The 56701-nt window shown below is 63.4% G+C and carries 57 protein-coding genes (2 of these 57 cut by a window edge); 29 read left to right on the forward strand and 28 right to left on the reverse strand.

All coding sequences use genetic code 11. From position 1 onward, the window contains the following. The 3 genes from NKK52_RS01160 to NKK52_RS01170 all read right to left on the reverse strand — a co-directional run. Positions 1-448, reverse strand: partial view of a 3-hydroxyacyl-CoA dehydrogenase NAD-binding domain-containing protein gene (locus NKK52_RS01160; RefSeq protein ID WP_023682724.1) — the 5' end (the start) only. 1514 nt of this gene lie to the left of the window's left edge; the window shows 448 of its 1962 coding nt (coding positions 1-448); it begins with the start codon at positions 446-448; its stop codon lies off the left edge, out of view. Between the two features lie 224 nt (positions 449-672). After that, the gene (locus tag NKK52_RS01165) at positions 673-1650 is read right to left on the reverse strand and encodes a UDP-glucuronic acid decarboxylase family protein (protein ID WP_023667815.1); all 978 of its coding nucleotides are present in this window, start codon (positions 1648-1650) and stop codon (positions 673-675) included. A gap of 179 nt (positions 1651-1829) precedes the next feature. Beyond that, on the reverse strand, positions 1830-2012 hold the full coding sequence (locus NKK52_RS01170) for a hypothetical protein (RefSeq protein ID WP_023667816.1): 183 nt from the start codon (positions 2010-2012) through the stop codon (positions 1830-1832). A 102-nt stretch (positions 2013-2114) separates the two neighbouring features. On the opposite strand from NKK52_RS01170, the gene NKK52_RS01175 reads away from it, so the two are divergent. Both NKK52_RS01175 and NKK52_RS01180 read left to right on the forward strand, forming a co-directional pair. Continuing rightward, a complete protein-coding gene (locus NKK52_RS01175) occupies positions 2115-3395 on the forward strand; it encodes a nucleotide sugar dehydrogenase (RefSeq protein WP_023682723.1) in 1281 nt (426 codons plus the stop codon). Positions 3396-3426: 31 nt separating this feature from the next. Next, positions 3427-4446: an NAD-dependent epimerase gene (locus NKK52_RS01180; protein ID WP_023695199.1), complete on the forward strand. Its 1020-nt coding sequence runs from the start codon at positions 3427-3429 to the stop codon at positions 4444-4446. Between the two features lie 70 nt (positions 4447-4516). Here the strand turns inward: NKK52_RS01180 and NKK52_RS01185 are convergent, their stop codons facing one another. After that, positions 4517-5296: an AraC family transcriptional regulator gene (locus NKK52_RS01185; protein ID WP_245263071.1), complete on the reverse strand. Its 780-nt coding sequence runs from the start codon at positions 5294-5296 to the stop codon at positions 4517-4519. A gap of 264 nt (positions 5297-5560) precedes the next feature. On the opposite strand from NKK52_RS01185, the gene NKK52_RS01190 reads away from it, so the two are divergent. Continuing rightward, positions 5561-6286 (forward strand): SDR family oxidoreductase, encoded by a 726-nt coding sequence (locus NKK52_RS01190; RefSeq protein ID WP_023682721.1) that lies wholly within the window; start codon positions 5561-5563, stop codon positions 6284-6286. On the opposite strand, the gene NKK52_RS01195 is transcribed toward NKK52_RS01190, so the two are convergent. Continuing rightward, positions 6226-6534 carry a helix-turn-helix domain-containing protein gene (locus NKK52_RS01195; RefSeq protein WP_084633926.1) on the reverse strand — a complete coding sequence of 103 codons (309 nt, stop codon included), beginning with the start codon at positions 6532-6534 and terminating at the stop codon, positions 6226-6228. The genes NKK52_RS01190 and NKK52_RS01195 overlap by 61 nt on opposite strands. 90 nt (positions 6535-6624) lie before the next feature. Continuing rightward, positions 6625-7371 (reverse strand): IclR family transcriptional regulator, encoded by a 747-nt coding sequence (locus tag NKK52_RS01200; protein ID WP_023682720.1) that lies wholly within the window; start codon positions 7369-7371, stop codon positions 6625-6627. A 94-nt stretch (positions 7372-7465) separates the two neighbouring features. Between NKK52_RS01200 and NKK52_RS01205 the strand changes: the two genes are divergently transcribed. Further along, the gene (locus NKK52_RS01205) at positions 7466-7618 is read left to right on the forward strand and encodes a hypothetical protein (RefSeq protein ID WP_023682719.1); all 153 of its coding nucleotides are present in this window, start codon (positions 7466-7468) and stop codon (positions 7616-7618) included. Positions 7619-7638: 20 nt separating this feature from the next. Here NKK52_RS01205 and NKK52_RS01210 read toward each other — a convergent pair whose 3' ends face one another. Further along, a complete protein-coding gene (locus tag NKK52_RS01210) occupies positions 7639-8508 on the reverse strand; it encodes a helix-turn-helix domain-containing protein (protein ID WP_023682718.1) in 870 nt (289 codons plus the stop codon). A 92-nt stretch (positions 8509-8600) separates the two neighbouring features. Between NKK52_RS01210 and NKK52_RS01215 the strand changes: the two genes are divergently transcribed. Both NKK52_RS01215 and NKK52_RS01220 read left to right on the forward strand, forming a co-directional pair. After that, positions 8601-10145, forward strand: a complete 1545-nt coding sequence (locus tag NKK52_RS01215; RefSeq protein WP_023682717.1) for a 4-hydroxyphenylacetate 3-hydroxylase N-terminal domain-containing protein — start codon at positions 8601-8603, stop codon at positions 10143-10145. A gap of 6 nt (positions 10146-10151) precedes the next feature. Beyond that, positions 10152-10661, forward strand: coding sequence for a flavin reductase (locus NKK52_RS01220; protein WP_023682716.1), 510 nt, complete (start codon positions 10152-10154; stop codon positions 10659-10661). A gap of 10 nt (positions 10662-10671) precedes the next feature. Here the strand turns inward: NKK52_RS01220 and hpaR are convergent, their stop codons facing one another. Beyond that, positions 10672-11067: a homoprotocatechuate degradation operon regulator HpaR gene (hpaR, locus tag NKK52_RS01225; RefSeq protein ID WP_245263081.1), complete on the reverse strand. Its 396-nt coding sequence runs from the start codon at positions 11065-11067 to the stop codon at positions 10672-10674. A gap of 201 nt (positions 11068-11268) precedes the next feature. Here hpaR and NKK52_RS01230 point away from each other — a divergent pair, with 201 nt between their 5' ends. Genes NKK52_RS01230 through hpaH form a run of 5 tightly spaced genes read left to right on the forward strand, consistent with a single transcriptional unit; the run spans position 11269 to position 15887 of the window. Further along, the gene (locus NKK52_RS01230) at positions 11269-11655 is read left to right on the forward strand and encodes a 5-carboxymethyl-2-hydroxymuconate Delta-isomerase (RefSeq protein WP_023682714.1); all 387 of its coding nucleotides are present in this window, start codon (positions 11269-11271) and stop codon (positions 11653-11655) included. 11 nt (positions 11656-11666) lie between these two features. Then, positions 11667-13184, forward strand: coding sequence for a 5-carboxymethyl-2-hydroxymuconate semialdehyde dehydrogenase (gene hpaE, locus NKK52_RS01235; RefSeq protein ID WP_023682713.1), 1518 nt, complete (start codon positions 11667-11669; stop codon positions 13182-13184). Between the two features lie 14 nt (positions 13185-13198). Beyond that, entirely contained in the window at positions 13199-14179 is a 981-nt protein-coding gene (gene hpaD, locus NKK52_RS01240) for a 3,4-dihydroxyphenylacetate 2,3-dioxygenase (protein WP_023682712.1), read from the forward strand. 29 nt (positions 14180-14208) lie between these two features. Then, entirely contained in the window at positions 14209-15084 is an 876-nt protein-coding gene (locus NKK52_RS01245; protein WP_023682711.1) for a fumarylacetoacetate hydrolase family protein, read from the forward strand. Continuing rightward, a complete protein-coding gene (gene hpaH, locus NKK52_RS01250) occupies positions 15078-15887 on the forward strand; it encodes a 2-oxo-hept-4-ene-1,7-dioate hydratase (protein ID WP_023682710.1) in 810 nt (269 codons plus the stop codon). The genes NKK52_RS01245 and hpaH overlap by 7 nt, the downstream gene beginning before the upstream one ends. 17 nt (positions 15888-15904) lie before the next feature. On the opposite strand, the gene NKK52_RS01255 is transcribed toward hpaH, so the two are convergent. From NKK52_RS01255 to NKK52_RS01280, 6 genes are read right to left on the reverse strand one after another with little or no spacing between them, the layout of a single operon-like run. Continuing rightward, on the reverse strand, positions 15905-16936 hold the full coding sequence (locus NKK52_RS01255; RefSeq protein WP_023682709.1) for a phosphotransferase enzyme family protein: 1032 nt from the start codon (positions 16934-16936) through the stop codon (positions 15905-15907). Then, positions 16933-18240, reverse strand: a complete 1308-nt coding sequence (locus NKK52_RS01260) for an aminotransferase class III-fold pyridoxal phosphate-dependent enzyme (protein ID WP_023682708.1) — start codon at positions 18238-18240, stop codon at positions 16933-16935. The genes NKK52_RS01255 and NKK52_RS01260 overlap by 4 nt, the downstream gene beginning before the upstream one ends. A 33-nt stretch (positions 18241-18273) precedes the next feature. Then, on the reverse strand, positions 18274-19623 hold the full coding sequence (locus tag NKK52_RS01265) for an aminotransferase class III-fold pyridoxal phosphate-dependent enzyme (RefSeq protein ID WP_023682707.1): 1350 nt from the start codon (positions 19621-19623) through the stop codon (positions 18274-18276). A 20-nt stretch (positions 19624-19643) separates the two neighbouring features. Beyond that, positions 19644-20306 carry an HAD family hydrolase gene (locus tag NKK52_RS01270; RefSeq protein ID WP_023682706.1) on the reverse strand — a complete coding sequence of 221 codons (663 nt, stop codon included), beginning with the start codon at positions 20304-20306 and terminating at the stop codon, positions 19644-19646. Beyond that, positions 20303-21586, reverse strand: coding sequence for a Tm-1-like ATP-binding domain-containing protein (locus tag NKK52_RS01275; protein WP_023682705.1), 1284 nt, complete (start codon positions 21584-21586; stop codon positions 20303-20305). Before NKK52_RS01275 ends, NKK52_RS01270 begins: the two co-directional genes overlap by 4 nt. Continuing rightward, positions 21586-22356 (reverse strand): IclR family transcriptional regulator, encoded by a 771-nt coding sequence (locus NKK52_RS01280; protein ID WP_023682704.1) that lies wholly within the window; start codon positions 22354-22356, stop codon positions 21586-21588. The genes NKK52_RS01275 and NKK52_RS01280 overlap by 1 nt, the downstream gene beginning before the upstream one ends. A 166-nt stretch (positions 22357-22522) precedes the next feature. On the opposite strand from NKK52_RS01280, the gene NKK52_RS01285 reads away from it, so the two are divergent. The 3 genes from NKK52_RS01285 to NKK52_RS01295 all read left to right on the forward strand — a co-directional run bounded on the left by NKK52_RS01285 (position 22523) and on the right by NKK52_RS01295 (position 26713). Further along, positions 22523-23971 carry an APC family permease gene (locus NKK52_RS01285; protein WP_023682703.1) on the forward strand — a complete coding sequence of 483 codons (1449 nt, stop codon included), beginning with the start codon at positions 22523-22525 and terminating at the stop codon, positions 23969-23971. A gap of 64 nt (positions 23972-24035) precedes the next feature. Then, a complete protein-coding gene (locus tag NKK52_RS01290) occupies positions 24036-25229 on the forward strand; it encodes a cytochrome P450 (RefSeq protein WP_023682702.1) in 1194 nt (397 codons plus the stop codon). Then, positions 25226-26713: an aldehyde dehydrogenase gene (locus tag NKK52_RS01295; protein WP_023682701.1), complete on the forward strand. Its 1488-nt coding sequence runs from the start codon at positions 25226-25228 to the stop codon at positions 26711-26713. Before NKK52_RS01290 ends, NKK52_RS01295 begins: the two co-directional genes overlap by 4 nt. Positions 26714-26889: 176 nt before the next feature. Here NKK52_RS01295 and NKK52_RS01300 read toward each other — a convergent pair whose 3' ends face one another. Beyond that, positions 26890-29178: a mechanosensitive ion channel family protein gene (locus NKK52_RS01300; protein ID WP_245263070.1), complete on the reverse strand. Its 2289-nt coding sequence runs from the start codon at positions 29176-29178 to the stop codon at positions 26890-26892. 282 nt (positions 29179-29460) lie between these two features. Here NKK52_RS01300 and NKK52_RS01305 point away from each other — a divergent pair, with 282 nt between their 5' ends. From NKK52_RS01305 to NKK52_RS01340, 8 genes are all read left to right on the forward strand, one after another. Continuing rightward, complete coding sequence (locus tag NKK52_RS01305; protein ID WP_023667842.1) at positions 29461-30063, forward strand: ANTAR domain-containing response regulator; 603 nt, start codon at positions 29461-29463, stop codon at positions 30061-30063. 2 nt (positions 30064-30065) lie between these two features. Continuing rightward, positions 30066-31304, forward strand: coding sequence for a CmpA/NrtA family ABC transporter substrate-binding protein (locus NKK52_RS01310; RefSeq protein ID WP_031203861.1), 1239 nt, complete (start codon positions 30066-30068; stop codon positions 31302-31304). Positions 31305-31642: 338 nt separating this feature from the next. Further along, complete coding sequence (locus NKK52_RS01315) at positions 31643-32971, forward strand: CmpA/NrtA family ABC transporter substrate-binding protein (RefSeq protein ID WP_031203859.1); 1329 nt, start codon at positions 31643-31645, stop codon at positions 32969-32971. A 94-nt stretch (positions 32972-33065) separates the two neighbouring features. Beyond that, entirely contained in the window at positions 33066-33956 is an 891-nt protein-coding gene (ntrB, locus tag NKK52_RS01320; RefSeq protein WP_023682697.1) for a nitrate ABC transporter permease, read from the forward strand. Positions 33957-33966: 10 nt separating this feature from the next. Beyond that, a complete protein-coding gene (locus tag NKK52_RS01325) occupies positions 33967-34764 on the forward strand; it encodes an ABC transporter ATP-binding protein (protein ID WP_023682696.1) in 798 nt (265 codons plus the stop codon). Between the two features lie 4 nt (positions 34765-34768). Beyond that, complete coding sequence (gene nirB / locus NKK52_RS01330; RefSeq protein ID WP_023682695.1) at positions 34769-37219, forward strand: nitrite reductase large subunit NirB; 2451 nt, start codon at positions 34769-34771, stop codon at positions 37217-37219. Between the two features lie 5 nt (positions 37220-37224). Continuing rightward, positions 37225-37554, forward strand: a complete 330-nt coding sequence (nirD, locus tag NKK52_RS01335; protein ID WP_023682694.1) for a nitrite reductase small subunit NirD — start codon at positions 37225-37227, stop codon at positions 37552-37554. Positions 37555-37557: 3 nt separating this feature from the next. After that, a complete protein-coding gene (locus tag NKK52_RS01340) occupies positions 37558-40395 on the forward strand; it encodes a nitrate reductase (RefSeq protein WP_023682693.1) in 2838 nt (945 codons plus the stop codon). 131 nt (positions 40396-40526) lie between these two features. On the opposite strand, the gene NKK52_RS01345 is transcribed toward NKK52_RS01340, so the two are convergent. Genes NKK52_RS01345 through NKK52_RS01365 form a run of 5 tightly spaced genes read right to left on the reverse strand, consistent with a single transcriptional unit; the run spans position 40527 to position 45247 of the window. Continuing rightward, positions 40527-41822, reverse strand: coding sequence for an NAD(P)/FAD-dependent oxidoreductase (locus tag NKK52_RS01345; protein WP_023682692.1), 1296 nt, complete (start codon positions 41820-41822; stop codon positions 40527-40529). Further along, positions 41819-42802, reverse strand: a complete 984-nt coding sequence (locus NKK52_RS01350; RefSeq protein WP_023682691.1) for a branched-chain amino acid ABC transporter permease — start codon at positions 42800-42802, stop codon at positions 41819-41821. The genes NKK52_RS01345 and NKK52_RS01350 overlap by 4 nt, the downstream gene beginning before the upstream one ends. Continuing rightward, on the reverse strand, positions 42799-43707 hold the full coding sequence (locus NKK52_RS01355; RefSeq protein ID WP_023682690.1) for a branched-chain amino acid ABC transporter permease: 909 nt from the start codon (positions 43705-43707) through the stop codon (positions 42799-42801). Before NKK52_RS01355 ends, NKK52_RS01350 begins: the two co-directional genes overlap by 4 nt. Further along, on the reverse strand, positions 43704-44450 hold the full coding sequence (locus NKK52_RS01360) for a branched-chain amino acid ABC transporter ATP-binding protein (protein ID WP_023682689.1): 747 nt from the start codon (positions 44448-44450) through the stop codon (positions 43704-43706). The genes NKK52_RS01355 and NKK52_RS01360 overlap by 4 nt, the downstream gene beginning before the upstream one ends. Further along, positions 44447-45247, reverse strand: coding sequence for an ABC transporter ATP-binding protein (locus NKK52_RS01365; protein WP_023682688.1), 801 nt, complete (start codon positions 45245-45247; stop codon positions 44447-44449). The genes NKK52_RS01360 and NKK52_RS01365 overlap by 4 nt, the downstream gene beginning before the upstream one ends. A gap of 124 nt (positions 45248-45371) precedes the next feature. On the opposite strand from NKK52_RS01365, the gene NKK52_RS01370 reads away from it, so the two are divergent. From NKK52_RS01370 to NKK52_RS01395, 6 genes are read left to right on the forward strand one after another with little or no spacing between them, the layout of a single operon-like run. Further along, complete coding sequence (locus NKK52_RS01370; RefSeq protein ID WP_023682687.1) at positions 45372-46094, forward strand: GntR family transcriptional regulator; 723 nt, start codon at positions 45372-45374, stop codon at positions 46092-46094. 1 nt (position 46095) lies between these two features. Next, on the forward strand, positions 46096-46584 hold the full coding sequence (locus tag NKK52_RS01375) for a DUF3830 family protein (RefSeq protein WP_023667857.1): 489 nt from the start codon (positions 46096-46098) through the stop codon (positions 46582-46584). Beyond that, positions 46585-46938: a TIGR04076 family protein gene (locus tag NKK52_RS01380; protein ID WP_023682686.1), complete on the forward strand. Its 354-nt coding sequence runs from the start codon at positions 46585-46587 to the stop codon at positions 46936-46938. Next, complete coding sequence (locus NKK52_RS01385) at positions 46935-47990, forward strand: aldo/keto reductase (RefSeq protein WP_023682685.1); 1056 nt, start codon at positions 46935-46937, stop codon at positions 47988-47990. The genes NKK52_RS01380 and NKK52_RS01385 overlap by 4 nt, the downstream gene beginning before the upstream one ends. After that, positions 47987-48415: a hypothetical protein gene (locus tag NKK52_RS01390; RefSeq protein WP_023667860.1), complete on the forward strand. Its 429-nt coding sequence runs from the start codon at positions 47987-47989 to the stop codon at positions 48413-48415. The genes NKK52_RS01385 and NKK52_RS01390 overlap by 4 nt, the downstream gene beginning before the upstream one ends. 36 nt (positions 48416-48451) lie before the next feature. Further along, the gene (locus tag NKK52_RS01395; RefSeq protein WP_023667861.1) at positions 48452-49711 is read left to right on the forward strand and encodes an ABC transporter substrate-binding protein; all 1260 of its coding nucleotides are present in this window, start codon (positions 48452-48454) and stop codon (positions 49709-49711) included. Positions 49712-49792: 81 nt separating this feature from the next. Here NKK52_RS01395 and NKK52_RS01400 read toward each other — a convergent pair whose 3' ends face one another. Genes NKK52_RS01400 through NKK52_RS01425 form a run of 6 tightly spaced genes read right to left on the reverse strand, consistent with a single transcriptional unit; the run spans position 49793 to position 54619 of the window. After that, positions 49793-50815 carry a LacI family DNA-binding transcriptional regulator gene (locus NKK52_RS01400; RefSeq protein WP_023682684.1) on the reverse strand — a complete coding sequence of 341 codons (1023 nt, stop codon included), beginning with the start codon at positions 50813-50815 and terminating at the stop codon, positions 49793-49795. Next, entirely contained in the window at positions 50809-51600 is a 792-nt protein-coding gene (locus NKK52_RS01405; protein WP_023682683.1) for a transporter substrate-binding domain-containing protein, read from the reverse strand. The genes NKK52_RS01400 and NKK52_RS01405 overlap by 7 nt, the downstream gene beginning before the upstream one ends. An 11-nt stretch (positions 51601-51611) precedes the next feature. Further along, positions 51612-52538 (reverse strand): isoaspartyl peptidase/L-asparaginase, encoded by a 927-nt coding sequence (locus NKK52_RS01410; RefSeq protein ID WP_023667864.1) that lies wholly within the window; start codon positions 52536-52538, stop codon positions 51612-51614. A gap of 2 nt (positions 52539-52540) precedes the next feature. Next, positions 52541-53275, reverse strand: a complete 735-nt coding sequence (locus NKK52_RS01415) for an amino acid ABC transporter ATP-binding protein (protein ID WP_023682682.1) — start codon at positions 53273-53275, stop codon at positions 52541-52543. A gap of 1 nt (position 53276) precedes the next feature. Beyond that, positions 53277-53948 carry an amino acid ABC transporter permease gene (locus NKK52_RS01420; RefSeq protein ID WP_023682681.1) on the reverse strand — a complete coding sequence of 224 codons (672 nt, stop codon included), beginning with the start codon at positions 53946-53948 and terminating at the stop codon, positions 53277-53279. Then, positions 53948-54619, reverse strand: a complete 672-nt coding sequence (locus tag NKK52_RS01425; protein WP_023682680.1) for an amino acid ABC transporter permease — start codon at positions 54617-54619, stop codon at positions 53948-53950. The genes NKK52_RS01420 and NKK52_RS01425 overlap by 1 nt, the downstream gene beginning before the upstream one ends. Before the next feature lie 178 nt (positions 54620-54797). Here NKK52_RS01425 and NKK52_RS01430 point away from each other — a divergent pair, with 178 nt between their 5' ends. After that, positions 54798-54956: a hypothetical protein gene (locus NKK52_RS01430; protein WP_196814892.1), complete on the forward strand. Its 159-nt coding sequence runs from the start codon at positions 54798-54800 to the stop codon at positions 54954-54956. A gap of 10 nt (positions 54957-54966) precedes the next feature. Here the strand turns inward: NKK52_RS01430 and NKK52_RS01435 are convergent, their stop codons facing one another. Together NKK52_RS01435 and NKK52_RS01440 are read right to left on the reverse strand one after the other, a co-directional pair. Then, on the reverse strand, positions 54967-56076 hold the full coding sequence (locus NKK52_RS01435; RefSeq protein WP_023753982.1) for an alcohol dehydrogenase family protein: 1110 nt from the start codon (positions 56074-56076) through the stop codon (positions 54967-54969). A gap of 9 nt (positions 56077-56085) precedes the next feature. Then, a protein-coding gene (locus tag NKK52_RS01440) for an aspartate aminotransferase family protein (RefSeq protein ID WP_023682678.1) crosses the window boundary here: on the reverse strand, positions 56086-56701 show its 3' portion. The gene runs 764 nt beyond the window's last position; the window shows 616 of its 1380 coding nt (coding positions 765-1380); the start codon falls outside the window, past its right edge; the stop codon is at positions 56086-56088.

A 56701-nucleotide genomic window follows, 5' to 3' on the forward strand; every position in this document is an offset into this window, starting at 1 on the left:
TGCCGATGAGGCGGGGCAGGCGTTGGGTTCCGCCGGCCCCGGGCACTAACCCGAGCTTGACCTCGGGCAGGCCGAAGCTGGCCGCCTTGCTGGCCACCCGGTAGTGGCAGGCCAGCGCAATCTCGCAGCCGCCGCCGAGCGCCGCGCCGCCTACTGCCGCGACGATCGGTTTGGCGAAGCTCTCCATCGCTTCGATCACGTCAGGCAGTGTGGGCCCGATAGCGGGCTTGCCGAATTCCTTGATATCGGCGCCACCGATGAAGGTGCGCCCAATGGCGGTCAGCACCACGGCAGACACTTCATCCGACGCCGCACGCCCAAGCGCAGCCATCAGTCCGGCCCTGACATGGAGGGACAGCGCGTTGACCGGCGGATTTTCGATCGTGACGATGAGAACGCCATCGACGATCTTGCCTGTGACACTCTCGGAAAATCGTGCTGTGTTCATGGAGTTTTATTCCGGAACAACGGCAAATCTTCCTCCTCCTTCTGCTCTCCGCCAAATGCCGGTGTCCCGGCTCGGACGGATGAAGCGCCATGGATCTTCAAAATAATTTCAAGCTTAAAATAATTAGAATTCGAAAAACTTCAAGCCTACCGGAGTCGACTGCAAAAGGCGTCGCTACCACGACGGTGATCGGTCAGACTTGACGGTTGCACTGCGGTGCCGGGTCAAGGCGAGTTTGTGGAAACCTTCGGCAGCAGGGCTTTGAAATAGTCGATCGTCTGTTGCAGCCCGGCTTCTAAAGTCACCGTCGGCTCCCAGCCGACAAGCCTTTTGGCAAGGGTGATATCGGGCTGGCGGTGCCGCGGATCGTCTTGCGGAAGATCGCGGTAAATTATATCCGAACCTGATCCGGTCATCTGCGTCGTCAGTTCGGCCAAGCGCCTGATCGTTACTTCCCTTGGATTGCCGATGTTTACTGGACCGGTCACCTCCGGCCCCGTATCCATGAGGCGCAGCATGCCGCTCACCAGGTCGTCGACGTAGCAAAACGACCTTGTCTGTGAGCCGTCGCCGAAAATGGTTATCGGTTCACCACGAAGCGCCTGCACGATGAAATTTGAGACAACCCTGCCGTCTGCCGGGTGCATGCGCGGCCCGAACGTATTGAAAATCCGCGCGACCTTGACCCACAAGCCATGTTGTCGGTGATAGTCGAAGAACAGCGTTTCGGCGCAGCGTTTGCCTTCATCGTAGCATGAGCGCGGCCCGATCGGGTTTACATTGCCCCAGTAACTCTCGGGCTGCGGATGCACAGACGCGTCACCATAGACCTCACTGGTGGAGGCCTGAAAGACTTTGCATTTCAGCCGCTTTGCCAATCCAAGAACATTGATGGCGCCGTGCACGGCGGTCTTGATCGTCTGAACCGGGTCGTACTGGTAGTGAACAGGCGAGGCCGGACACGCCAGGTTGTAAATCTCATCGACTTCGACGTAGAGCGGAAAGGTCACGTCATGGCGCATGAATTCGAAGCGGGGATGCTTGGCCAAATGGTCGATATTGCGCTTTGATCCGGTGAAAAGGTTGTCGACACACAAGATTTCGTCGCCTCGTTCCAACAGGCGGTCAATAAGATGCGAGCCGATAAACCCTGCGCCCCCGGTAACGAGAATGCGTCTGCGGCTGTCATAGAGTCTGGCCAATTTCTGCTCCCAGGCAAATGCTGATCGACCAGATATCGGTCGCCACACGCAGGATACGACGTGTCCGCAGCCAATGCACAAGGACCAAACTGAAATTTCGCAGATCCGCTCGGTGCCGATGCGAATTCCGATCCCGGCATTTGGTTTGATCAGAAGGCACGATTGAGGCCGATAGTGGCCTATGGATTGGCAGCAGAGAATATCAGCCCTGTCGTCAGGGCCGCCGCTGCGTAGATGGCCGGCAGAACCTGACGGTTCACCCCAATCCGCAGCAGAGAGTGGCTCGAAACCCGGTCCTGCTGGATTTTATCCACAACATCGATGGCATCGGCGGATGGCAACATGAAAATGGCAACGACCATTTTTCGTGAGACATTCCTCTTCGCGATAGAGCATCGTTGAATTGGCCAACAGCCTGCCATACAAGCACGTCGGCTCAACAGGTGGCTCGAGGAACCCCACGGATGTCCGAACGCATTGCAGTTATCGGCCTGGGTTATGTCGGCCTGCCGGTAGCCATTGCCTTTGGGAAGGTTTTCCCCGGCACCATAGCTTTTGACATCAGCGAGCGTCGGATCGGGGAATTGCGTGGCGGCGTCGATCGTACGGGGGAAGTTGACGCAACGGCGCTCAAGGAGACCTCGATAGGGCTGACCACCGACCGGGAGATGTTGAAAGGCGCTACTTTCTTCATCGTTGCCGTGCCAACCCCTATCGACGCAAATCGCGCTCCCGATCTAGCTTCTTTGAAACTGGCGTCCGAACTCGTCGGCGAGGCGGTGAGCAAAGGCGCCGTCGTCGTTTTTGAGTCGACAGTCTATCCAGGTGTGACCGAAGATTTCTGTGGGCCGATCATCGAGCAGGTTTCCGGCCTGCGACATCCCCGCGACTTTGCCCTCGGCTATTCGCCCGAACGCGCCAACCCCGGCGATCGAGAACACTCGCTGCAAAAGATCGTCAAAGTCGTCTCCGGCGAGAATAACGAGACGCTGGAGCGCGTCGCGAACGTTTATGGCCGTATCATCGATGCCGGCGTCTACCGCGCCCCGTCGATCAAGGTGGCCGAGGCAGCGAAGGTTATCGAGAACACCCAGCGCGATCTGAACATCGCGCTGATGAACGAACTGGCAATGATCTTCGAGCGGCTCGATATCCGGACGCAGGATGTTCTTGATGCTGCGTCGACGAAATGGAACTTCCTTCCCTTCAAACCGGGGTTCGTCGGCGGCCACTGCATCAGCGTCGATCCATATTATTTGACCGCCAAGGCCGAGGCCGAAGGTTACCATCCGCAGATCATCCTCGCCGGACGTCGCATCAATGACGGCATGGGGGCCTTCGTCGCCCAGCAGGTTGTCAAACGGCTGATTGGTTCTGACACGCCCGTCAAAGGGGCTTCTGTCGGCATTCTCGGGCTGACATTCAAGGAGGACGTGCCGGATTTGCGCAACAGCCGCGTTTTCGACATGGTCAAGGAACTAAGGCAGTTCGGAATTATCCCTAAAGTCCATGATCCCCTTGCCGATGTCGAAACCGCTCGGCGTGATCACGGCGAAACAATCCTGCCGCTCGATGAGATAAACGATTTGCAGGCGCTTGTTCTGGCGGTGCCTCACAGGCAATATCTCACCAACGAAAGAGCGCGTCTTTTTCAAATGATCAGGCCGGGGGGGACACTGTTCGATGTCAAGTCGGCCATCAAGCCCAATGAAGTTCCCGACAACATAAAATACTGGAGCTTGTAAAGCTCGCCTGAAATTAACGCTAGGATATGCAGTGACATCAAGCAGGCCGATACTGATCACCGGCGCAGCCGGGTTCATAGGGTTTCATCTTTGCCTGAGGCTGCTTGCCGAAGGACGCCAGGTTATCGGCCTCGACTCCATGAACGAGTATTATGACGTCAGCCTGAAGCAGGCTCGTCTCGAGCGGCTGAAAGCGTTTTCGAATTTTTGTTTCGAGCATGCCGATCTCACGGAGCGGGACCGTATTTCGGAGCTCTTCCTTTCGGCCGCGCCGGAGGTTGTCGTCAATCTCGCGGCGCAAGCCGGCGTACGCTATTCCATCAGCAATCCGCACGCCTATGTGGAAAGCAACCTCAGCGGCTTTGTCAACATCCTGGAAGGATGCCGGCAGGCCTCCGTCGGCCATCTGGTCTATGCATCGTCGAGTTCGATTTATGGCGGCAGCACCCGCATGCCGTTTTCCGTGCACGATCCGGCGGACCATCCGCTCAGCCTTTACGCCGCAAGCAAGAAGGCGAACGAGCTGATGGCGCACACATACAGCCATCTGTTTGGACTGCCGACCACCGGGCTGCGTTTTTTCACCGTCTATGGTCCGTGGGGGCGGCCGGACATGGCGCTGTTCATCTTCGCCAAGGCTATCCTCGCCGGCGAGCCGATCGAGGTCTTCAACTATGGCAACATGCAGCGGGATTTCACCTATATCGACGACATTGTCGAAGGTATTATCCGCGTCATGCAGCAACCCGCGACACCCAATCCTGAGTGGAAAAGTGTCGCGCCAGACCCAGCGACCAGCAACGCCCCGTTCAGGATTCACAACATCGGCGGCAATTCGCCCGTTCAACTGAACCGATTGATCGAGGTGCTCGAAGACGCGCTGGGACGCAAGGCAAACCGCAACCTCAGGCCACTTCAGCCAGGCGACGTTCCGGCAACTTTCGCCAATGTCAGCTCGCTCGAGGAGGCGACCGGCTTCAAGCCCAAAATCCCGATCGAAATAGGGGTTCCGCGCTTTGTCGAATGGTACCGGGAGTTCTACCGAGCATGATCGGATGCTTCGCCACCTGGAGGCGGCTGGCTCCTGACCAGCCATCGCTGGCGCATGCCGCTCGGAAAACTCAATAAGCCGCAGCCGAACTGGGTGTCGCCTGAAGGCGGTGAATATCTTTCCGGGGCGGCGCACCGAACAGGCGACGATATTCTCGGCTGAACTGCGAAGGGCTGTCATAGCCCACCGCGAACCCGGCCGTGCCTGCGTTTACGCCGCCGGCAAGCATAATCCTTCGCGCCTCCTGCAGGCGCAGCTGCTTCTGGTATTCGAGCGGGGTCATGCGCGTAATCGCCTTGAAATGGGCATGAAGGGACGACGCGCTCATGCCTGATGCCGCCGCAATCTCTTCGATGCGCAGTTGTGCCTGGAAATGATTGCGGATCGTGGCGATGGCGCGGCTGACCTGGTTCAGGTGGCTGTCCACCGACGCCATCTGGCGAAGCGTGTCACCGTGCGGTCCGGCGAGGAGCCGGTAAAGGATTTCGCGTTCGATCAGCGGCGCCAGCACGGTGATGCTCTCGGGGCGATCGAGCAGCCTGACAAGCCGACAGGCGGCATCAATCAGGTCGGGGTCACTTGGATAGGCAGCTAACACCGGCAGATCCCTGCTGGGGGATGCACGTCCTTCTTTCACAAGCAGTTCGGCCAGCGCGGTGGAATCAAAATCTATCTTGCAACAGAGGTAGGGCGCCGCCGGGCTCGCCTCCAACACATGCCCGACCAGCGGCAGGTCGACCGAGACGAGCAGGTAGCTCGATGCGTCATAGACCACGCTCTGGTCGGCCAGCGAGACGCGCTTCGATCCTTGGGCGATTATGCAAAGCGACGCCTCGTAGACCGCAGGCACGGGTGCACTGGCTGGTTGGCGCGAATGAGCGACAGCCGCGGCACCGCAGTGCCGGCCATGCCAGATTTCGGCGCAAAGCGGGTGATCAGCTCGGCGAGTTCATTGATTTTCTCCATGCCGCATAAATCTTCATGGCGCGAAATGTTGCAAGGCATTTCGAGTTCATTTCGAGGATCGTGCAAACTCTTTGGACGATCACGCTACCGCCCTTTGCCGGTTCGCCGCCATCTATCTCCCCGTCACCGCAGCGAAAAAGGAACGATCATGACGGGACTTAAAGACAAGGTTGTACTCATCACCGGCGCCTCCAGCGGCATCGGCGAAGCGACGGTTCGGGAACTTGCCGGTGCCGGCGCCAGACTGTTCATCGGGGCCCGCCGCACCGAGCGGCTCAAGGCGCTGGCCGCAGAAATAGGCAAAGGCGTCGCGTGGCGCGAACTCGACGTGACTGACGCGGCGAATTTCGACGCCTTTGCCGATGCCGCTCATGCCGAATTCGGGCAGATCGATGTGCTGGTCAACAATGCCGGCGTCATGCCGCTGTCGCCGCTTGCCGCGCTGAAGCGCGATGAGTGGTCTCGCATGATCAATGTCAACATCGGCGGCGTGCTGAACGGGATCGCCGCGGTGCTGCCGCGCTTCGTCGCCCAGAAGAATGGGCATATCGTCAATGTCGCCTCGGTCGGTGCGCATATCGTGCTGCCCACCGCGGCGGTCTATTGCGGCACGAAATATGCCGTCTGGGCAATCACCGAGGGGCTGCGGCAGGAGCATGACGACATCCGCGCCACGATCATCTCCCCCGGAGTGACCGCAACCGAACTAGGCGACGATATCAGCGATCCTCAGGTCGCCACGGCTCTGAAAGAATGGCGGCAGAAGTCGCTCACACCGGACGCCATTGCACGGGCGATCCGTTTTGCGCTTGATCAACCCGATGGCGTGGACGTCAACGAAGTGATCGTGCGGCCAACCGCTGCCAATATGTAGAACTTGCTGCCGGATGCCGGCTTTCGGCGAGCTAGGGCGCTCTCCGAGATCCGGCAAACGGCCCACCCCTTAATGCACCCGCCCTCAGCCTCTGGCGCAACTCCCGCGCGGGCCACATCGTACCGGCTCTCGAACGCGCGCGAAAAATGCGCACTCGAATTGAACCCGCAAGCAAAGGCGATTTCCGAGATCGTGGGCGACGCTCGGGCGGGCGACAACAATTCTTCCTTGCTGCGCTCCAGCCGCATGCCCAGACGAAGCGTTCCGGTGTCGCGGCAAGGCCGGTGCGCCGCTGGGAACTTAACCCGCTAATCATCTCCCCTGCGACGGTAGAGATGTCAGGCTTCGCCGGCCAGGCGCGCTGAAATCAGCCGCGCCGCCTTGATCACCGCTTCGCCCTGGCTGGCCGCCATGCTGTCATCGGCGCGTGACACAGGCGAGGCCACCGCGAGCGCACCGAGAGGACGGCCATCGGAGCCGAGGATTGCCGCGGCTATGCTGTGCACGCCTTCTTCATAGCCTTGGGAGCTCGAGGAATAGCCGCGCTTGGCGGCAAGCCGGATCGCCTTCATCAGCCTGTCGGGCTGCGTCACCGTGTGTGGCGTGAAGGTCGGCAACGGCTTGTCGACATAGGCCTCGGCCGCTCCCCGAGGCGAAGCGGCGAGAAAGGCGATGCCGGAGGCGGTGCCGTGCAAGGGCAGCACCTGGCCGACATCGACATTGACCCGGTTGGCCTTTGCCGACAGCTCGACATGGACCGTCAGCAGTGCGCCGGCGCTGAATTCCGACAGATGCACCGTCTCGCCGGTTTCCAGCGCCAGCTCGCGAACCACAGGTGCTGCCACGCGCACGAAGGGAAAATGCGCGTCGCGAAAGCGGGCCAGCCGCGACAGGCCGGCGCCGAGCCGGTAGCGGCGGCTTGCCGGCTCCTGTTCGATCAAGCGGTGGTTGGCCAGCGCCATCAGCAGGCGCCGCGCCGTCGCCTTGTCGAGGCCGGTTTTGCGGGCGAGCTCGGACAGGCCGATCTCCGGTTCGCCGAGCGTGAACTGTTCCAACAGCGATATCGCTTTGCCGACTGTGCTCATCGTGCATCCTCAAGATACTTCGCATGGGACGGAAGCCAATCCACCTTGCAGTCCGCTCATAGCACATAAAATGGTGGTTCAAATAACGAACCGTATGGAAGCGACAAAAAACACCAGCAAGTTTCGCGGCGACATCAATCTCGATGCGCGCGCCGTGCGGGGGGTGATGCTGCGCGGCAACACCTATCAACAGGTGGATCAACTCGGCGGCGCCGTGCCTGGCCGGCGTGTCGGCCCAAACGCCTGATCCTGGCCGGCGCGGAAGCTTCAACTCTGCCCCAGCTGCGCGCGGCGCCAGGCGGCGGGCGCCTGGCCAACCCGCTCCCGGAAGAAGCGTGAGAAATAGGCCGGATCGTCGAAGCCGATTTCGTAGGCGATGTCCTCGACGGTGCGCACGGTGAACAGCAGCAAGCGCTTGGCCTCCAGCAACCGTCGCTCGCTGATGAGTCGCTTGACGCCGCTGCCAAGCACCCTATGGGCGGCCTTGTCGAGAAGATGCGGTGTCGTGGCCAGCGCCTCGACGTAGCGGTCGACGGGCCAGTTGTCGCGGAAATGCGCATCGACCAGACGGCGCAAGCCGCGCGCCAATGCAGCATCGGAAGAACCGGTGGCATCCTTCACCTCGGGACCAAGGCGCGCGATCTGCGAGAGCGCGACGGCAATCAGCGCCGGCAGGGTCTTGTCACTCCCGGCCTGCGCCTCGGCATATTCCGTGGCGATCATCTCCAGCACCGCCGCAAGCCTTTTCCACGCGACGTGCTGAGGAAGGCTATCGGCAAAGACCGGCCGGTCCAATGGCAGCAGGCTGTGAGCGGCTATTGCCGCAAGCGCATCATCGGCGACCGAAACGACGATGGCGTCGGTGCCGGGCCCGATCGAGAAGCCATGCACGATGGTGCTCGGCACGAAGCTGACGGCCGGTGCCGAAAAGTCCCAGGATTGGTCTTCGATGCGGTAGGTGCCGGAGCCGCTGGTCCAGTAGGTGATCTGGCCCATTTGCGGATGCTTGTGCGCGGCAACCTGGCCGAGATGAATATTGCTGCGCGCAAGCACCGTCTCGACATGCAGGAAGCCGACATCGAGCGGCCGCACCGGCTCGCCATAGACAAAGAAATCAGGAATGGAATTGAGGCTCATGGCGCCGGAAAAAGTCCAATCGGTTTTGCCGTTACGTCCTAACCGATCCTTGCCAGGAGCGCTAGAGTTGATGCCATAAGTGGAGGAACATCATGCGATCGGAAGACTTTCGTGCCGACAATGGGCGCCCGTTCACCGGGGCCGAGTATATGGGGAGCCTGCGCGACGGCCGCGAGGTCTACATCAACGGCGAGCGCATTGCCGATGTCACCACCCATCCGGCGATGCGCAATTCGGTGCGGTCGCTGGCGCGCCTCTATGATGCGCTGCACGATCCCAAGCGGCAGGGCACGCTGACCTCGCCTACCGATACCGGTTCGGGCGGCTACACCCACAAATATTTCCGCGTCGCCAAATCCTCCGGCGAACTCGCGGCCCAGCAGACCGCGATCGCCGAGTGGTCACGCATGTCCTATGGCTGGATGGGCCGCACGCCCGATTATAAGGCGGCACTGATGAACACGCTCGGCGCCAATGCCGACTGGTACGGCCCGTTCAAGGACAATGCGCTCGCCTGGCACAAGCGTGCGCAGGAAGCCGTGCTGTTCATGAACCACGCCATCGTCAACCCGCCGATCGACCGCCACAAGCCGGCCGAACAGGTGAAGGATGTCTTCGTCCACATCACCAAGGAGACCGACGCCGGCATCTATGTCTCCGGCGCCAAGGTGGTGGCGACGTCCTCGGCGCTGACCCACTACAATTTCCTGGCGCAGAGTTCGGCGACGGTCACCGAAGATCCGTCGCTGTCGGTCATGTTCATCGTGCCGATGAATGCGCCGGGGGTAAAGATGTTCTGCCGCGTCTCCTATGAGCAGACGGCCAACACGGCGGCGGCTCCGTTCGACTATCCGTTGTCGTCGCGCTTCGACGAGAACGATGCCATCCTGGTGCTCGACAATGTCTTCATCCCCTGGGAGGACGTGCTGGTGCTGCGCGAGGCGCAGAAAATCCTGTCCTTCCATCCGGCTTCGGGCTTCATGCATGGCTATTGCTTCCAGGGCTGCACACGCTTTGCCGTCAAGCTCGACTTCCTCGCCGGCCTGCTGGCAAAGGCGCTGCGCGCCACCGGCGGCGATGCCTTCCGCGGCAACCAGGCGGCGCTGGGCGAGGTGATCGCGCTCAGGCACATGTTCTGGAGTTTCTCCAACGCCATGGCCTACAATCCGATCCCCTGGGCGAATGGCGCTGTCCTGCCCAACCTGGAAGCAGCCCTTGCCTACCGGACTTTCATGTCGGAAGCCTATCCGCGCGTCATCGACACGGTGCGCCGGGTGATCGCTTCTGGGTTGATCTACCTGCCGTCATCGGTGCGCGACTTCAACAATCCCGAGATCGACAAATACCTCGCGCAGTATGTGCGCGGTTCCAACGACATGGGCCATGTCGAGCGCATCAAGATCATGAAACTGTTGTGGGACGCGACCGGCACCGAGTTCGGCGGCCGCCACGCGCTCTACGAACTCAACTATGCCGGTGCGCCGGAAGAGGTGCGGCTGCAGGTGCTGAAGGGCGCCGAACGCGGCGGCCGGCTGAAGGCCATGGAAGAACTGGTCGATACCTGCATGGCCGACTATGACGAGAATGGCTGGACGGGAGATACCTGGCTCAATCCGCTCGCTTCATCGGCTGGGTGATGTCAGATGGCCACGCAGATTTCGAAGGCCGATTTCCGCGACGCCATGGCAAGGGTCTGCGCGCCGGTCAACATCGTCACGACAGATGGCCCGGCCGGGCGCGGCGGCTTCACCGCCACCGCCATGTGCAGTGTGTCGGACGAACCTCCGACACTGCTGGTGTGCATGAACGGACGCTCGGCGCAGGCGGCCATGTTCCTCGCCAACCGGCGCTTCTGCGTCAACGTGCTGACGCATGACCATATGCACCTGGCCGGCAAGTTCGCCGGCGCGACCAGGGACATGGAGGCACGCTATTCGGCGGCGCGCTGGCAAACGCTGACCTCGGGGACGCCGGCGCTGTCCGATGCGATCGTCAATTTCGATTGCGAGATCGAGGATGTGCACATCGTCGGCACGCATAATGTCATGATCGGCCGCGTTATCGACGTCAGGCACGGCAGCGGCGGCTCGGCCTTGCTCTATGTCGACCGCAATTACACGCAGCCGACGCGGCTTGGCAGCTTTGGCGGCTGAGCCGCAGCAATCAGATCTCGCCGGCGATCAGGCTCTCCAGCAGATCGAGCAATTGCTCGAGCCTCTCATGTCCGAAGCGCTGTTCGATGTCGCGGTAGATGACGAGGCGTTCCGGCGACAAGGCATCGATCAGGGCGGAACCCGCCGGGGCGATCGTCAGCACGACACGGCGGCCATCGCCTTCCGCCTTGTTGCGGGTGATGAATTTTCGGCCCTCGAGCGTCTTGATGATGCGTGTCAGGCTGGGCGGCAGCACCGAAGCGCGATCGGCAAGTTCCGTCGCCTCGACAGGGCCGGCCTCGCTCAGAACGCGCAGCACGCGCCATTGCTGTTCGGTCACATCATGCGCCGCCAGCATTGGACGAAACCGCGCCATCACCACTTCGCGGGCATGGAGCAGCGCCATCGGCAGAGAACGACGGGTGTTTTCAGGCAGCAAGAAGCAGCGTCCCCAATGATGCGGGCGGTCGGCGGGACCGCACGCCAAAACCTGACCTTTCCATCCCGTATCGTCGCCTCAACTTGGATGCAAGGCTTGACTTCAGTGATGCTGCATGTAATTAACGCGTTAACTACAGCAGTGGAACAATCCGGGGAACGAGACGCGGTGCCTCACTTTTCCATCGAGTATTCGGCCAACCTCGATGCCAAGGTCGACATGAGCGAATTGTGCGCGCTGGTGTTGCGCACCGTGCTCGGCACCGGGCTGTTTGAAACCGGCGCGGTGCGGGTGCGGGCCTTCCGCGCGGAGGCCTATGCGATCGCCGACAGCTTACCGGAAAACGCCTTTCTCGACATGTCGTTTCGCATTGGAACCGGCCGCAGTGCCGAGGACAAGAAACGAACCGGGGAGGCGGTCTTCTCCGCCGTGAGCGAATACCTCGCCCCCCTGTTCGAGACCCCGCATTTCGCTCTTTCCCTGGAGATCAGGGAAATCGATCCGGTCCTGAGCTGGAAGAAAAATGCAATCCACGCGCGACTGCGCGGCAAGTGACGGAAGCTGATATGTCCGACCTCGAAGGCAATCTGAAAAAGGCCGAGGCCTATCTGGCCCGTTTCAAGCGCGACGGCGTGCTGAACCAGATCGGCGGCGAAGCGGTGCCGGCGGTGGATGGCTCGACCTTCGAGACCATGTCGCCGGTCGATCTCAAGCCGCTGGCCAAGGTCGCGCGTGGCAGTGCCGCCGATATCGACCGCGCCGCCAAGGCGGCAAAGGCGGCGTTCCCGCCTTGGGCCGCCATGCCGGGCGACGGGCGCAAGAAGCTGCTGCACAAGATAGCCGATGCGATCGAAGCGCGCGCCGAGGAGATCGCCTTCGTCGAGTGCATGGACACCGGCCAGGCGCTGAAATTCATGGCCAAGGCCGCGCTGCGCGGCGCCGAGAATTTCCGCTTCTTCGCCGACCGCGCGCCGGAAGCGCGCGACGGCGAGACGCTGCGCACGACAGGCCAGGTCAACATCACCACGCGCGTGCCGATCGGCCCGGTCGGCATCATCACGCCATGGAACACGCCGTTCATGCTGTCGACATGGAAGATCGCGCCGGCGCTGGCGGCAGGCTGCACCGTCGTCCACAAGCCGGCCGAATTTTCGCCGCTGACCGCTCGCCTGCTGGTCGAGATCGCCGAGGAGGCCGGCCTGCCGAAAGGCGTGTGGAACCTGGTCAACGGCCTCGGCGAGCACGCCGGCAAGGCGCTGACCGAGCACCCTGACATCAAGGCGATCGGTTTTGTCGGTGAGAGCCGCACCGGCTCGATGATCATGAAACAGGGCGCCGATACGCTGAAGCGCGTGCATTTCGAACTGGGCGGGAAGAACCCGGTGATCGTCTTCGCCGACGCCGATCTCGAACGTGCGGCGGATGCGGCCGTGTTCATGATCTACTCGCTCAACGGCGAACGCTGCACCTCATCGTCGCGGCTTCTGGTCGAAGCCTCGGTCTACGACACATTCACGGATCTGGTTGCGGAGAAGGCAAAGCGCATCAAGGTTGGCCATCCGCTCGATCCCAAAACGGTGGTTGGTCCGCTGATCCATCCGGTGCACGAGGAAAAGGTGCTTTCCTTTATCGAGATCGGCAAATCGGAAGGCGCGGTGGTAGCCGCCGGCGGCGGCAAGTTCGCCGGTCCGGGCGGTGGCTGCTATGTCAGCCCGACGCTGTTTACCGGCGCCACCAACAGGATGCGCATTGCCCAGGAAGAGATTTTCGGGCCGGTGCTGACCGCCATTTCCTTCAAGGACGAGGCCGAAGCGCTGGCGCTGGCCAACGACACCCAATACGGCCTGACCGGCTATCTCTGGACGTCGGATGTTACCCGCGCCTTCCGCTTCACCGATGCGCTGGACGCCGGCATGATCTGGGTCAATTCGGAGAATGTGCGGCATTTGCCGACGCCGTTCGGCGGCGTCAAGAATTCCGGCATCGGCCGCGACGGCGGCGACCATTCCTTCGATTTCTACATGGAGACGAAGAACATCGCCTTCGCCACTTCAGCGCACACGATCCAGAAGCTCGGCGGCTGACCGGAGGACATCGCATGCCACTGCCCAAACCAAACCTCTATCCCGCCTTCAACATCGTGCGCCTCAGCCATGTCGAACTGGCGGTCACCGACCTTGCGAAATCCCGCGCCTTCTATGTCGACACGCTTGGCCTGCAGGTTACCGACGAGACATCGGACGCCATCTATCTAAGGGCCCTGGAAGAGCGCGGACACCACTGCATCGTGCTGAAGAAGGCCGGCAGCGCCGAAGCCCGCGATCTCGGCTTCAAGGTGTTTTCGGATGAGGATCTCGACAAGGCCGAGCATTTCTTCAAGGCAAAAGGCCTGCCGGTCGAGTGGGTCGAGCGACCGTACCAGTCGCGCACCTTCCGCACCCGCGACCCGCACGGCATTCCGCTCGAGTTCTTTGCCCAAATGGAAAGGCTGCCGCCGATTCATCAGAAATATGCGCTCTACAAGGGCGTGAAGCCGCTGCGCATCGACCACTTCAACTGCTTCTCGCCCAATGTCGACGAGTCCGTCGCCTTCTACAACGAGCTTGGCTTCCGCGTCACCGAATACACCGAGGATGCCAGTAGCGGAAAGCTGTGGGCGGCCTGGACGCACCGCAAGGGCGGTGTCCACGACATCGCCTTCACCAACGGTGTGGGTCCGCGCCTGCATCACGTCGCCTTCTGGGTGCCGACACCGCTCAACATCATCGACCTGCTCGATCTGATGGCGACGACCGGTTACCTCGCAAACATCGAGCGCGGCCCAGGCCGGCATGGCATTTCCAACGCCTTCTTCCTTTATGTCCGCGACCCGGACAATCACCGCATCGAGATCTACTGCTCGGACTACCAGACGGTCGATCCGGATCTGGAGCCGATCAAATGGGACCTCAAGGACCCGCAGCGCCAGACGCTATGGGGCGCGCCGGCGCCGAAAAGCTGGTTCGAGGAGGGCAGCACCTTTGCCGGCGCGGCCGCACGCCAACCGGATTTGACGGCATCGCCGATCATCGCACCGTGACCACAGACGCGAACCTGACGGAGACCGGGATGACTGCACATGGGCGGCTCGCCACCTTCACCGTCGGCGGCAACACGCGCTATGGCGTGGTCACAGATAAGGGCGTCGTCGACCTGTCGGCGCGGCACAGCCAGTGGCCGACGCTGCGCGAAGTGATCGAGGCCGGCGTGCTACGGCGGCTGGCGGAAGAGGCCGAAGCCTACGCCGTCGATTTTCCAGTCGGCGCCATCGCTTATGAAATCCCTGTGCCGTCGCCGGAAAAGATCATCTGCGTCGGCGTCAACTACCCGGACCGCAACGAAGAGTACAAGGACGGCCAGGCCGCGCCTTCCAACCCATCGCTGTTCATCCGCTTCCCCCGCTCCTTCGTCGGCCACGACGCGCCGCTGGTGCGGCCGCCGGAATCGCCGCAGCTGGACTATGAGGGCGAGATCGTCATCGTCATCGGCAAGGGTGGACGACGCATCGCCGAGAGGGATGCGCTTGACCATATCGCGGCACTATCCCTGTGCAACGAAGGCACCATTCGCGATTGGGTACGGCACGCCAAGTTCAACGTCACGCAGGGCAAGAATTTCGACCGCACCGGCTCGCTCGGTCCGTGGCTGGTGCCGTTCACCGACGAGGCGCAGATTGCCGACATCGCGCTGACCACCCGCGTCAATGGCGAATTGCGCCAGCAGGACCGCACCAGCCGGATGATCTTCTCGTTCCGCAAGATCATCTCCTATGTCTCCACCTTCACCACGCTGGTGCCAGGCGATTTCATCGTCACCGGTACGCCGACCGGCGCCGGCGCCCGCTTCGACCCGCCGATCTGGCTGAAGCCGGGCGACGTGATCGAAGTCGAAGCCGACGGCATCGGCGTGCTCCGCAACGGCGTCGTCGACGAGGTAGCATCGTGACCCCCGAGCAAGCTGAAGATGCCGCGGCAAGGCTGTTCGAAGCCGAGCGTTCGCGCCGCCAGATCCGTCTGCTCAGCCTCGATTTTCCCGACGCGACGATGGAGGATGCCTATCGCGTCCAGGCAGCGCTGGTGAAACGCAAGACCGATGCCGGGCTGACCCCGAAGGGCTGGAAGATCGGCCTGACATCGAAGGCGATGCAATATGCGCTCGCCATCGACACGCCGGATTCGGGCGTGCTGTTCGACGACATGTTCTTCAACGACGGCGCGACGATACCCGTCGGCCGCTTCATCCAGCCGCGCGTCGAGGCCGAGATAGCCTTCGTCATGAAGGCGCCGCTGAGGGGCCCAGGCGTGACCATCTTCGACGTGCTCAACGCCACCGATTATATCACGCCGGCGCTCGAAATCCTCGACACGCGCATCGAACGCGTCAATGCCGAGACAAAGAAGGCGCGCACTTTCTTCGATACGATTTCCGACAACGCCGCCAATGCCGGCATTGTCATCGGCGGCCGGCCGCAACGACCCGATGAAGCCGATATGCGCTGGATCGGCGCCATCGTCTCGCGCAATGCGGAGGTCGAGGAGACCGGGCTTGGCGCCGGCGTGCTCAACCATCCGGCGATGGGCATTGCCTGGCTGGCGGACAGGCTCGCCCGCTACGGCATGTCCATCGCGGCCGGCGAGGTGGTGCTGTCCGGATCGTTTGTGCGCCCGGTCGAGGCGCGGCCCGGCGATACCATCGTCGCCGACTTCGGCAGCTCGGGAACGGTCAGTATCCATTTCGCCAAGAGCTGACGGCTCTCATCGGCTCGTCAGTTGGGCTGTTCGCCGCGCAGGTAGTCAATCACCACATCGGCTGCGATGGTCGACATCCGCAAGCCGACATCCCTGGTGATGTCGCCTTCGACGCGGCTTTGCACCCAGCCAAGAAACGCGAAGGCACGCAAGGCGGCGAATAGAGGCAATGCGGCGATGTCCTGCGGGATCAGCGCACGCTCTTCCTGGTAGCCGTCAAGCAAAGCGGTTTCGATCAGCGGGTAGATCGCCTCCTCGCGGTTCTGGTAGAGGGCGACGGCAAGGTCGTACATGTGCCAGCCATGGCCGCAATCGTCGAAATCGATGATGCGCACCGCGCTGTCATGGATGAGCACATTTTCGCGCACCAGATCGGCGTGGATGATGCCGAAATTGCGCGCGCTGCGCTCATGTTCCGACAGCGCCTTCACTGCCTTGTCGCGCGCCTGCAAGACCAGCGCGCGGCGAGGACCATCGAGAAAGGGCGAGGTCTCGAACCGGCCCCAGACCGGGTTCGCACCGAAGAAGCCGTCGAAGTCCCAGGCATGGCGGACGAAGCCCGCGGGCGGCGTCCACGAGGCAGTGACATTGTGCATATGGGCGATGGTCCGCCCGATCGCCGTGAAGATCTGGACCGACTGGTCGGGCGTGTAGACCAGTGGCACGCCGCGTGCGCCCACGGCGCGCCCCTCCAGCCAACTCAGGCAATCGGCCTGCCGGGGCTGCGCCGAGGTGGCCGTGCTGACAAGCACGAACGGATCGCCGGCCTGTGTTGCGACGCAAGACGGCGTGGCGACGCCGGCGGATTGCAGGAAGCCCATCCATTGCAGTTCCGAACGCAGCGCGGCGTCCGTGTGGTAGCCGAGCCGGTGGATGCGCATGGCTGCCGGCTGGCCGTCCGGCAGCCGCACGCGGAAGACGGCGTTCTCGCGGTGCTTCAGAAGTTCCGGCTCAGAATTGCGGGCGCCCCAATGTTCGAGCGCACGCTTGGCGAGCTCCGTGACATCGGCTGCCGTTTCGGGCTCGGATTGGGTGCAAACAGAATTCACGCCGGCACTCCGCCGACTTCACCCAGCACCTCGTCCAGCAGGCCGATCAGGAAATCGGCATTGTCGCGCGAGAACGGCATGGGCGGGCGGATCTTGAGCACATTGCCGTGGATGCCGGTCTTGCCCATCAGCACGCCGCGATGACGCATGCGGTTGGCGACCTGCTCGGCAATGTCGGGCGCCGGTTCGCGCGTGTCGCGGTCGTGGACCAGTTCGGCGCCGAAGAACAGTCCGGCGCCCCTGACCTCGCCGATGCACTCATGCCGGTCGGCCAGCGGGCGCAGCAGGCCGAGCGCATAGGCGCCGACGTCTTGCGCGTTGGCGACAAGGTTTTCCTGTTCGATGACGTCGAGGACGGCATTGGCGACCGCGCAGGAGACCGGGTTGCCGCCAAAGGTGTTGAAGTAGCGGAAAGCGTCGCGGAAGGTCGCCAGTATCTCCTTGGTGGTGACCACGGCCGCGATCGGATGGCCATTGCCCATCGGCTTGCCCATGGTGACGATGTCGGGGACGAAGCCGGCGCGCTGATGGCCCCAGAAATGGCTGCCGGTGCGGCCGAAGCCGGGCTGCACTTCGTCGGCGATGACCAGACCACCGGCTTCGCGCACGGCCCCCAAGGCGTCGTCGAAAAATCCGGTGGGCAGAGCCGGGAAACCTTCATTGGCGAGCAGCGGACACAAGATGATGCCAGACAGGCCAATGCCATCCTGTGCGAGCGAGGCGATCGCTTGACGCACGGCGTCGCCAAAGGCCTTGCCATTGGCCATCGCATCGGGATGGCGATAGCTGTCGGGGGCCGGCACCAGCCTGACATGGGGGGCGCGGCCGCGGATCGGAGGCATGCGCGTGCTCAGCTGCGAAACCGCCGTCGTGTTGCCATGATAGGTGGCGTCGGTGGCGATGATGCCCATATTGCCGGAGGCGGCCTGCGCCATGCGCAGCGCGATGTCGTTGGCCTCGCTGCCGGTGCAGGTCAGGATTGCGGTGGCGAGGCTTGCATTGAAGGTCGCCGTCAGCCGCTCGACATAGTCGAGAATTGCGGTGTGCAGATAGCGTGTGTGGGTGTTGAGCAGGCTTGCCTGACGGCACAAGGCCTCGACCACATGCGGGTGGCAATGGCCGACATGGGCGACGTTGTTGTAGGCATCGAGATACTTGCGGCCGTCGGCATCGTAGAGCCAGACGCCTTCGCCGCGCACCAGGTGCACGGGCTCGTCGTAGAACAATTGCGATTTCGCGCCGAGCAGGCGGGCACGCCGCTTGACGAGCGCTTCCTCGCTCGGGTTCTTCTCAGATTGGGTCATTGCGTACCAAACTCCATTGCGTCAGCGGGTCCATCAGGCCCTCGACAGACCTGCATCGATGGCCTCGCCGATCTTTGCCACGTCGGCGGCGCCGATGATCAGCGGCGGCGACAGGATGATGTTGTTGCCGGACACGCGCAGCATGACGCCGGCGTCATAAGTGGCTTCCGAAACCACGGCCATGGTCTTCTTGTCCACCGGCTTTTTCGTCGTGCGATCGGAGACCAGCTCTAGCGCAGCCATCAGGCCCTTGTACCTGATGTCGCCGACGATCGCGTGCTTGGCTTTTAGCCCCTCCAGCATCGCCGCCAGCTCGATGCCGCGCGCGGCTGCGTTCTCGTCCAGGCGAAGCCGTTTGGTCTCGGCAAGTGCAGCCACCCCTGCCGCGCAGCCGACAGGATGGCCGGAATAGGTATAGCCATGACCGATCGCCCCGAAGCTGGTCTTGTCGGCCTCGAAGACGTCGGCGACCTTGGCGCCGATCAAGGTGGCGCCGAGCGGGAAATAGCCCGAGGTGATCGCCTTGGCGATGGTCATGAAATCCGGCTTCACGCCGGATAGCCGCGAACCCGACCAGGCGCCGGTGCGACCGAAGCCCGTGACCACCTCGTCGGCGATCAGCAGGATTTCGTGGCGGTCGCATATCTCGCGCACCAGCGGCATGAAGCTGTCATGCGGAACGATGACGCCGCCGGCGCCGAGAACCGGCTCCATGATGAAGGCGGCAATGGTGTCGCCGCCCTGGAAGGCGATCTCATCCTCCAGCGCTTTGGCGCACAGTTTGGCCAGCCGCGCCGGATCGGTCTCATCGAACGGATTGCGGAAGGTCCAGGGTGCGGGAATGTGGAAGACGCCGGGCATAAGCGGCTCATAGTTGCGGCGGAAATTGGCGTTGCCGTTGACTGACGCGCCACCGAAATGGGTGCCGTGATAGCCCTTCTTCAGCGCGAGGAATTTTGTCCGGTCGCCCTGGCCGCGGATCTTCCAGTATTGGCGGGCGAGCCGCAGTGCGGTTTCGACCGAATCCGAGCCGCCCGAGGTGAAGAAGGTCCGCACCATGCCTTCCGGTTCGAACCATTCGCTGAGTTCGTAAGCGAGCTCGATCGACGGGCCGGTCGACGTGCCGCGAAACCCGGAATAGTAGGGCAGGGCGCTGAGCTGGTCGGCGATGGCCTTCTTGATCGGGTCGCAGGAGTAGCCGAGATTGACGTTCCACAGTCCGCCAACCGCATCGAGCACGGTGTTGCCGTCGATGTCGGTGACCATCACGCCTTCGCCTTTCATGATCACCTTTGGCGGGTTGGCCCGCATCTCGGCCGGGTGTGCCATCGGATGCCAGATCGGCTTGGCGTTTTTCTCGGTGAGGAAATTGATGTCGCGCATCGCAAGGCTCCGCAAATGTCTCAGGAGATGAGGTCGAAATGGCCGAGGGCCTCGGCATAGGAAAGTGCCGGCCGCGCGACGTCGAAATGAACGGTGCGCATGCCGGCGGCACGGCCGCCATCGACATTGCGCTGCTGGTCGTCAACGAACACACAGGCGCCGGCAGGCAGGCCGAGCGCCTCGGTCACCAAGGCATAGGCGCGCGGATCGGGCTTGAGGATGCGGGTATAGGTGGCGTCGACGATGGTGTCGAACAGCTCGAGCAGCGGCAGCCGCTGACGGAAGCCGGCGCCATAGAACAGATCTAGCTCGTTGGACAGGATCGCCAGGCGAAATCCCGCCGCATGCACGGTCCGGATGGCGCGGACGGCTTCGGGCCGCACGATCTTTTCCGGCTCGGCTCCGCGTGCGCGCTGGACGAATGTCTCCATCGCCTGCCAGTCCTCGCCGACGAGCCGGCCGACTTCGCTGGTGCGGGTGCGCCAATAATCGCGCTCGCTGATCTCGTCGGCCTGCATGGAGCGCCACAGCGGATCTGAATCCGGGTCGAAAGGCCCGTGCCATTGCAGCGTTCCCGGCGCGAGGCCGAGCGCCTGTTCGGTCAAGGCATGGGTCTCGAAAAGGGTCCGGGTGACGACGCCGCCGAAATCGAGGACGAGCGCCTGGGCAGGAACAGCGCTCACGCAGCCACTCCCTTGGCCGGCATGCCGCGCGGGATGATGCCTTCCTCGACCCAGCGGTCGAAGATTTCGAGCGCCTTGCCGACGAACTCGTCGCTGTTGATGTGGGCGTCGATCTCGTGGAACTCGACGCCGGCGGGAATGGCCTTGCGCATCTCATCGGTGAACGCCGCGAGGGCTTCGGGTTCGTACAGCGGCTCGCCCTGCGCATCCCATTCCTGGATGCCGCCGGAGGGCAGGATGAAAGCGGAGCGCCCCTTCGACGCACCGAGCTTGGCGGCGATGGTCCTGGCGACTTCACGGCGGTCGGCGGCATCGACGGTGATCGAGCCGATCAACCTGTTATGAGCATGGAATGGCCGCTGCGCGAACTTTGTCGGCAGCGCCTGCCAGGTCGGCAAGTCGACCATGTCCACGGCGCCAGGGGCTGCGATCTGCGGAATGCCGCGGGCGCCGGCATTCTCCAGCCGGTCGGCGCCGGAGCTGACGACCGAACCGGCAAGATGATTGGTGATCTCCTGCAGGCTGAAGTCGAACACCGCGCAGAAATGGTCCTGGCTGGCGATCGATTCGAAGGCCCGGCCGCCCATCCCGGTGGTGTGAAAGACTGCGACGTCATAGCCGCGCCGCTCCAGCGCCGGCTTCAGCGTCTTCATATAGCGCAGGCAACTGCTGCCCAGCGAAGTCATGCCGATGGTCGGCCCGACCGCCGTGGCGGAAGCACGGGATGCAAGCACGATCTTCGCCGCACCGACGACCGCGCCGCAGGCCTGGGAAAGGACCAGCTTGCAGATGGTGTTGAGGCCGTAGAGCCCGCCTGCCCACAGGATCATCATCAGGTCGGGCGCGACACGCTCGGGCGGAATGAGGTGCGAGTAGGCGATGGTCGAGACGACGAATTTCGGCACGCCGAGCGGCAGGCACAGCGCGACATCGAGCGCCAAATCGGTTCCCATCGAACCACCGATGGCGATGAAGGCGTCGATCTCGCCGCGCTGGTGAAGCTGGCGCACCAGCTGAACGGCGCCGACGGCCATCAATGTCATGGCGGTGTTTTCGTCGCCGCTCGAGACGATTTCGGCCATCGTCACGCCAGCGGCCCGCGCAACGGCATGCTTGTCGTGATCGGGACTATAGGCGGGGGCGCCTAGCACGCTGACATCCATCATCACGGCGCGGCCACCGGATACCTCGATACACGCTTTCATGAACAGCAGTTCGTCGGTCTTGGTGTCGCCCGTGCCGATGACCAGGATTCGGGGCGTCGCCATATCTGCAGACATCAGGCCTGCCTCCTCAGGGTTTGCAGGTTTTCGCCATTGAGGCGCATCGAAATCTCCCGTGCCGCGGTCACAACCGCAAGCCCTCGTTCCACGATCGTAGCCGGTGTCGTCCTGGCCTTCGGGGCTGCCACCGCAATTGTCCCCAGCGCAAGACCATCGGCGGCCCGGATTGCAGCCGCGACGCCGATCACGCCGTCCTCATGGCCCTGGTCGCAGATCGAATAGCCGCGGTCGCGCGCCTCGCCGATCGACTTTGAAATGGCGGCCGGCTCGACGAGGGTATGATCGGTGAAGGCCTCAAGCGAACCTGTCAGGCATGCTTTCACGGTCGCGTTGTCGGCGAAAGCCAGATAGGCGATGCCGGAGGCGGTGGAATGCAGCGGCAGAAGCTGGCCGATATCGATGTTCACCCTGTTTGCCCAGCTTGAATGCTCGACATGGACGGTGATCAGTCTGTCGACGCCGAATTCCGACAGATGCACCGTCTCGGTTGTCGAACCCGCCAGATCCTGCGCCACGGGAATTGCCGTTTGCAGGAACGGGAAGCAGGCTTCGCGGATACGCGCCAGCCGCGACAGGCCGGCGCCGAGGCGATAGTGCCGCGTGCCGGCATCCTGCTCGACGAAACCATGGCCGCCAAGCGCCACCAGCCGCCGCCGCGTCGTCGCCTTGTCGAACGCACACCGCCGCGCGAGATCGGAAAGTCCGAACTCGGGCTCGTCCACCGTGAACAGCTCCAGAAGTGAAATCGCCTTGCCGACCGTACCCATCCAGCCTCCCGCTCGGATAGAAACTTAATGTGTGAATTAACTTGACAGGCATCGGCATTCTTTGCAAGTCTATATTCAAAATAAGGGTTCAAATAATGAACCGATGGCATTCAGGGAACAGGCCGAGCGGCCGCGAACCCAGGGGTTCGTAAAACTGGAGGGACAAATGTCAGCAGTTTCGGAACAGGCGCCCGTCAACAGGCTGCGCAAGAACAGTCTTGGCGTCGGCGCTATTACCTTCATGGTGATTTCGGCGGCGGCGCCGCTCACCGCGGTTGCCGGCGGCACGCCGCTCGGCATGCTTATGGGCAATGGGGCGGGCTTTGCCGGAACCTATCTTATCGTGACCGTGTTGCTGCTGCTGTTTGCGGTCGGCTACGTCGCCATGTCGCGCCATGTCGGCAATGCCGGCGCCTTCTATGCCTATGCCGCGCGCGGGCTCGGCGGTTTTGCCGGCGGCGCAACCGCAATCATCGCGATCCTGTCCTACAACGCCATGCAGATCGGGGTCATGGGCCTGCTGGGGGCCGCGACCGCCGGCCTGTTCGCCGGCTGGGGCATCGACCTGCCCTGGTGGGTGTGGAGCTTCATCGCCGTCGCCATCGTCGCGGTGTTGGGCTACCGCCAGGTCGACCTGTCGGCCAAGATCCTGACGGTGCTGGTGCTGTGCGAATACATCGTGGTGCTGGTGCTAGACCTCGCCATCCTCAAGACCGGTGGCGACAGTGGTCTCTCGGCGGCGCCGTTCAGCTGGAGCCAGATCGTCAGCGGCTCGCCCGCCATCGCCATCCTGTTCTGTTTCGCCGCCTTCATTGGTTTCGAGGCGACGACGATCTACGCCGAGGAAGCCCGCGACCCCAAGGTGACGATTCCGCGCGCCACCTATTTCTCAGTGTTGCTGATCGGCGTCTTCTACATGGTCACGGCCTGGCTGATGGCGGTCGGCGCCGGCGTCGACAAATTGTTGCCCGCACTGCAGGCGCTTCAGGATCCGACGACTTTCCTGTTCGGCCTGTCCGACCGCTACGCCGGAACCATGCTGTCGCACGCCATGGGCATCCTGTTCGTGTCGAGCCTGTTTGCCGGCGTGCTGGCGTTCCACAACGCGGTTGCCCGCTACATCTACGTCTCGGGCCGCGAGAAGCTGTTGCCTGAAGCGATCGGCGTGACGCATTCAGTGCACCAGAGCCCGCATGTTGCTTCCGTCATCCAGAGCGTGTTGGCAGCGATCGTCATCGGACTGTTCGCGGTGCTCGGCCTCGATCCGGTTCTGGCGCTGTTTTCCTGGCTGACCAATGTCGCGACGCTGGGAGTCATCGTCATGATGGCGGTGGCCTCGCTCGCCGTGGTGATGTACTTCCGCGCCAACCCGTCGACGCAGGAGAATGCGCTGAAGACCACCATCCTGCCTGGGCTGGCCTTCATCGCTTTCGTCGTCATCATCTACCTGATCGTCATTAATTTCGGTGGCCTGTCGGGCGCCAGCGGCTCCCTCGGCGTGTTCCTGCCGGGGCTGGTGCTGATTGCCGCGGTGGTCGGCCTGCTGCTTGCCGGTGCGTTGAAGAGCCGGGATCCGGTTGCCTTCGAAAATCTCGGCGTGCCGCTGAAGGACTAGGACAAAGGACAAGGGGGTAGCGCGTTCGGCGCCGCCCCTTTCCATCGCAAAGGGAGTACCGGCGTTGAGCTTTGCCGAGAGCATCACCGTTGAGGCGTTGGAAGCCGATCCGTATCCGATCTATGCGGAACTGCGGCGCAGCGCGTCTGTCGCTTTCGTGCCGGCGGTCAATCTCTGGTTCGTCACCCGCTGGAAGGACGTCGAGACCGTCGCAAAGTCACCCGACATCTTCTCCGCCGTCGTCGGTACGTCTCCGGTCGAACGCTCGTTCGGCAAGCCGACCATCCTGACCACCGACGGCGAAACGCACAGACAGCTGCGCCAAGGCGTCGATCCGAAATACCGGCCGCGCACCGTCGCCGCCTATGCCGGCGATCTCGTACGGTCGATTGCCGAACCTTTTCTCGACCGGATCGCCGAACAAGGCTCCGCCGAGCTGATGGCGGATTATTTCGAGCCGGTGTCGACGCTCAGCCTGGCGCGCTCGCTTGGCCTTGCCGACATCGACATGCCGACGCTGCGCCGCTGGTTCTATGGCCTTGCGCAGGGCGCCATCAATTTCGAGAACGACCCGAAGCGGCAAGAGATCGCCGACGCGATCAGCGCCGAGGTCGGCGCAGCCATCCGGCCGACTCTGGATAGACTGGCGCGCGCACCCGACGACTCGGCGCTGTCGCATATGCTGCATGACGGCATGCCGGAAGGCACGACGCGGCCGATCGATTTCTTGATGCCAAGCATCAAGGTCATCCTGCTTGGCGGCATGCAGGAGCCCGGACATGGTGCCGGTTCGATCCTCGCCGGCCTGCTTGCGCATCCCGAACAATTGCGGCAGGTGCTCGCCGATCCCGAGACCTTTGTGCCCAGGGCTGTCGATGAAGGCTTGCGCTGGGTGGCGCCGATCGGCACCCAGACGCGGCAGACGACGCGGGCGGTCGAGCTTGGCGGCGTAACGATCCCTGCCGGCGCCGCGGTCGCTGCACTTGTCTCCTCGGCAAGCCGCGACGAGAGCCGCTTTGCCGATCCAGACCGCTTCGACATCAACCGCAGGGAAGGCAATCATGCCGCCTTCGGCTTTGGTCATCATTTCTGTTCGGGCCGGTTTTTCGCGCGCGAGCAGATGTGCCTTGCATTAAGGCTGCTGCTCCTGCGCTTCCCCGATCTCAGCCTGGTGCCGGGCAAGGTGCCGGTGTTTCGCGGCTGGGAATTCCGAGCGCCAACCACGTTGTATGTTTCCCTGGGAGTCCGCCACCAATGATCAGCCAGAATGCCATCGACGCTCTGCGCAAGACGGAGATCGGCGATCGGGGCTTGTTTATCGATGGCGTACAGGCCGCAGCGACGAGCGGCGCGACGCTGGCGGTGATTTCGCCGATCGACGGCCGCCCTTTTGCCAGCATCGCCGACGGCAATGCCGCCGACATCGATCGCGCGGTCCGATCGGCGCGAAAAGCATTCGAGAAGGGTTCATGGTCGCGCGCCGCCCCTGCCTTTCGCAAGAAGGTGCTGACGAAATTTGCCGAGCTGATCGAAGAACATGTCGACGAGCTGGTCGTGCTTGGCGTGCGCGACAACGGCACCGAGATCGGCATGGCCTACAAGGCCGAGCCACTGTCGGCGGCCGGCACCATCCGCTACTACGCCGAGGCGATCGACAAGGTCTATGGCGAGATCGCGCCGACGGCCGACAATGTGCTCGGGCTGATCCACAGGGAGCCACTCGGTGTCGTCGGCGTCATCGTGCCGTGGAACTTCCCGCTGATGATCGGTGCCTGGAAGATTGCGCCCGCACTGGCCACCGGCAACAGCGTCGTCGTCAAGCCGCCGGAGATCGCCTCGCTGACCTTGCTGCGGCTGGCCGAACTCGCAAGCGAGGCTGGACTTCCCGAAGGCGTGTTCAACGTCGTTACCGGTCATGGTGCTGTCGCCGGCGAAGCGATTGGCCTCCATATGGATGTCGACGCCATCGCCTTTACCGGATCGGGGCCGGTCGGCCGGCGGCTGCTCGAATACTCCGCCCGTTCCAATTTGAAGCGGGTCTTCCTCGAGCTTGGCGGCAAGTCGCCCAACATCGTCTTTGCCGACGCTCCGGACCTGAAGCAGGCGGCGGTCGTCTCGGCCAACGGCATCTTTCGCAATTCAGGCCAGGTCTGCGTTGCCGGCTCGCGTCTGCTCGTTCAGTCGTCGGTCTATGATCTTTTCATGGACGAACTTGTCTCGGCAACCACGCGGCTCAAGGTCGGCGACCCGCTCGATCTCGCCAGCGATATCGGTGCGGTATCGAGCGCCGAACAGCTGGACAAGAATCTCGGCTTCGTCGCCATGGCGCAAGCCGAAGGCGCCCGTCTCGTCGCCGGCGGCGAACGGATACTGACCGAGACCGGCGGCAGCTACATGGCGCCGACGATCTTCGAGAACGTGACGCAAGAGATGCAGTTGGCGCGCGAGGAGGTGTTCGGACCGGTGCTCGGCGTGATGCGCTTCGAGACCGAGGAGGAGGCGGTGCATCTCGCCAACTCCACTGTCTACGGGCTTGCCTCGGCGGTGTGGACCGCCAATCTTTCCACGGCCCATCGCATGGTGCGCGCCATCAACGCCGGTGTCGTCCACGTCAACACCTATGGCGGAGCCGATATCACCGTGCCGCTTGGCGGCGTCAAACAGTCCGGTTTCGGCCGTGACAAGTCGCTGCATGCGCTGGAGAAATTTGTCGACCTCAAGACCGCCTGGATTGCGCTCTGAGCCTCGCGGAAAGGCCAGCATATCTGCTCTTTTCGTCAAGCTTGGCCTCAGAACGCCACGCTGGTGCTGGTTGGCGGCGATCAGGTCGTCGCTATCGGCAAGCTCGACTAGCGTGGTGTCGCGGGTCCAGGCTTTGCGCGGAAAGCCGTGTTGCGACCGGCGGGTATCACAGCGTCCTACTCCGTTGTGCCGGCTTTTTTTCTGCGCCGATTGGTGTGCGACTGGGCGACGGCCATTCGTAATTCAGGTGTGACCTCCAAACGCGCATTCTCTGTCCCATGCGGGTCTTGCAGCCCCTGGACGTGGACGGTCGGGAATGGGAGCTCGATGCCCTGCTCCTTGAAGGCCTGGCGGAGGCGCAAAAAGAACCTGCCTTTCATGCTGAAGGCGCCTCCAGGTCTGGTCGTGACCTTGACCCTCAAGACGATGCCGTACTCGCCGAACTCCTGCACCCCCTGCATCTTGATCGGTTCGATCACCCAGTGTTTGAACTCCGGATCTTCCGCCAGTTCCAGGCCAATTCGCTTGATCAGTTTGCGAGCAAAGTCGATATCGGTGTCATAGCCAACGGTGATGTTGAATTTGTCGGTGACCCAGTCACGGCTCTGGTTCTGCACGGCGCCGAGTTCGCCGAAAGGTATCGTGAACAGCGGACCACGATGGTGGCGCAGCTTCACCGAGCGCAGCGAAAAGCTCTCCACCGTACCCCTGTAGCTGCCCGATGAAATGTATTCGCCGACACGGAAAGCATCGTCGAGCAGATAAAACACGCCAGAGATCACGTCCTTGACGATGGTTTGCGCGCCAAAACCCACGGCGACGCCGACGACGCCGGCGCCGGCGATCAGCGGGCCGATCTGGATGCCGATCGAAGCGAGCATCATCAGCACCGCCATCACGATGATCACTGCTAGCAGAATGTTCTGGATGATCGGCAACAGCGTGTGCAGCCGCGCCTGATGCGGATCGAGGGTGAGGATGTCTTCTTCGCTCACCACCGCTTGCGGTATCGCGACGCCCAGCTTTCGTTCGATCAAGGCTTTGATGATCGACCAGCCGAAATCGGCAGCAAGGGCAATGACCACGACGTTGATCAAGCCGCGCAATATGAGCATGGTGGTCGTATCGCTGCCGCGCATGGATTGCATGTCCAGGCCCAGTACGCGTGCGAGAAGGTAAGCCGCCGCGAGGATGAAAATCATCCGGATACCGCGATCGATGACAGCGATCGTCACCGCCGGGATCGTCGGCCGGCCGGCATCTTCCGAACCGGGCCGCAGAACGAAATTAACCCCGCGCTCTGTCAGCACAATTGCCAAAGGCAGGAAGAATGCGGTGAAGGTAAACCAGAAGAATGTGTAGAGGCCGGCAATGCGTTCGAGGAACAGAACGACGAAGTAAGCCGTCAACAACCATGTCACTGCCGTGTGACCGCTGTGGCGCGCGCCGTCTCGCTGCGTTCTTGGCCGACGCCAAATGGCCAGCAGGAAGAGCAACAGCAGGATGAAATCGGCGCCCACCGACAGGACCATCATTCCGTCCTGGTCTATGCCGAGACCCGGCAAGAGGACAAACGCGGCGGCGAAGAAGGCGAAAACGCCGACGATCCGGGGCAGCCAATAAGCCCAATGGTCAGCAGCTCCGTTGGTGATCGGCAGGGCACGAACCTCGATGGCGTGCTCGACCTCCATGAAAGAAGGGACGAGCGTGGCCATCACGTATAGGCGCACAGCCCACGTAAAGACCGCAGCCATCAGAAATGTCAGCACAATCTCGCGGATGAGCGCTGGCCAGTCGAACAGCATGAACGCACCGGCGCTGCCCAGCGCGAACGAGCCGATCATCATGCTGGAATAAAGCGTGCGGCCGCCGATCTTCTTGGCCCGCCCGATGGGCGTATCTCTGGGTTGCGCGATGATCCAAAGACGAAATGGACGGGTGAGCTTGTATATTGCCCAGGTGAGCGCCAGGCCGGCAGCGATAAAGATCGCAATCAGCACCAATATGCTGACGGGGCCCTTGCTGGACATATCGCCCATGGTATTGGCCCGGACGCGCGCGAACTGGTCCGGCAGCGAAGGCAAGGTTCGCACGATCTTTTCGATGTGATGCTTGATCCGATCGAGCGTCGAGGATGCCATAGTATTCATCTGGCCCGGTGCGGCCACGGCGTCGGCCGGCGGAGCGCTAGTCTCGGCAGGCGCTTCCGTCGATCCTGCGCCCTGATTTCGTTGCTCGGCCACCCAGGCCTTCACCGACGGATCGTCGAGAAGCTCGAACAGCTGTTTGACCTTGTCGGGCGTGACGGCGGCCGGTGCCTGGGCCTGTGCCGGACCAGCCAACAGGAGGGCGATGCCAAGGACGAGTGGCCCGGCTATCAGGACGAACATCGCCGTCAGGTTCCCGGGACGCCGTGCCGGGCGCGCCGGCTCCCTGGCCCCCAATCGTCGTTTCATGAGCAGCATCGTGCGGTAACCTTCCGGTCAGATCGGCGAGCAAGGACAGCTATGTCCGTCGTTGCCCCCACCTTTAACAAGCCGATGTTGCGGTGCAAGTCTCATCGCACCTAGACCGTTGGGTAGGGCACCAGGCGACCGGCAAGGCTGTCATCACCAGCGCCAGCGTTGCGCTGCGTTCCTTGTCCCGACCACCTAGACCGGGTCATTGTCGGTCGTCGGTTGCTCCGCGGCGGGAGCCTGTGACCATGCCGCATTGCACAATTTTGCGACCTTGCCCACAATGCACGCATGGTCCGCAGCTCACTCGCCGTCCTGGTCATCGACGAAAACCGTATCCGCGCCGCGATCATTGAGGCAGGTTTGCGCGAGGCCGGCCATGAGCGGGTCACCGTCATCCACGACGTGACCGGCATTGCGCGGCGGATCGCCGAGATCGAGCCGGACGTCATCGTCATCGACCTGGAAAACCCGAACCGCGACATGCTGGAAAACATGTTCCAGCTGTCGCGTGCGGTGAAGCGGCCGATCGCCATGTTCGTCGACCGATCGGACCAGGCATCGATCGAAGCGGCGGTCGATGCCGGCGTTTCGGCCTATGTCGTCGACGGCCTCAGGCAAGAGCGCGTCAAGCCGATCCTGGACATGGCGGTCAGCCGCTTCAACGCTTTCTCGCGCATGGCGCGCGAGCTGGAAGAGGTTCGAGGCGAGCTTGAGAGCCGCAAGGTGATCGACCGTGCCAAGGGCATCCTGATGAAGTCGCGCGGCCTGACCGAAGAGGCGGCCTACACGCTGCTGCGCAAGACGGCGATGAACCAGAACCGCAAGATCGGCGACATTGCCCAGAGCCTGGTGACTGCCGCCGGGCTGCTCGGGCCGTCGGAGGACGAATGAGCATGAGCGCCGAGCACCAGATCACCGCCGGCTTCATGCCGCTCTTCGACAGTGCCGTGCTGGTTGCGGCGGGTGAGCTTGGATTTGCCGCGCGCGAGGGCATCGATCTCACACTGCACCGCGAGACCTCCTGGGCCAACATCCGCGACCGCATCGCCATCGGCCATTTCCACCTGGCGCACATGCTGGGGCCGATGCCGCTCGCCTGCAATCTCGGGCTGACGCCGCTTGCTTCCGAGACCATCGTGCCGTTTTCGCTCGGGCTTGGCGGCAATTGCGTCACCATCTCCAACGCCGTATGGGAAGGCATGGCGGCACACGTCGCCATACCCGATCTCGAGCCCGCGCGCGCGGGCGCAGCCCTTCGTGCCTTCATTCGCGAGCGCGCCGGGGCTGGCGGCGATCCGCTGCGCTTTGCCGTGGTGCACCCGCATTCGGGGCATAATTACGAACTGCGCTACTGGCTTGCCGGATGCGGCATCGATCCGGAGCGCGAGATCGAGATCGTCATCGTGCCGCCGCCCTTCATGGCCGATGCGCTGGCCGCTGGGCGGATCGACGGCTACTGCGTCGGCGAGCCCTGGAACAGCGCCTCGGTCGCTGCCGGCACCGGCCATATCGTCACCGTCAAGGCGCTGCTGTGGCGCAACAGTCCGGAGAAGGTGATCGGCGTGCGCAAGGCCTGGTCGCAGGAGAACCCGGTCGCGCTGGCAGCATTGCTGCGCGCGCTTCATCATTCGGCGCGCTGGTGCCAGGATCGGGGCAACCACGCCGAACTGGCTGGTGTGATGGCTCAAGCTGGCTTCCTCGGCCTGCCACCAGCTGTCCAGATGCCGATCCTGACCGGCCATCTTGAACTGGGCGGCGGCGCCGAACTGGATGTCGACGACTTCTTCCTGCCCTTCGACAAGGCGGCGAACTTTCCGTGGAAGAGCCATGCGCTGTGGTTCTATACGCAGATGGTGCGCTGGGGGCATGTCGAGCACACGCCGGAAAACCTTGCTATCGCCCGTGACTGCTACCGTCCCGACCTCTACCGCTCGGCGCTAAAGCCGCTTGGCGTTGCACTTCCCGGCGCCAATGCGAAGGTCGAGGGCGCGCTTAAGGTCGCCACGGCTGTCGGTGCGACCGGGGCAGGCTTGGTGCTTGGGCCAGACGGCTTCTTCGACGGTCAGACCTTCGACCCCGACGAGATCGACGGCTATATAGCGCGCCAGAAAGCCGCTCGCGCGGAAGCCTGATCATTCTCGCGCCATTCTTGTGCATTGCACAAAAAATGTGCGTGCGATTGCTGTAATGAACAATCTTTGACCTGCTTGCGATGTCGCCTCGCGTGCCGGCGTCTGGCCCGTAATGTTGATTTCATTTAGGTTTTTCGTTTCACTCAGAACTGGCACGGTTCCTGCTTTGAATTAGCCAGGCCCTTCGCGGGTCACGGAACAGGCGTCCAATGGCGGGCGCCACAGGCAAAGCTGCCGCTCAGGTCAACGACGCGATCCCGGATGTACGGACGCGCGAGGCCTGGACGGCGGCTTTTTTGTTTTGGGCCACTCGACGAAGCGTTCAACCGGAGATCACGATGAAAGAAAAAATAGGGAAATGGATCGGGACGGGAACATCGCTCAAGGATGTGACGCGCCGCGATTTTCTTGTCAGCAGCGCCATGACGGCCGGCCTGTTCGTGGCGGCCCGCAAGCTCTTCCCCTCGGGCGCCTATGCCGCCACGACCGCTCCGGAGGCCACCGGCGCCAAGCTCGGCTTCATCGCGCTGACCGACGCGGCGCCGCTGATGATCGCCAAGGAGAAGGGGCTGTTCGCCAAGTTCGGCATGCCCGACGTCGAGGTGCTCAAGCAGGCCTCCTGGGGCGCGACGCGCGACAATCTGATGCTCGGCGGCGAAGCCAACGGCATCGACGGCGCTCACATCCTGACGCCGCTGCCCTATCTCATGCACACCGGCAAGGTGACGCAGAACAACCAGCCGATGCCGATGGCTATCGTGGCGCGGCTCAACTACGACTGCCAGGGCATTTCGGTTGCGCAGGAATACGCTGGCACCGGTGTCGGGCTCGACGCCTCCAAGCTGAAGCACGCCTTCGCCGCCAAGAAGGCGGCCGGCAAGGAAATCAAGGCCGCCATGACGTTCCCGGGCGGGACCCATGATTTGTGGCTCCGTTACTGGCTTGCCGCCGGCGGCATCGATCCCGACAAGGACGTCTCGACCATTGTCGTGCCGCCGCCGCAGATGGTCGCCAACATGAAAGTCGGCAACATGGACGTGTTCTGCGTTGGCGAACCGTGGAACGAACAGCTCGTCCACCAGGGCGTTGGTTTCACCGCCGCCACCACCGGCGAACTGTGGAAGGGTCATCCCGAAAAGGCGCTCGGCCTCCGCGCCGAATTCATCGACAAATACCCGAACGCCACCAAGGCGATCGTGATGGCCGTCATGGAGGCCCAGCAATGGTGTGAGGCCACGGAGAACAAGGACGAGATGGCCGCCATCATCGGCAAGCGGCAATGGATGAACGTGCCTGTCGCCGACATTATCGGCCGCCTCAAGGGCGACATCAACTACGGCAATGGCCGCGTGGCCACCGGCACTGACCTCTACATGAAATTCTGGAAGGGTGGCGTCTCCTATCCCTACAAGAGCCACGACAGCTGGTTCCTCGCCGAAAACATCCGTTGGGGAAAATTCGCGCCGACCACCGACATCAAGACGCTGGTCGATCAGGTCAATCGCGAGGATATCTGGCGCGAGGCGGCGAAGGATCTCGGCGTTGCCGCAGCCGATATTCCGGCCTCGTCGTCGCGTGGCGTCGAGACATTCTTCGACGGCAAGATTTTCGACCCGGCCAACCCGTCGGCCTATCTCGACAGCCTGAAGATCAAGGCATCGGCTTGACCGGCGCAAACGGCGCGTTGCGCCGTTTGTCGCCCCCAGCGCAACGGCGCTTCGCCGCTTGTCGCCCGCATCGACCCCGGAGTTATACTCAGACATGTCCATCCAAGCCATTGAGGAAACCACGGTGAAGGCGTTCCCCGCGAAGCCTGCCGCGGTCATCGCTTTCACCGCCAAAGCGCGGCGCCGCTTCGACCCGATCGCGATCGCCGGCAGGCTGGCCACCGCCCTGGTGCCGCCGGTCATCGTTATCGCCTTCATGCTGGTCGTGTGGCAGATCGCCTGCTCGTCGCCGACCGCCAGCCTGCCGCCGCCCAGCCAGGTGTGGAACGAGGCCTATGACCTGATCGCGCATCCGTTCTTCAACAACGGCCCGCAGGATATCGGCCTTGCGTGGCGGGTGCTGATCTCTCTGCAGCGCGTCGCCATCGGCTTCGGCCTGGCGGCGATCGTCGGCGTCGCGCTCGGCGCCCTGGTCGGCCAGTCGATCTGGGCCATGCGTGGCCTCGATCCGGTGTTCCAGATACTGCGCACCGTGCCGCCGCTGGCCTGGTTGCCGCTGTCGCTGGCTGCTTTCCGCGATTCCAGCCCGTCGGCGCTGTTCGTTATCTTCATCACCTCGATCTGGCCGATCATCATCAACACCGCCGTCGGCGTGCGAAACATTCCGGAAGACTACCGCAACGTCTCACGCATCTTGCGGCTCAACCAGTTCGAATTCTTCGTCAAGATCATGGTTCCGGCCGCCGCACCCTACATCTTCACCGGCCTCAGAATCGGCATCGGCCTGTCCTGGCTCGCCATCGTCGCCGCCGAAATGCTGACCGGCGGCGTCGGCATCGGCTTCTTCATCTGGGACGCCTGGAACTCGTCGCGGCTGCCCGACATCATCGTCGCGCTCGCCTATATCGGCGTCACCGGTTTCTGCCTCGACCGCCTGGTCGCTGCGGTCGGCGCTTTCGTCACCCGCGGCACAACGGCAAAGTGAGGAGAGGGCGATGACGGCCTATCTGAAGCTCGACCATATCGACAAATCCTTTGCCCGCGGCGGTCAGGTCAGCGAGGTGCTCAAGGACATCAGGCTGACCATCGACAAGGGCGAATTCGTCTCCATCATCGGCCATTCCGGCTGTGGCAAGTCGACCTTGCTCAATCTGATCGCCGGGCTGACCAAGGTTTCCGCCGGCGCCGTGCTGCTTGAAAACAAGGAGGTCGACAGCCCCGGACCCGAGCGCGCCGTGGTGTTCCAGAACCACAGCCTGCTGCCATGGCTCACCGTCTACGAAAACATCAGCCTGGCGGTGTCGAAAGTCTTTGGTCGTTCCAAGAGCAGGACCGAACGGCATGACTGGATCATGCGCAATCTTGATCTCGTGCAGATGGCCCATGCCAAGGACAAGCGGCCGGCCGAAATATCGGGCGGCATGAAGCAGCGCGTCGGCATTGCCCGGGCGCTTGCCATGGAGCCGAAGATCCTGTTGCTCGACGAGCCGTTCGGTGCACTCGACGCGCTGACGCGCGCCCATCTTCAGGACGCGGTCATGGACATCCATTCCAGGCTCGGCTCGACGACGATCATGATCACCCACGATGTCGACGAGGCGGTATTGTTGTCCGATCGCATCGTCATGATGACCAACGGTCCGGCGGCGACCATCGGCGAGGTGCTTGCGGTGCCGCTGGCACGGCCGCGTCGCCGCGTCGAACTCTCTTCCGACCGCACCTTTTTGCGCTGCCGCGAAGCGGTGCTGAAGTTCCTCTATGAACGTCATCGCTTCGTCGAAGCCGCGGAGTAACGCCATGACCGAAAAGCTCGTCATCATCGGCAACGGCATGGCCCCTGGGCGCATGCTGGAGCATCTGCTCGAACAGGCGCCGGGCCGCTACACCGTGACCATCTTCAACGCCGAGCCGCGGGTGAACTACGACCGCATCATGCTGTCGCCGGTTCTCTCCGGCGAAAAGGCCTATGAGGAAATCATCATCCACGGCGACGGCTGGTACATCGCCAACAACATCACCCTCTACAAGGGTCACAAGATCGTCGCCATCGACCGGGCGGCCAAGACCGTCACCTCCGACCACGGCGTCACCGAGCCTTACGACAAGCTCGTCATCGCCACCGGATCAGTGCCTTTCATCATTCCGGTGCCCGGTCACGATCTGCCGGGCGTGCTGACCTATCGCGACCTCGACGATGTTCAGGCCATGATGCTTGCCGCCCAGTCGCGCGCCAAGGCCGTGGTCATCGGCGGCGGCCTGCTCGGGCTGGAGGCGGCAGCAGGTTTGAACGCCCAAGGCATGGACGTCACCGTGCTGCATGTCATGCCGACATTGATGGAGCGTCAGCTCGATCCAGCCGCCGGCTATCTCCTGCAGCGCGCGGTGGAACAGCGCGGCATCAAGGTCATCACCAAGGCCAACACCCAGGCGATCACCGGCAACGGCAAGGTCGGGCAGGTGGAGCTTGCCGACGGCACCATCATCCCGGCAACGCTGGTGGTGATGGCGGTCGGCATCCGGCCGAATGCGGCGCTGGCCAAGGAGGCCGGCATAGCCGTCAATCGTGGTATTGTCGTCGATGCCGGCATGCGCAGCAACGACCCCGACGTCTACGCGCTCGGCGAATGCGCCGAGGTCAACGGCCAGGTCTACGGGCTGGTCGCGCCGCTCTACGAGATGGCGCGCGTTGCCGCGAACCAGTTGGCCGGCAACGAGGCAGCGGCCTTCGTCCACATGGACACGCCGACCAAGCTCAAGGTCACCGGCATCGACCTGTTCTCGCTTGGCGACTTCGCCGAAGGCGAGGACCGCCAGGAGATCGTGCTGCGCGATGCCGCCGCCGGCGTCTACAAGCGCCTTGTGCTCAAGGACGACCGCATCATCGGCACCGTGCTTTATGGCGAGACGGCGGACGGGGCCTGGTTCAACGATCTCAAGAAGAAGCAGACCGACATATCGGAGATGCGCGACACGCTCATCTTCGGCCAGTCCTACCAGGGGGGTGCCCCGCTGGACCCTATGGCGGCCGTTGCAGCCTTGCCGGATGATGCGGAAATCTGCGGCTGCAACGGCGTTTGCAAGGGAAAGATCACCGGCGCGATCACGGCCAAGGGCCTGGCTTCGCTCGACGACGTGCGCGCCCACACCAAGGCATCGGCTTCCTGCGGTTCGTGCACCGGGCTGGTCGAGAAGCTGATGGTGCTGACCATCGGCGACAAATACAACCCGGCCGCCGTGCAACCGATGTGCGGCTGCACCACGCTCGGCCATGACGAGGTGCGCCGGCTGATCATCGCCAAGAGCCTGAAGACCATTCCCGCCGTCATGCAGGAGCTGGAATGGACGACCTCCTGCGGCTGCGCAAAATGTCGGCCGGCGCTCAACTACTACCTCGTCTGCGACTGGCCGAACGATTACGCCGACGACTATCAGTCGCGCTTCATCAACGAACGCGTCCACGCCAACATCCAGAAGGACGGCACCTATTCGGTGGTGCCGCGCATGTGGGGCGGCGTCACCAACGCCGCCGAACTGCGCGCCATCGCCGACGTCGTCGATAAGTTCGAGATACCGATGGTCAAGGTCACCGGCGGCCAGCGCATCGACATGCTGGGCATCCGCAAGGAGGATCTGCCGGCGGTGTGGGCCGATCTCGGCCAGGCCGGCTTCGTCTCAGGCCATGCTTACGCCAAGGGCCTGCGCACGGTGAAGACCTGTGTCGGCTCCGACTGGTGCCGCTTCGGCACGCAGGATTCGACCGGCCTCGGCATTCGCATCGAGAAATTCATGTGGGGCTCGTGGACCCCGGCCAAGGTCAAAATGGCGGTGTCGGGCTGTCCGCGCAACTGCGCCGAGGCGACCTGCAAGGATGTCGGCGTGATCTGTGTCGACAGTGGCTACGAGATCCATTTCGCCGGCGCCGCCGGCCTCGACATCAAGGGCACCGAAGTGCTTGGCCTGGTCAAGACCGAAGACGAGGCGCTGGAGCATGTCGTGGCGCTGACGCAGATGTATCGCGAGCAGGGCCGCTATCTCGAGCGCATCTACAAATGGGCCAAGCGCATCGGCATCCCCGAGATCAAGCGCCAGATCATGGACGACGGCGCCAAGCGCAAGGCCTATTACGAGCGCTTCGTCTTCAGCCAGAAATTCGCCCAGGTCGACCCGTGGTCGGAACGCGTCTCCGGCAAGGACAAGCACGAGTTCCGGCCAATGGCTTCTGTCGGGTTTGCGCAGGCGGCGGAGTGATCAAAATGGACTGGATATCGATCGGCTCACTCTCCGACATCCCGCGGCGTGGCGCGCGCTGCGTCGACACACCCGAGGGTAAGATCGCCGTCTTCCGCACGCAGGACGATCAGGTCTACGCCATCGACGATCATTGCCCGCACAGAGGTGGGCCGCTGAGCCAAGGCATCGTCCACGGCACCGCCGTCACCTGTCCCTTGCACAATTGGGTCATCTCGCTGGAGACGGGCAAGGCGCTCGGCGCCGACGAGGGCGCCGTACGCACCATTCCTGTGCGGACCGAGGGCGAGCACCTGTTCATTGCGCTGAAAGCGCTGGCCAGCCGCGCGGCCTGAAGCATGGAACTGGGCGAAGCGCGCGAGGTGAGGACCACCTGCCCCTATTGCGGGGTGGGTTGCGGCGTGCTGGCGAAAGTCGCCGCGGACGGTGAAGTCAGCGTCCGCGGCGACCCCGACCATCCAGCGAATTTCGGCCGGCTCTGCTCCAAGGGCTCGGCCCTGGGCGAAACCATCGACCTCGACGGCAGGCTGCTCTACCCCGAAATCCACGGTCGCCGTGCCGGCTGGGACGAGGCGCTCGATCTCGTCGCTTCGACCTTTTCGCAAACCATCGCCGAGCACGGTCCGGACTCCGTCGCCTTCTATGTCTCCGGCCAGTTGCTGACCGAAGACTACTATGTCGCCAACAAGCTGATGAAGGGCTTCATCGGCTCGGCCAACATCGACACCAATTCGCGGCTATGCATGGCCTCATCGGTTGCCGGCCACCGCCGCGCCTTCGGCTCCGACACCGTGCCCGGCACCTACGAGGATCTCGAGCTCGCCGACCTGATCGTGCTGGTCGGCTCCAATCTCGCCTGGTGCCATCCCGTGCTCTTCCAGCGCATCGCGACGGCCCGGGAAAAACGACCGGAGATGAAGGTCGTGCTGGTCGACCCACGCCGCACCATGACTGCTGATATCGCCGATATGCACCTGGCGATCGCGCCGGATGGCGACGTTGCTTTGTTCACTGGTCTGCTCGCCTGGCTTGGCCAGCACAACGCGCTCGACCGCGCCTACATCACCGCCCACACGACTGGCTTCGGGCAAGCGCTCTTCGCCGCCTCGAAACTCGATCTTGCCGGCGCTGCCGCCGCCACCGGCTTGAGCGAAGAGGAGCTTGCCCGCTTCTACAGCCTGTTTGCCGCCACAGCGAAGACCGTCACCGTCTACAGCCAAGGCGTCAACCAGTCGTCTTCGGGCACCGACAAGGTCAACGCCATCATCAACTGCCATCTCGCCACCGGCCGCATCGGCAAACCTGGGGCAGGACCGTTTTCAGTGACTGGCCAGCCCAACGCCATGGGCGGCCGCGAGGTCGGCGGCATGGCCAATATGCTGGCCGCCCATATGGAGATCGAAAACCCCGAGCACCGCGACCGCGTGCAGCGTTTCTGGAATGCGGCGGCCGTCGCTCAAAAGCCCGGTCTGAAGGCGGTCGAGATGTTTCAGGCGGTGGCCGACGGGCGCATCAAGGCGCTGTGGATCATGGCCACCAACCCGGTCGATTCGATGCCGGATGCCGATGCCGTCGAGGCAGCGATCAAGGCTTGCCCGTTCGTCGTGGTGTCGGACGTGCTGGCGAGCACGGACACCGTGCGCCACGCTCATGTGCGGCTGCCCGCCGCCGCATGGGGCGAGAAGGACGGCACCGTGACCAATTCAGAGCGCCGCATCTCGCGCCAGCGCAGCTTTCTTGCGGTGCCTGGTGAGGCGCGGCCGGATTGGTTGATCGTCGCCGAGGTGGGCAAGCGGATGGGGTTTGACGAGGCGTTTTCCTATTCGTCGCCAGCGGAAATCTTCGCCGAACACGCCGCGCTGTCGGGGTTCGAGAATGACGGCGCACGGGATTTCGATATTGGTGGTTATGCTGGTGTTGATAAGGAGGCCTATGCAGCGCTTGAGCCTTTCCAATGGCCGGCGCCGAGCCCAGCCATCCCCCTCTGGCCTGCCGGCCATCTCCCCCGCAAGGGGGGAGATCAGCCGTCGCCTCGGCCTTCGCCAATTACCAACGATGCAGAAGATATGCCGGCGTCAAAGCTGCCAATCTCCCCCCTTGCGGGGGAGATGTCCGGCAGGACAGAGGGGGGTGTTCAAGCGGGACTTGACCCTTCCAACACCCGCTTCTTCGCCAACGGCAATTTCTACAATCCCGACCGCAAGGCCCGCTTCATCGCCATTCGTCCCATCGTCGAGACACGCACCAGCCCGGACTATCCGCTGATCCTCAACACCGGCCGCGTTCGCGACCATTGGCACACAATGACCCGCACCGGCAAAAGCCCACGTCTCTCCCAGCACATGGCCGAGCCCTTCGTCGAGATCCACCCGGCGGATGCCACGCATCACGGCATTGGCGACGCCGACATCGTGCGCGTCTCCAGCCCGCGCGGCGATGTGCTGGTGCGCGCGCTGGTGACGGCACGCCAGCGCCAGGGGAGCGTGTTTGCGCCGATGCACTGGACTGACCAGTTTTCGGCAAAAGGCCGGCTCGACACGCTGACCGCGCCTCTGACCGATCCGGTTTCCGGTCAGCCTGCGCTGAAACATGTCGGCGCCCGCATCGAGAAGTTCGCCGCGAGAGCCTTCGGCTTCGCCGTGGTGCGCCGCAAGCCGGTGGCGGTCGCAGCAGATTACTGGGCCGTGGCCAAATGCAAGGGCGGCTGGCGGGTGGAGCTTGCCTTTGCTGACGACGACATCGACTGGGCTGGTTTTGCTGGTTCGCTTTTCGATGTTCCCGTAGCCGATACGCTCGCTTATCACGACCGCGATACCGGCCAGCATCGTATTGCTGCCTTCGACGACCAGCACCTCGCCGGGGCTTTGTTTATCGCGTCGGGACCGGTGGCGGTTTCGCGGGGTTGGGCGGCACAGCAACTCCAGGAGGTTCACACCAGCCAGCGCGAACGCTTCAGGATCGTCGCCGGTCGCGCCGGCGCCGATCGGCCCGATTCGGGCGCGACCGTCTGCTCCTGTTTCAGCGTCGGGGTCAACCAGATCGCGGCGGCAGTGGCAGCCGGGTGCGCGACAGTCGAAGCCATAGGCGGCGCCCTGAAGGCCGGCACCAATTGCGGCTCCTGCCGGTCCGAGATCCGGGCGGTCATCCAGGCCAATCGGGTTCAGGCTGCGGAGTAGATGCGGCTGGATGGGGAGGGGATCTGAAGATACCCTCTTGGGCCACCAAGGCCATCGATTGCGGAAGGTGGTGGCGGTCCTTTTCGGGCCGCTATGAGCGCGCCGGCAGGGGGATCACCTGGCTTGGCTGTCTAATCCAGCCGGTCGCGCAGGATGCTCCAGGGAAGCAGCATATTCGGTGCATAGCGCACGAGGCTGTGCAGCGGGATCGGCGCTGGCGGCGCGAAGGGGAGCGGCAGATATCGGGCGTCCGTTCCGCTCGCCCAGTCCGCCAGAACTTTGCCCATTGCCGTGGTCATGGCGATGCCGCGGCCGTTGCAGGCGAAGCCGGCGATCAGGCCCGGGCCGAGGTCGATGAGACGCGGCAGGAAATCCGGCACCACCGCCGCCACGCCTGTCCAGCTGTAGGCAAGCGGCGGCAGGTCAGGCAAATCGAGATGCCTGGCGAGCCGTCGCCAAATCGTTTGCGGCAAGCGCGTCTCGGCGCCGGCGCCGACGACATGCATGCCGCCGCTGATCAGCCGGTTCTGGCCATCGAAGCGGCAGGTAAAGAGATTGCGCCTGGTGTCGCCGACGCCCTGGCCGCCCGGCAGCAGGCGCGCGCGTATGGCGCGCGGCAGCGGCGCGGTGGCGATCTGGAAGATTTTCAGCGGGATATAGGTCCGCGCCAAGGTCGGGTTCAGCTCTCCACCATAGGCGTTGGTGGCGACCAAGACCTTGCCCGCTCGCACAGTGCCGGACGCCGTCTTCAAGGCCCAGCCATCCGGAGTGCGGTCGATGGAAGTGACACGCGTCTGCTCGAAGATGCGCGCTCCTGCCTTTTCCGCGGCATCTGCCAGGCCGCGTGCGTACTCGACCGGATTGAGGACACCGCCTGAGTTATCCATCCAACCGCCGGCGTAGCCGCCGATACCGGTGAGCGTCGTGACCGCCATGGCATCGAGCGCAACGGTCGGCCTGCCCCGCGCCGCCCATTGCTCGGCGCGCGATCGCGTCTTTTCCAGCGCGGCGGACGAATGCGCCGGCTGGATCCAACCATTCTGCACAGCGTCGCATTCGATGCCGTGCCTCTTGATCAGGCCGAAGACGAGATCAGCGCTGCCGGCGGCGAAGTCAACCAGGCGCCCGCCGCGCTCGGGTCCGAGTTCGGTGATGATGTCGTCTGGATCCCGCTTGGCGAAGTTCGGAACGACGAAGCCGGCATTCCGGCCGGTCGCACCCCAAGCGATGAATTCGGCTTCGAGGACCGCGACCGAAAGCCCTTTCTCAGAGGCATGCAATGCCGTCGACAGGCCGGAAAAGCCGCCGCCCACAATCGCGAGATCGACGTCGAGTCCGCCTTGCAGCGCGCCCCGGTCGCGGCGGTTGCGGCTGACGGCATGCCAGAGCGAAACGCCATACGCTTGCTGCCGGATCATGGCATTCATGATCCGGCCTCGTTCTCGTTGGCCGCCGCCTTTGTCTGTGTGCCGGGCTTCGGTCGGCGCGGCCGGTCGCCGAACAATCCGTTAGGCCGGATCAGCAGGATGACGCAGAGCATGACGCCGATGGCGATGATCTGCAGTGAGGCCGCGCGTGCTTGCTGCTCGGGCGCAAACAGCACGCTGGTCAGCGTGCCCGACCCCGCCCATATCGCCCAGACCAGGATGCTGCCGGCAACGGCGCCGGCATTGCTGCCCGAGCCGCCGACGATCAGCATCACCCAGACCTGGAAGGTCAGGATCGGCAGATAGTTATCGGGCGCGATGAAGCCGGTGAAATGCGCCTGCAAAGCGCCGGCCAGCGCCATGATAGCGCCGCCGACGGCGAAGGCCTGGACGCGGTAGAAGCGCGCGCTCTTGCCCAGCGAAATCGCCGCTCGCTCGTCCTCGCGCAGCGCCTTGAGCACGCGGCCCCAGGGGCTGCGCGACAGGTGCTCCAGAGCGAGATAGGCGATCAGCGTCACAGCCGAAACGACGGCGAGGTTCGACAGGTTGAACAGCAGCGGCGTTTCGGCAAGGCCGCCGAACGGGCGCGGGATGAAACCGATGCCGAACGGGCCGCCGGTTGTTTTCTGCGCGTTGAGCGCGACCAGCTGCACGACGACGGCGACGCCGAAGGTGGTGATCGCCAGGTAGTCGGATCGCAGACGCAGCGTGGCCATGCCGGTAAGTGCTGCGGCGATACCGCCGACGACCATGGCGCCCGCCCAGCCGACCAGGATCGGCAGACCGAAGCCGCCGAAGCGCGCGGCATCGTCCGGGGTCGTCAGCAGCGCCGATGTATAGGCGCCGATGGCGACGAATCCGGCAAGGCCGACATTGAAAAGGCCAGTCAGCCCCCACTGCAGATTGAGCCCCAGTGTGACCAGCGAAAAGATCAGTGCGGTGGTCAGGAAGAAGGCGCCGTAGCCGAGCAGGTCCATCAGCGTTCCCTCACACCAAACAGGCCGATCGGCCGAACGAACAGCACCGCCATCAGGATGATGAAGGAGATTGCGGCGCGCCATTCGGCGCCGATCAGCTGCACCGCACCGGCTTCGGCAAGGCCAATGATCAGGCCGCCGAGCACGGCGCCCGGTATGCTGCCGATGCCGCCCAGGATGGCGGCGGCGAACATCGGTAGCAGCATGTCGAAGCCCATGAACGGGCGGATCTGCACCAGAATGCCGATCATCACGCCGGCCACACAGGCCAGCGCCCCGCCGATGATCCAGGTGACGCGCACCACGGAGGCAACATCGATGCCGACGATGCGGGCCAGGGCCGCATTTTGGCTCAGCGCCTGCATGGAGCGGCCGGTCTGCGTGCGTGTCATCAACAGATGCACGCCGAGCACCAGCACTGCGGTCAGCAGCAGCAGCGCGATCTGATCGGGCGTGATGCGGATGCCGAAGCCGACCGGCATGGCGATCTGGATCGCCCGGCTGAAATAGGTCGGGCGTGAGCTGAAGGTGAATTCGAGCAGGCTGCGCAGCGCCATCGAGGCGCCGAAGCTCGCCATCACCACGATGATGGCTTGCCCCTGCGAGCGCAGCCGCGAAAACAGCACCTTGTCGAGCAACAGCGCCAGCAGGGCGGTGAAAGTCATGCCGACAACCAGCGCAACCAGCAGCGACCAGCCGAAGGACAGCGGTCCAATGGGCTCCACCTTGCCGAACATCGCGCCGATGGTGCTGACGACGGCGAGCGTCGCATAGGTGCCCCAGGCCATGAAGTCGCCATGGGAGAAGTTCGAGAAGCGCAGGATCGAATAGGTGAGCGTCACGCCAATGGCGCCGAGGCCGATCATCGAACCGGTCAGCAACCCATCGACGACAAATTGCAGGCTCATGCCGCGCCTCCCTTGCCGGCGTGAGGGCGTTGGCCGAGATAGAGTTCGGCGACGACAGGATCGTTCCACAATTCGGACGCCACACCCTCGTGCCGGTCCTTGCCTTCGACCAGCACATAGGCGCGGTCGCCGATGGCCAGCGCTGCCTTGGCGTTCTGTTCGACCAGCAGGATGGTGACGCCGGACCTGCGGATGCCGGCCAGCATCTCGAACACCATCGATACGAATTTCGGCGAGAGGCCGGCCGACGGCTCGTCGAGCACCAGCACCTTGGGATGGACGATCAGCGCACGTGCGACGGCAAGCATCTGCCGTTGTCCGCCCGACAGATTGCCGGCGGCGGTGCGGCGCTGGCGGACGAGGTCGGGGAAGGCCGCATACATTTCCTCGATGCGGGCAGGGATTTCGCGTCGCTCGAGGATGCCGCAGGCGACTTTCAGATTGTCCTCGACCGACATCAGCGGAAAGATGTTCTCCGTCTGCGGTACGAAGGCCAGGCCGAGCCGGACCATGGTGTGGGCCGGCGCGGCGGTTATGTCCTTGCCGTCCAGGAACACCGCGCCGCCGGTGATCGGGACAAGGCCGGCGATCGCCTTGATGAAGCTCGACTTGCCGGCGCCGTTGGGGCCGAGCACGACGACGATCTCGCCCTTGCCGACGGTGATCGAGGCGCCGCGCACAATCGGCACGCCGGGCTCATAGCCGGCCTCGAGATTGCGGACGTTGAGGACAGTTTCGCTCATGCCGCACCTCCGAGATAGGCCTCGATGACGCGCGGGTCGCGGGCGACCTCTTCCGCAGTGCCTTCGCTGAGCAACTGGCCGCTCGCCATGACCAGCACGCGGTGGCAGAGCCGCGTCACCATGTCGATATTGTGCTCGATCAGCAGAAAGGTGATGCCGCGCGCGTTGATGTCGCGGATGCGGTCGATGATGATCTCGAGCAGCGTTGCGTTGACGCCGGCCGCCGGCTCGTCGAGCAGGATGATCGCCGGATCGGCCATCATGACGCGGGCGAGTTCGAGCAGCTTGCGTTGGCCCCCGGAAAGCACGCGCGCCGGTTCGTGCGCCAGCCGAGCGAGCGAGACGAGCTCCAGCAGCTCGAGTGCCTTTGCCCTGGCTGCTCTTTCCTGTGCCGCCACTCGCCACGGCGTGACGAAGTTGGCGAGCAATTTTTCGCCGGCTTGGCCCTGCGCCGCCAGCATGATGTTTTCGATCAGCGTCAGATTGGGCAGGGGGCGCGGGATCTGGAAGGTGCGGCCAAGACCACGGCCGATACGCAGATGAGCGGCTTCGCCGGAGACGCGCGTGCCATTGAGCAGGATATCGCCGCTGGTTGGCAATATGCTGCCCGCCAACAGATCGAACATCGTCGTCTTGCCGGCGCCATTCGGCCCGATCAGGCCGAGGATTTCGCCCGCTTTGACATCAAACGAGACATCGTTGACGGCGACAAGGCCGCCAAAACGCCTGACGACGTTTCGTGCCGTCAGAACTGGCGCACGGGTCTCCTGCCGTTGGCGCTCCGCTGCATCGCTCATCAAACCCTCTGGCCGAAGACGATCGTTGTCGCCTCCTGATTTTTGATTTGTGATCACACTTGCCTTGATCACGCTATTCGGCTTTAATTTCATTCGCAAGCCGAAAATGGGGCAAATGCCGGTAATGCAGAAGGCTGCCATCGACAAGAACAACGGGACGATCGCAGCCCAGCTTACGCCGGTCGGCCGCGAGACGGTGCAGGATCGCGTCTATTCCGAGTTGCGCCGTGCTCTGATCGGTGGCCTTTTCGAGCCAAACCAGGTGCTGACTATCCGCGGTCTCGCCGATGCGCTGGTCACCTCGACCATGCCGGTACGCGAAGCGCTTGGACGGCTGATCACGGAAAAGGCGCTGGAGGCGCTGCCCAACCGCTCGGTGCGCGTGCCGCCGATCACGCTGGAGCGCATCGACGACCTCCTGCGCGCCCGCTCACTCATCGAAGGCGAAGCGATCGCGCTTGCCGCCACGCGTATGAGCCCGCGCCAGATCGCTTCGATCGAAGCCATGCTGGGCGAGTGGGACGAGATGCGGGCCCTGAAGCACAAGAAGGATATCGACCGCGAAGCGACGCTCAACCAGAGCTTCCATTTTGAGATCTACCGCTGCTGCGGCTCGGCTGTGCTGATCCCGATGATCGAAAGCCTCTGGCTTCAATCGGGACCCTGCATCCGCGTCGCCATCTATGCCTTCTCCGAGGCCGGCGAGGTCGATACCGCGCACTATCACCGCGGCATTGTCGCGGCACTTGCCAAACAGGATGCGCTAGCGGCGCGCGAGGCGCTGGTAGCCGACATCAGCCGCCCCTTCGCCTTCCTGCGCGACAAACTTCAATCGGCGAAGGACTGACATGCCCAAGCCCGCCATCGGCATCACAGAACCACGCTCGAAGCTTTCCGTGACGGCGCTGCTATTGCCCGAAAAGGCGCCGGAGAATGCCGCCTTCCTGCTGGCTTATCTGGCGCAGCCACGCATCATCCCAGGCATCCATGCGATGTGGACAGGACCGGAAATCTCGTGCCCGGTTCCGTCAGCCGATCTCCACGGCCAGGCCTATGCCCAGTCTTTGCCACCGGAGAATGCAACGCTGACGCCGCAGCCCGGCGATATCGTGCTGTCCTATGTGCCGCCACGCGTGTGGGGCGGCAATCCCAATGCCATCTTCGATATCGGCCTGTACTACGGGCAGGGGGCGCGGCTGCTGTTCCCGATCGGCTGGCTGGCCGGCAGCGTGGTCGCGCAAGTGCTTGCCGGAGAGCGCGATCAGTTTGCCGCCGCCTGCGGCGTCATCCGCCGCAACGGCGCCTGTGACATCACCTTCAGCCTGGTGGAGGCCTGAATGGCCGACGACAGTTTCGAACTCTTCGATCTGCGCGTCGAAGCGGTCATCCCCGAGGGCAAGCCGGTCTATTGCGGCGCCAGGGCCGGCGACTATTTCGAACTCAAGGGCGAAATGCTGTCGCTGCCGGCGGGGCAGGGTTTTTCGATTTACTCGATCTCCGCCGTGTTGCCGCTCCTGGCGGCAAAGCAGCGCCCGACGCATGCAAATGACTGGATGACCTCGGATGCCGAGATCGCCTGTCCCGATCCCAATTGCGCCAGCCGGCTGCGGATCGTCAGGCTGGCCAAGCGGCGGTTCAGCCATGCCCAAACCACGGCTGTGCCGCTGCCGAAGGAGACCGACAAAAGATGAGCGCCAGGACCGTCGAACTCAGCCCCGGCTATACGATCTCGCGCGTCATCCGCGGCGGCTGGCAGCTGGCCGGCGGCCATGGCGCTATCGACCGCAGGCAGGCCGTGACCGACCTCATCGCCACCTTCGATGCCGGCATCTGGACCTATGATTGCGCCGACATCTACACCGGCGTCGAGGAACTGATCGGCGCCGCGCGCCTGCGGCTGGCCGGCGAGCGCGGTCTCGATGTTGCGGCCAGGATGAAGGTGCACACCAAGCTGGTGCCGGACCTCGAACGACTGGCAAGCATCAGCCGCGACTACATCAGGGGCATCGTCAATCAGTCGCTTCGCAGGCTGAAGACGGAGCGGATCGATCTTGTGCAGTTTCACTGGTGGGATTATGACCAGCCTCGTTACGTCGAGGCGATGGGTTGGCTCGACGAGCTTCGGCTGGAAGGCAAGGTGCGCAATCTCGGCACCACCAATTTCGATACGCCGAGGCTAGCCGAAATCCTCTCCGCGGGCATCCCGCTGGTCAGCCAGCAACTGCAATATTCAGTGCTCGACCAGCGGCCGGCAAACAGCCTTGCGGACCTTGCCGCTAAGAACGGTGTCCGCTTCCTCTGCTACGGCTCGGTGGCGGGCGGCTTCCTCAGCGACAAATGGCTTGGCGTGGCCGAGCCCTCCACGCCGCTCGAAAACCGCTCGCTGGTCAAATACAAGCTGATCATCGACGACTTCGGCGGCTGGGAGCTGTTCCAGTCCCTGCTCAAGGCGCTGAAAGCGGTCGGCGATCGCCACGGCGTCGACATTGCCACCATCGCCTCGGCATGGGTGCTCGAGCAGCCGCAGGTCGCGGCCGTCATTGTGGGTGCGCGCAACCAGGCACATGCGCTGGCCAATACGAAAATCATGGACGTCGCGCTCGACGCCGACGATCGCGCGCGGATTGCTGCCGCCATCGCACAAGGCACCGGCCTCGCGGGCGATGTCTACGCGCTGGAGCGCGACCGTCATGGCCGCCACGGCTCGATCATGCATTACAACCTCAATGCGGGGAAGAAATGAGCGGAGAGCCTTCCCTTTTTTCGCGTGCCAGCGCTGAAATCATCGACCTGCATCGCTTCTTCGTCGACTGGTTTGTCGCCGCGCGAGCCGACGCTGTGGAGTTCGGCCGCTTCGAGGCTGTCATGGGCGAAGGCCTCACCATGGTGGCGCCGAATGGCCAGATCCTCGATCGCGACGCGGTCGTAGATCATGTCCGGACAAGCCGCGCCACTTGCGACGACGGTTTTGCCATATCGATCGAGGACATCAGGCCGGGTTGGCAGGACGCGGACACGATCGTCATCTTCTACATCGAGGCGCAACTGCGCGCCGGCAAACACAGTCGCCGGCAGTCCAGTGCGGTCTTCACCACCAGTTCATCGGCACCAAACGGCGTCGAATGGCGGCATCTGCATGAGACCTGGCTGCAGGCGCCGGAAGGCTGAACAGGCAAAAGTTCAAACAAGAAAAGGGGAACGGCAATGAAGAAGACGATACTTCAAATCACCACAGCACTGGCTCTCGTGACGATGGCCGGCGCCGCACACGCAGCGGACTGCAAGATCACCGTCGGCCTGGTCATGGAGCTCACCGGTCCGGCCGGCGAATACGGCCAGGCCGGCGCGAAGTCCGTCGAAATGGCCTTCCGCGACATCAATGAAGCCGGTGGCGTACGCGGCTGCGATCTCGCAACCGACACGCGCGACAGCCAGAGCCAGGGCAATATCGCGGTCGATGCCGCGACCCAGCTGGTACAGGTCAAGAAGGTGCCGGTGATCATCGGCGGCATCATCTCCTCGGTGTCGATCCCGATTTTGACCTCGGTCACCGGGCCGGCCAAGATCGTGCAGGTGTCGCCGGCTTCGTCCTCGCCGACGCTGACCGCCCTTGGCCGCGACGGCAAGACCAACGGCATCTTCTTCCGCACCATCACGTCGGATGCGCTGCAAGGCGTGGCCGCCGCCAAATACGCCATCGACAAGGGCTTCAAGAAACTGTCGATCATCCATGTCAACAACGACTTCGGCGTCAACATGGTGGCCGAATTCTCGCGTGCCTACAAAGCGCTCGGCGGCACCATCGTCTCCGACACGCCCTATAATGAAAAGCAGTCGAGCTATGCTTCGGAAGTGACGGCGGCGATGGGAGGCGAGCCGGACGGACTCTACCTCGTCAGCACGCCGGTCGACGGCGCAACGGTCGCCCGCACCTGGATATCGCAGGGCGGCGTGCAGAAATTCCTGCTCAATGACGGCATGAACAGCCCGGACTTCATCGAATCCGTCGGCGCCGATTATCTGAAGGATGCCTATGGTACCTCTTCCGGCACCAGCCCGACGGCATCCACCGACTATTTCCTGAAAAACTACAAGGAGTTTTCGGGCATCGAACCGTCGAACCCGGCAGCCGACCGTTCCTATGATGCCGGCGCCATTGTCGGTCTCGCCATTGCCATTGCCGGCTCCGAGGATCCAGCCAAGATCAAGGATGCCATGTACAAGGCGGTCGATCCTGCCGGCACACCGATCTATGCCGGCAAGGACGAGTTCGCCAAGGCGCTCGGCCTGATCAAGGACGGCAGGCCGATCCGCTATGAAGGCGTCATCGGTCCGGTCAGCTTCGACAAATATGGCGACATCACCGGTCCGTTCCGGCTGTGGAAGATCGTCGACGGCAAGGTGACGACCGACGGTGAAATGACAACCGACGACGTCAACGCGCTGCAGGCGAAATTGCAGTAGGCGCCGGTACATTGTCCGGCGCGATCTCCGTTCGAGCTCTGGGAGATCGACGCCGGACAAGCAGTCCAACATCGGCGCTAGTTACGCGGTCAAGCGCGAAATCAGCCGGGTCAATATAACGACAGGCGGCTGGCCGGGCATGAAGACCTGCGGATTGGAGAGGGCGCCGACGATATGACCCACATAGTCTGATTTGTCGTAGCCGATTGACGATATCGGGTAGGCGTCGAAATTGGTCAGGGACACATTGTCGAAGCCATAGAGGCGGAAGCGGCTGGGCCGGTTGTCGGGGAAATCCGCCCGGCAGACATCCAGAACACCCATGGCCATCGCGTCGGACGTACAAAAGACCGCCTCGGGACAGCCGCGTCCCGTCAGGCCGGCGGCTGCCGCATAGCCCGACTCGTAGGAATAGTCTCCCTGGACCGTCTGCAGCAGTTCAATTCCATGATGCCGGAACGCTTCGAGGTAGTGGCCGATGCGCAGCTGTTCGACCCGCGAGGACGAACGGCCGGTCAGCAGGCTGGCCGTGCGCGCGCGCTTGGCCGCCGCATCCGCCACGGCCTCGGCGATGCCGACGCCTTCATCGGGAATGACGGTGGGTGACAGATCGTCATGCAGTCCGTTCAGCATGATGACCAGGTCCGAGCGAAACATGCGCCGCACCGTCGCTGCATCGGCAAAGTCGGAGAACACCACGGCGGCATCGACATGATAGGCAACGCCGTTGCGCAGAAAATCCTCGACCCCTTCCGCCGAGCCGATGCGGATGAGGATGACCTGCTTGCCGATCGACTGGATTGCGTCGAGCAGACGGTCGAACAGGTCGAGATCTGAAAGGTCGTGAATGTGGTTGACCACGACGGCAACCAGATTGACGGTCTTGGTGGTCAGGCTTTGCGCCAGGAGATTGGGTTTGTAGCCGAGCTGCGCGGCGGCCTGCACGACACGTTCGCGTTTGTCCGCCGAGACCGGTCGCGGTCCGCTCGACAGCGCACGGCTCGCCGCGGCACGCGACACGCCTGCCAGCCGCGCGACATCGGCGATCGTTGCGACGGCGCCTCGAGTGTGCGCCGATCGGTTGCCGGTAGTGGGTGTCACCACAGCGGGTTGAGCGCCGGCGGGTTGGAGCCCGGCCCCCACCACTTCTTGTAGGTCGCCTCGTAGGTGCCCGACTGGATGAAGTCGGACACGAACATGTCGAGCCAGCGGACGAATTCGGGATCGCCCTTGGCGACCGCGATGCCGATCGGATCGTTGGAATAGAGGCCAGGCAGCGTCACCAGGCTCGGTGTCTTGGTTGCGAGGTAATCGAGCAGTGAGGAATCCTCGATCGCCGCATCGACGCGCTTCTGTTGCAGCTGCAGAACCCCGTCGGGCGCGAACTGGTCGACATAAACGAGCTCTGCGTCCGGCACGGCTGCCTTGAGGAAGGTTTCGCCCGTGGTGCCGCGGCCGACGACAACCTTCTTGCCGGCGAGCCCCTTGAGGTCGGTTATCCCGGCATCCTTCTGGACGATGACGCGCAGCCCGGCCCGGTTGTAGGGGATGGTGAAGTTGACGGTCTTGGCCCGCTCGAGCGTTGCCGAGGTGTTTGCGACCGCGACATCGATCTGTCCCGACACCAGCATGGAAATACGCGCATCGCCCGAGACGTCGACGAACTCGACCGGCACGCCGAGCTTTTGCGCCAGCAGCGTCGCGACATCGACATCGTAGCCGACAGGGTTGTTTTGTGCATCCCGAAAGCCGATCGGCTCGCCGCCGAGCGATACGCCGATGCGAATGGTGCCGCGTGAGCGGATGTCGTCAATCATGCCGGCAAGGGCTGGAAATGCCGAACCGGCCACGATGGCCAGCGCGGCGAAGGCACGCACTACGGTTTTCATGGTTCCTCTCCTTATTTTCTAGTGACGCGTTTTGCTGCCCGCAATTCGGGTGCGGGCATGGAATCCTTCCAGAGCCAGTAGCGGACCTCGCCCTCGCATCTGAAATTCACCACCTCGTGGTTCTGCTCGGCGTCGACGGCGTGGATGACCACTCCGGCCAGGAAGCCGGTGTCGAGTTCAGCCAGTTCCTCGACCGCCAGCGCGACCGCATCCGACAGGGATCGGCCAAGCTTCATGGCCAGCACGACGGTCCGTGCGGTGGCGCAGCGCATCGTCATCTCGCCGGTATGGGTGCACGCCGCCGCGCCATAGCGGCTGTCGGCGTAAAAGCCTGCGCCGGGAATGGGAGAATCGCCGAGCCGGCCCGGATATTTCCACGCCCAGCCCGAGGTCGAACTCGCGGCATGGACGCCGCGCCGCGCATCCGCCGACAGGAAGACGGTGGTGTCGCGGACCCGCTCGGGATCGGTGATAGTACGGCTGAGCGGCGCCAGATCGATATCGGGGAATTTCGCCAGCTGTTGCGGTGTGAGTTCCTGTTGCAGCCGCTCCCACCAGACGCGCTTGCTGTCCTCGAACAAGACTTCGTCTTCGGCAAAACCGATTTCGCTGGCAAAGCGCCGCGCCCCTTCGCCGGTCAGCATCACATGCGGCAGGCGCTTCATCACCTGCTGGGCCAGGGCAGCGACCGCCAAGGTCCTTGGCACAGCGCCGACTGAACCGACCTCTCTTGTATTGCCATCCATGACGCCGGCGTCGAACTCCATCTCGCCCAGCATGTTCGGCCAGCCGCCATAGCCGACGCTGCGAACCTTGACCTCTTTCTCCACCATGCCGATGCCGGCAACCATCGCGTCCAGGCTGACGGCGCCATCGCGCAGCATTTGCACCGAGGTCTCGAATCCCGGCCATGCTTCGTTGTTGGCTAACAGCAGCATTCCTAGTCCTTGCGCATCCTGGAGAGAAACTGCGCAACCCGCGGCTGCGCCCGGCCGCCGTCCGCGGCGAAGAAACGATCCGTCGGCAGATCGACCACCAGCCTGCCCTTGTCGAGGAAGACGATGCGGTTGGAAATCTCGCGCGCGAATTCGATCTCGTGGGTGACGAACAGCATGGTCGTGCCTTGCGCGGCGAGATTAGCCAGGATGGCCAGCACCTCGGCCGTCATTTCCGGGTCGAGCGCACTGGTCACTTCATCGAGCAGCAGATAGCGCGGCTGCATGGCGAGCGCCCGGCAGATGCCGACACGCTGGCGCTGCCCGCCCGACAACTGCGCCGGGTAGGCGTTGGCCCGATCGGCAAGGCCGACGGACTCGAGCAGCTTGCGCGCCAGCGCCTCGGCCTCAGGGCGCGGCATCTTCAGCACCTCGATCGGGGCGAGCGTAATGTTCTGAAGCGCGCTCATATGCGGATAGAGGTTGAACAGCTGGAAAACGGTGCCTGAGCGCTTGCGCGCCTCGGCCAGCTCCTTCGGCTTGCTGACATCGAAATCGTCGACCGTGATGCGGCCCGACTTCAGCTTTTCGAGGCCGTTGATGCAACGGATCAATGTCGACTTGCCGGACCCTGACGACCCGAGGATCGAGACCACTTCGCCGGGCGCGATCGTCAGGTCGACGCCGTCCAGCACAGTGACCTCGCCGAACGCTTTGTGCACGTTTTCGATCTTGAGCATGTTAAAGCCCCCGCCAGGCGCTGTGCGCCCGCAGGCGGTTTTCAAGACGCTCGCCAAGCAGGGCGACCAGCTTTGCCGCGCCATAGTAGAGCAGTCCGACGACGGTCCAGACCACGAACGGCTTCAAGGTCCGCATGTTGAGGATGTGGCCGATCTTGGTCAGGTCGACGACGCCGATGACAGAAATCAGCGACGTCACCTGAAGCTGGTTGACCAGCAGCGCGACGAGCGGGCCGACCGCGAAGGCGGCAGCCTGGGGCGAAACGATATGGCGCAGGACCTGCCACCGGGTCAGGCCGAAGACACGCGCGGCCTCGACCTGCTCGCGTTCGATCGACTCGACCGCCGAGACCGCGATGACATAGACGAATGCCGCGGTGTTCGCCGACAGAGTGATGGTCGCTGCGGTGACCGGCGTCACCCTTATATGCAGCAGCGCCGGCAGGCCGAAGAACACCAGGAACAGCTGCACCAGCACCGGCGAGTTCTTCAACAGCTCCGACAGGAAGGTGACGATCTGGGCCAGAACCGGCACACGGTAGAACCGCACCAGCGCCCAGCTCAGGCCAATCAGCAGTCCGATCAGCGACGTGATGAGAAACAGCGCGACGTTGGTGCCGAGACCTTGCGCCAGCAGGATCAGGTCGTAGGAGGTGAAGTCGCTGAACCGCATCAGTCGACCGCCTCCATCATGTCCCGATTGAGATGGCGGTGGAGCAGGGTGACGCCCAGCGAGACCAGATAGGTCAGGGCCGCATAGGCACAGAGCAGCACCATATAGACCTCGAAGGGCCGATAGGTCTGCGAGACCACGATCTGGGCTGAGCCGGTGAGCTCGTTGAGCGTGATGGTCGAGAGGATCGAGGACGTAAGGATCATGTTGATGAGCACGGATCCGAGCGGTCGCACGGAGGTGCGCAGCGCAATCGGCAGCACGATGCGGGTGAAGATCTTGCGCCTGGACAGGCCGCTCACTTCAGCGGCGTCGATGATGCCCTGGTCGATGGCGAGGATGCCGGCGCGAATGATGTCGGAGGCATAGGCGCCGCCGGCAATCGAAAGCGCCACGACGCCGGTGGTGAAGGCATCGATGTAAATGCCGAGCTCGGGCAGGCCGTAATAGAAGAAGAACAGCTGGACGATGAACGGCACATTGCGGAAGAGATCGACATAGACGAAGGCGATCCGTCGAAGCAGTGCCGAGGCGGAGGTGCGTGCGATCGCCACCAACGCGCCCATGAAGACGCTTCCTACCAGCGACAGCGCGCAAGCCGCGGCCGTGAGTTCGGCGCCGCGCGCCAGAAAACCCAGATGCGGGAGCAGAGTGGACAGATCGAAATGCACCGGCGGTCCCCAGTGAAACCGGTTTCACTCTTTTGGCTTTCGCCTCGTCTGTCAAGATGCAGGGTCTGGTTGCCGGCCTGTGGATTGCATTCGTTGCGATGATTCCGGTTCGCCTCATGCGCGCTATGTCTCAAGCGCCGACAATTCGCCGCCGGCTTTCAACTCGACGACGCCGCCTATGCCAGCCGCGCGTCGCTGCGATGGCGGCTGGGGCGGCGCCCTCGGTTTTGCCGATCCCGGCGCCGGTGTCGGATTCGGCTACGTCACCAACCGCATGCTGGGTTTCGACGACTCCACGCCGCAAGGTGTTGATGATGCCGTTTACGACGAGCTCTGACGTAGGGGCGTTATGTGCGGATATTCGGGTTCCACATGGCGTCCGGCACGATCACCAGCTTGCCGACGAAGTCCTTGGCAATAAAGTCTGCCTGCGCCTTGTGAAAATCGGAGAGCCTGTAGACGCCGCCGACCAGCGGCCGGATTTTCTTCGCTTCGATGTATCCAATGATGCGGCGGAAGTCGGCGCGCGTGCCCTGGCTCGATCCGTGCAGTTGCAGCTGCTTGAGATACATGGTCCTGAGATCGAGCTGCACGACCGGGCCGGCGATGGCGCCGGCGGTGGTGTACCGGCCTTCAGGTCGCAGGATGCGCAGCAGGTCGTTGAAGATCGCGCCGCCGACGAGATCGGCGACCACATCGATCGGCTGGTCGCCAGTGGCTTCATTCACGGCGGCGGGAAGATCGGCAACCCCACGGGTAATGACCGCTTCGGCGCCGATGTCGCGCACCGCCTGCTCCTTGCCCTTGCCGACGACCGCATAGGGAATGGCGCCGCGCGCCCGCGCCAGCTGCACGATGCCGGAACCGACGCCGCCCGAGGCGCCGGTGACCAGCACGCGTTCGCCGGCTTTCAGCCCGGCGCGCTCCAGCATCTGTTCGCCGGTGAGGTAGGCGCAGCAGAAGGTGGCGAGTTCGACGTCGCTCATGTCAGTATCGACGAAATGCGCATTCTCGCCCGGCACCGTCTGGTACTCGGCGTACCCGCCGTCGCGACCGTGGCCCATATAGTCAATGTCGGCGAGGGAATCGTCGTCGCGGTTGTAGATCGAAAAATCGACCATTACCCGTTCGCCGATACGGCCCGGGGAAACGCCTTCGCCGACGGCAGCGATGGTGCCGACCGTGTCGGTGCCCTGGATGCGCGGGAAGGTAAGCGTGTTGCCTTGCCGCCGCCACGTCGACACGGCGGCAGCGTCCTCCTCCGTGCCATAGGCGCCCTGGCGTACCCAGACATCGGTGTTGTTCATACCGCAAGCGCTGACCTTAACCAGCACCTCGCCGGCGGCAGGCACAGGCACTTTCACATCGCTGCGATAGACGAGCTTTTCCGGTCCGCCATGCCCGGTGAGCAGCACGGCGGCCATGGTGGCGGGGAGGGTCTTGGTCATGGCATTCATGGGTCGATCTCAGAGATTGGAAAACACGCTGTTGACGGCATCGGCGGTTTTCGAAACGACGATGTCGGCTTCCTCACGCGTCAGGCAGAGCGGCGGCGCGAAGCCTAGTATGTCGCCCTGCGGCATGGCGCGGCCGATGACGCCGCTGGCGGCAAGTGCTGTCGCCACTTGCGGCCCGATCTTGAGCGAGGCGTCGAAGAACACCCGGTCGTCCTTGTCGGCGACAAATTCGACCGCCGCCAGCATGCCATCGCCGCGCACGTCGCCGACGTGTCTGTGCCCGCCGACAGCCTTGGTCAGTTCGGCGCGGAAATAAGCGCCGGTCTCACCGGCGTTCGTCACCAGGTCCAGTTCGTCGATCAGTTCGAGATTGGCGACACCTGCGGCGACGCAGATCGGATGCGCGGCATAGGTCCAGCCATGGCCGAGCGAACCGAGCTTGTCGGAGCCCTGCACCAGCACCTGCCACATCTTGTCGGCAACGATGACGCCCGACAGCGGCGCGTAGGCCGAGGTCAGCCCCTTGGCGATGGTGATGAGGTCTGGCTTGATGCCGTAATGGTCGGAGCCGAACATGGTGCCCAGACGGCCGAAGCCCGTCACCACCTCGTCGGCGACCAGCAGC

This window comes from Mesorhizobium sp. C277A (assembly GCF_040324395.1).
GTDB lineage: Bacteria > Pseudomonadota > Alphaproteobacteria > Rhizobiales > Rhizobiaceae > Mesorhizobium.

Coding starts and splice junctions, on each gene's coding strand:
- NKK52_RS01170 (WP_023667816.1), bottom strand. CDS start 2,012: ATGGTCGTTGCCATTTTCATGTTGCCATCCGCCGATGCCATCGATGTT.
- NKK52_RS01175 (WP_023682723.1), top strand. CDS start 2,115: ATGTCCGAACGCATTGCAGTTATCGGCCTGGGTTATGTCGGCCTGCCG.
- NKK52_RS01190 (WP_023682721.1), top strand. CDS start 5,561: ATGACGGGACTTAAAGACAAGGTTGTACTCATCACCGGCGCCTCCAGC.
- NKK52_RS01195 (WP_084633926.1), bottom strand. CDS start 6,534: ATGCGGCTGGAGCGCAGCAAGGAAGAATTGTTGTCGCCCGCCCGAGCG.
- NKK52_RS01200 (WP_023682720.1), bottom strand. CDS start 7,371: ATGAGCACAGTCGGCAAAGCGATATCGCTGTTGGAACAGTTCACGCTC.
- NKK52_RS01205 (WP_023682719.1), top strand. CDS start 7,466: ATGGAAGCGACAAAAAACACCAGCAAGTTTCGCGGCGACATCAATCTC.
- NKK52_RS01210 (WP_023682718.1), bottom strand. CDS start 8,508: ATGAGCCTCAATTCCATTCCTGATTTCTTTGTCTATGGCGAGCCGGTG.
- NKK52_RS01215 (WP_023682717.1), top strand. CDS start 8,601: ATGCGATCGGAAGACTTTCGTGCCGACAATGGGCGCCCGTTCACCGGG.
- NKK52_RS01220 (WP_023682716.1), top strand. CDS start 10,152: ATGGCCACGCAGATTTCGAAGGCCGATTTCCGCGACGCCATGGCAAGG.
- hpaR (WP_245263081.1), bottom strand. CDS start 11,067: ATGGCGCTGCTCCATGCCCGCGAAGTGGTGATGGCGCGGTTTCGTCCA.
- hpaE (WP_023682713.1), top strand. CDS start 11,667: ATGTCCGACCTCGAAGGCAATCTGAAAAAGGCCGAGGCCTATCTGGCC.
- hpaD (WP_023682712.1), top strand. CDS start 13,199: ATGCCACTGCCCAAACCAAACCTCTATCCCGCCTTCAACATCGTGCGC.
- NKK52_RS01245 (WP_023682711.1), top strand. CDS start 14,209: ATGACTGCACATGGGCGGCTCGCCACCTTCACCGTCGGCGGCAACACG.
- NKK52_RS01260 (WP_023682708.1), bottom strand. CDS start 18,240: ATGACCCAATCTGAGAAGAACCCGAGCGAGGAAGCGCTCGTCAAGCGG.
- NKK52_RS01265 (WP_023682707.1), bottom strand. CDS start 19,623: ATGCGCGACATCAATTTCCTCACCGAGAAAAACGCCAAGCCGATCTGG.
- NKK52_RS01275 (WP_023682705.1), bottom strand. CDS start 21,586: ATGTCTGCAGATATGGCGACGCCCCGAATCCTGGTCATCGGCACGGGC.
- NKK52_RS01280 (WP_023682704.1), bottom strand. CDS start 22,356: ATGGGTACGGTCGGCAAGGCGATTTCACTTCTGGAGCTGTTCACGGTG.
- NKK52_RS01285 (WP_023682703.1), top strand. CDS start 22,523: ATGTCAGCAGTTTCGGAACAGGCGCCCGTCAACAGGCTGCGCAAGAAC.
- NKK52_RS01295 (WP_023682701.1), top strand. CDS start 25,226: ATGATCAGCCAGAATGCCATCGACGCTCTGCGCAAGACGGAGATCGGC.
- NKK52_RS01300 (WP_245263070.1), bottom strand. CDS start 29,178: ATGCTGCTCATGAAACGACGATTGGGGGCCAGGGAGCCGGCGCGCCCG.
- NKK52_RS01305 (WP_023667842.1), top strand. CDS start 29,461: ATGGTCCGCAGCTCACTCGCCGTCCTGGTCATCGACGAAAACCGTATC.
- NKK52_RS01310 (WP_031203861.1), top strand. CDS start 30,066: ATGAGCGCCGAGCACCAGATCACCGCCGGCTTCATGCCGCTCTTCGAC.
- NKK52_RS01315 (WP_031203859.1), top strand. CDS start 31,643: ATGAAAGAAAAAATAGGGAAATGGATCGGGACGGGAACATCGCTCAAG.
- ntrB (WP_023682697.1), top strand. CDS start 33,066: ATGTCCATCCAAGCCATTGAGGAAACCACGGTGAAGGCGTTCCCCGCG.
- NKK52_RS01325 (WP_023682696.1), top strand. CDS start 33,967: ATGACGGCCTATCTGAAGCTCGACCATATCGACAAATCCTTTGCCCGC.
- nirB (WP_023682695.1), top strand. CDS start 34,769: ATGACCGAAAAGCTCGTCATCATCGGCAACGGCATGGCCCCTGGGCGC.
- nirD (WP_023682694.1), top strand. CDS start 37,225: ATGGACTGGATATCGATCGGCTCACTCTCCGACATCCCGCGGCGTGGC.
- NKK52_RS01340 (WP_023682693.1), top strand. CDS start 37,558: ATGGAACTGGGCGAAGCGCGCGAGGTGAGGACCACCTGCCCCTATTGC.
- NKK52_RS01345 (WP_023682692.1), bottom strand. CDS start 41,822: ATGAATGCCATGATCCGGCAGCAAGCGTATGGCGTTTCGCTCTGGCAT.
- NKK52_RS01355 (WP_023682690.1), bottom strand. CDS start 43,707: ATGAGCCTGCAATTTGTCGTCGATGGGTTGCTGACCGGTTCGATGATC.
- NKK52_RS01360 (WP_023682689.1), bottom strand. CDS start 44,450: ATGAGCGAAACTGTCCTCAACGTCCGCAATCTCGAGGCCGGCTATGAG.
- NKK52_RS01365 (WP_023682688.1), bottom strand. CDS start 45,247: ATGAGCGATGCAGCGGAGCGCCAACGGCAGGAGACCCGTGCGCCAGTT.
- NKK52_RS01370 (WP_023682687.1), top strand. CDS start 45,372: ATGCAGAAGGCTGCCATCGACAAGAACAACGGGACGATCGCAGCCCAG.
- NKK52_RS01375 (WP_023667857.1), top strand. CDS start 46,096: ATGCCCAAGCCCGCCATCGGCATCACAGAACCACGCTCGAAGCTTTCC.
- NKK52_RS01380 (WP_023682686.1), top strand. CDS start 46,585: ATGGCCGACGACAGTTTCGAACTCTTCGATCTGCGCGTCGAAGCGGTC.
- NKK52_RS01385 (WP_023682685.1), top strand. CDS start 46,935: ATGAGCGCCAGGACCGTCGAACTCAGCCCCGGCTATACGATCTCGCGC.
- NKK52_RS01390 (WP_023667860.1), top strand. CDS start 47,987: ATGAGCGGAGAGCCTTCCCTTTTTTCGCGTGCCAGCGCTGAAATCATC.
- NKK52_RS01395 (WP_023667861.1), top strand. CDS start 48,452: ATGAAGAAGACGATACTTCAAATCACCACAGCACTGGCTCTCGTGACG.
- NKK52_RS01405 (WP_023682683.1), bottom strand. CDS start 51,600: ATGAAAACCGTAGTGCGTGCCTTCGCCGCGCTGGCCATCGTGGCCGGT.
- NKK52_RS01410 (WP_023667864.1), bottom strand. CDS start 52,538: ATGCTGCTGTTAGCCAACAACGAAGCATGGCCGGGATTCGAGACCTCG.
- NKK52_RS01415 (WP_023682682.1), bottom strand. CDS start 53,275: ATGCTCAAGATCGAAAACGTGCACAAAGCGTTCGGCGAGGTCACTGTG.
- NKK52_RS01420 (WP_023682681.1), bottom strand. CDS start 53,948: ATGCGGTTCAGCGACTTCACCTCCTACGACCTGATCCTGCTGGCGCAA.
- NKK52_RS01430 (WP_196814892.1), top strand. CDS start 54,798: ATGCCAGCCGCGCGTCGCTGCGATGGCGGCTGGGGCGGCGCCCTCGGT.
- NKK52_RS01435 (WP_023753982.1), bottom strand. CDS start 56,076: ATGAATGCCATGACCAAGACCCTCCCCGCCACCATGGCCGCCGTGCTG.